Source organism: Nocardia sp. NPDC004573, from assembly GCF_053602135.1.
Genome location: NZ_JBSGDA010000024.1, coordinates 1 through 56,459 on the forward strand (window position 1 = coordinate 1; position 56,459 = coordinate 56,459).

At 69.4% G+C, this 56,459-nt stretch carries 55 protein-coding genes (1 of these 55 running past the window's edge); 27 read left to right on the plus strand and 28 right to left on the minus strand.

The annotated features are described in order from the left end of the window. Window positions 1-257: 257 nt before the first annotated feature. The gene (gene aroA, locus ACWEKR_RS28390) at window positions 258-1,550 is read left to right on the plus strand and encodes a 3-phosphoshikimate 1-carboxyvinyltransferase (RefSeq protein WP_452357045.1); all 1,293 of its coding nucleotides are present in this window, start codon (window positions 258-260) and stop codon (window positions 1,548-1,550) included. Then, on the plus strand, window positions 1,547-2,548 hold the full coding sequence (gene rsgA, locus ACWEKR_RS28395; RefSeq protein ID WP_452357126.1) for a ribosome small subunit-dependent GTPase A: 1,002 nt from the start codon (window positions 1,547-1,549) through the stop codon (window positions 2,546-2,548). The genes aroA and rsgA overlap by 4 nt, the downstream gene beginning before the upstream one ends. Window positions 2,549-2,553: 5 nt before the next feature. Here the strand turns inward: rsgA and ACWEKR_RS28400 are convergent, their stop codons facing one another. Together ACWEKR_RS28400 and secA are read right to left on the minus strand one after the other, a co-directional pair. Further along, window positions 2,554-2,931, minus strand: coding sequence for a YybH family protein (locus ACWEKR_RS28400; RefSeq protein WP_452357046.1), 378 nt, complete (start codon window positions 2,929-2,931; stop codon window positions 2,554-2,556). Window positions 2,932-3,089: 158 nt separating this feature from the next. Next, entirely contained in the window at window positions 3,090-5,948 is a 2,859-nt protein-coding gene (secA, locus tag ACWEKR_RS28405; protein ID WP_452357047.1) for a preprotein translocase subunit SecA, read from the minus strand. Between the two features lie 333 nt (window positions 5,949-6,281). On the opposite strand from secA, the gene ACWEKR_RS28410 reads away from it, so the two are divergent. The 7 genes from ACWEKR_RS28410 to ACWEKR_RS28440 all read left to right on the plus strand — a co-directional run bounded on the left by ACWEKR_RS28410 (window position 6,282) and on the right by ACWEKR_RS28440 (window position 13,412). After that, window positions 6,282-7,703, plus strand: a complete 1,422-nt coding sequence (locus ACWEKR_RS28410) for a WS/DGAT/MGAT family O-acyltransferase (protein ID WP_452357048.1) — start codon at window positions 6,282-6,284, stop codon at window positions 7,701-7,703. A gap of 10 nt (window positions 7,704-7,713) precedes the next feature. Then, entirely contained in the window at window positions 7,714-8,262 is a 549-nt protein-coding gene (locus ACWEKR_RS28415; protein WP_195091546.1) for a DUF6912 family protein, read from the plus strand. A 123-nt stretch (window positions 8,263-8,385) separates the two neighbouring features. Continuing rightward, window positions 8,386-9,543 carry a ferredoxin reductase gene (locus ACWEKR_RS28420; RefSeq protein WP_452357049.1) on the plus strand — a complete coding sequence of 386 codons (1,158 nt, stop codon included), beginning with the start codon at window positions 8,386-8,388 and terminating at the stop codon, window positions 9,541-9,543. Between the two features lie 45 nt (window positions 9,544-9,588). Beyond that, window positions 9,589-11,025: a fatty acid desaturase gene (locus ACWEKR_RS28425; protein WP_452357050.1), complete on the plus strand. Its 1,437-nt coding sequence runs from the start codon at window positions 9,589-9,591 to the stop codon at window positions 11,023-11,025. Between the two features lie 99 nt (window positions 11,026-11,124). Then, a complete protein-coding gene (locus ACWEKR_RS28430) occupies window positions 11,125-12,381 on the plus strand; it encodes a fatty acid desaturase family protein (protein ID WP_452357051.1) in 1,257 nt (418 codons plus the stop codon). A 103-nt stretch (window positions 12,382-12,484) separates the two neighbouring features. Continuing rightward, window positions 12,485-13,105: a 5,6-dimethylbenzimidazole synthase gene (gene bluB / locus ACWEKR_RS28435; protein ID WP_452357127.1), complete on the plus strand. Its 621-nt coding sequence runs from the start codon at window positions 12,485-12,487 to the stop codon at window positions 13,103-13,105. Window positions 13,106-13,241: 136 nt separating this feature from the next. Further along, on the plus strand, window positions 13,242-13,412 hold the full coding sequence (locus ACWEKR_RS28440; protein ID WP_159847352.1) for a hypothetical protein: 171 nt from the start codon (window positions 13,242-13,244) through the stop codon (window positions 13,410-13,412). A gap of 79 nt (window positions 13,413-13,491) precedes the next feature. On the opposite strand, the gene ACWEKR_RS28445 is transcribed toward ACWEKR_RS28440, so the two are convergent. Then, entirely contained in the window at window positions 13,492-14,784 is a 1,293-nt protein-coding gene (locus ACWEKR_RS28445) for an acetyl-CoA C-acyltransferase (RefSeq protein ID WP_452357052.1), read from the minus strand. Between the two features lie 313 nt (window positions 14,785-15,097). On the opposite strand from ACWEKR_RS28445, the gene ACWEKR_RS28450 reads away from it, so the two are divergent. The 4 genes from ACWEKR_RS28450 to ACWEKR_RS28465 all read left to right on the plus strand — a co-directional run bounded on the left by ACWEKR_RS28450 (window position 15,098) and on the right by ACWEKR_RS28465 (window position 17,438). Then, a complete protein-coding gene (locus tag ACWEKR_RS28450; protein ID WP_452357053.1) occupies window positions 15,098-15,799 on the plus strand; it encodes a helix-turn-helix domain-containing protein in 702 nt (233 codons plus the stop codon). Window positions 15,800-15,809: 10 nt separating this feature from the next. After that, window positions 15,810-16,247 carry a hypothetical protein gene (locus ACWEKR_RS28455; RefSeq protein ID WP_452357054.1) on the plus strand — a complete coding sequence of 146 codons (438 nt, stop codon included), beginning with the start codon at window positions 15,810-15,812 and terminating at the stop codon, window positions 16,245-16,247. 48 nt (window positions 16,248-16,295) lie between these two features. Beyond that, entirely contained in the window at window positions 16,296-16,820 is a 525-nt protein-coding gene (locus ACWEKR_RS28460; RefSeq protein WP_452357055.1) for a hypothetical protein, read from the plus strand. Window positions 16,821-17,015: 195 nt separating this feature from the next. Then, window positions 17,016-17,438 (plus strand): hypothetical protein, encoded by a 423-nt coding sequence (locus ACWEKR_RS28465; RefSeq protein WP_452357056.1) that lies wholly within the window; start codon window positions 17,016-17,018, stop codon window positions 17,436-17,438. Here the strand turns inward: ACWEKR_RS28465 and hpf are convergent. The 15 genes from hpf to cofD form a co-directional block, all read right to left on the minus strand. Continuing rightward, window positions 17,414-18,028, minus strand: coding sequence for a ribosome hibernation-promoting factor, HPF/YfiA family (hpf, locus tag ACWEKR_RS28470; protein ID WP_442939635.1), 615 nt, complete (start codon window positions 18,026-18,028; stop codon window positions 17,414-17,416). The genes ACWEKR_RS28465 and hpf overlap by 25 nt on opposite strands. Before the next feature lie 300 nt (window positions 18,029-18,328). Further along, the gene (locus ACWEKR_RS28475) at window positions 18,329-18,973 is read right to left on the minus strand and encodes a ComF family protein (RefSeq protein ID WP_452357057.1); all 645 of its coding nucleotides are present in this window, start codon (window positions 18,971-18,973) and stop codon (window positions 18,329-18,331) included. Window positions 18,974-19,188: 215 nt separating this feature from the next. Then, on the minus strand, window positions 19,189-21,012 hold the full coding sequence (gene lpqB, locus ACWEKR_RS28480) for an MtrAB system accessory lipoprotein LpqB (RefSeq protein ID WP_452357058.1): 1,824 nt from the start codon (window positions 21,010-21,012) through the stop codon (window positions 19,189-19,191). Next, the gene (mtrB, locus tag ACWEKR_RS28485; protein WP_452357059.1) at window positions 21,009-23,081 is read right to left on the minus strand and encodes an MtrAB system histidine kinase MtrB; all 2,073 of its coding nucleotides are present in this window, start codon (window positions 23,079-23,081) and stop codon (window positions 21,009-21,011) included. The genes lpqB and mtrB overlap by 4 nt, the downstream gene beginning before the upstream one ends. A gap of 8 nt (window positions 23,082-23,089) precedes the next feature. Further along, window positions 23,090-23,767 carry an MtrAB system response regulator MtrA gene (gene mtrA / locus ACWEKR_RS28490; protein WP_039800350.1) on the minus strand — a complete coding sequence of 226 codons (678 nt, stop codon included), beginning with the start codon at window positions 23,765-23,767 and terminating at the stop codon, window positions 23,090-23,092. Window positions 23,768-23,845: 78 nt separating this feature from the next. Continuing rightward, a complete protein-coding gene (locus ACWEKR_RS28495; protein ID WP_452357060.1) occupies window positions 23,846-24,493 on the minus strand; it encodes a dTMP kinase in 648 nt (215 codons plus the stop codon). A 128-nt stretch (window positions 24,494-24,621) separates the two neighbouring features. Next, window positions 24,622-26,106 (minus strand): adenosylhomocysteinase, encoded by a 1,485-nt coding sequence (ahcY, locus tag ACWEKR_RS28500; protein ID WP_452357061.1) that lies wholly within the window; start codon window positions 26,104-26,106, stop codon window positions 24,622-24,624. A 117-nt stretch (window positions 26,107-26,223) separates the two neighbouring features. Further along, complete coding sequence (locus ACWEKR_RS28505; RefSeq protein ID WP_452357062.1) at window positions 26,224-27,381, minus strand: alkane 1-monooxygenase; 1,158 nt, start codon at window positions 27,379-27,381, stop codon at window positions 26,224-26,226. A 169-nt stretch (window positions 27,382-27,550) separates the two neighbouring features. Beyond that, window positions 27,551-28,171, minus strand: a complete 621-nt coding sequence (locus ACWEKR_RS28510) for a TetR family transcriptional regulator (protein ID WP_452357063.1) — start codon at window positions 28,169-28,171, stop codon at window positions 27,551-27,553. Window positions 28,172-28,211: 40 nt separating this feature from the next. Beyond that, window positions 28,212-28,394 (minus strand): rubredoxin, encoded by a 183-nt coding sequence (locus tag ACWEKR_RS28515; RefSeq protein WP_043730863.1) that lies wholly within the window; start codon window positions 28,392-28,394, stop codon window positions 28,212-28,214. An 8-nt stretch (window positions 28,395-28,402) separates the two neighbouring features. Next, window positions 28,403-28,570 carry a rubredoxin gene (locus ACWEKR_RS28520; RefSeq protein ID WP_452357064.1) on the minus strand — a complete coding sequence of 56 codons (168 nt, stop codon included), beginning with the start codon at window positions 28,568-28,570 and terminating at the stop codon, window positions 28,403-28,405. Beyond that, a complete protein-coding gene (locus tag ACWEKR_RS28525) occupies window positions 28,567-29,814 on the minus strand; it encodes an alkane 1-monooxygenase (RefSeq protein ID WP_452357065.1) in 1,248 nt (415 codons plus the stop codon). Before ACWEKR_RS28525 ends, ACWEKR_RS28520 begins: the two co-directional genes overlap by 4 nt. 184 nt (window positions 29,815-29,998) lie before the next feature. Continuing rightward, window positions 29,999-30,517, minus strand: coding sequence for an NUDIX hydrolase (locus tag ACWEKR_RS28530; RefSeq protein WP_452357066.1), 519 nt, complete (start codon window positions 30,515-30,517; stop codon window positions 29,999-30,001). A 34-nt stretch (window positions 30,518-30,551) separates the two neighbouring features. After that, on the minus strand, window positions 30,552-31,898 hold the full coding sequence (locus tag ACWEKR_RS28535) for a coenzyme F420-0:L-glutamate ligase (RefSeq protein ID WP_452357067.1): 1,347 nt from the start codon (window positions 31,896-31,898) through the stop codon (window positions 30,552-30,554). Then, window positions 31,895-32,893, minus strand: coding sequence for a 2-phospho-L-lactate transferase (cofD, locus tag ACWEKR_RS28540; RefSeq protein WP_452357068.1), 999 nt, complete (start codon window positions 32,891-32,893; stop codon window positions 31,895-31,897). Before cofD ends, ACWEKR_RS28535 begins: the two co-directional genes overlap by 4 nt. Before the next feature lie 491 nt (window positions 32,894-33,384). On the opposite strand from cofD, the gene ACWEKR_RS28545 reads away from it, so the two are divergent. The 7 genes from ACWEKR_RS28545 to ACWEKR_RS28575 all read left to right on the plus strand — a co-directional run bounded on the left by ACWEKR_RS28545 (window position 33,385) and on the right by ACWEKR_RS28575 (window position 39,879). Next, window positions 33,385-33,618, plus strand: coding sequence for a WhiB family transcriptional regulator (locus ACWEKR_RS28545; protein WP_029901515.1), 234 nt, complete (start codon window positions 33,385-33,387; stop codon window positions 33,616-33,618). Window positions 33,619-33,743: 125 nt separating this feature from the next. Further along, window positions 33,744-34,223, plus strand: a complete 480-nt coding sequence (locus tag ACWEKR_RS28550; RefSeq protein ID WP_168434228.1) for a metallopeptidase family protein — start codon at window positions 33,744-33,746, stop codon at window positions 34,221-34,223. A gap of 304 nt (window positions 34,224-34,527) precedes the next feature. Then, complete coding sequence (locus tag ACWEKR_RS28555; RefSeq protein WP_159847450.1) at window positions 34,528-34,908, plus strand: DUF3499 domain-containing protein; 381 nt, start codon at window positions 34,528-34,530, stop codon at window positions 34,906-34,908. Between the two features lie 52 nt (window positions 34,909-34,960). Beyond that, window positions 34,961-36,337: a phosphomannomutase/phosphoglucomutase gene (locus ACWEKR_RS28560; RefSeq protein ID WP_452357069.1), complete on the plus strand. Its 1,377-nt coding sequence runs from the start codon at window positions 34,961-34,963 to the stop codon at window positions 36,335-36,337. A 118-nt stretch (window positions 36,338-36,455) separates the two neighbouring features. Next, window positions 36,456-37,658, plus strand: coding sequence for a tobH protein (locus ACWEKR_RS28565; RefSeq protein WP_452357070.1), 1,203 nt, complete (start codon window positions 36,456-36,458; stop codon window positions 37,656-37,658). Further along, window positions 37,658-38,878, plus strand: coding sequence for a mannose-6-phosphate isomerase, class I (manA, locus tag ACWEKR_RS28570; protein ID WP_452357071.1), 1,221 nt, complete (start codon window positions 37,658-37,660; stop codon window positions 38,876-38,878). Before ACWEKR_RS28565 ends, manA begins: the two co-directional genes overlap by 1 nt. 74 nt (window positions 38,879-38,952) lie before the next feature. Then, window positions 38,953-39,879 carry a cation diffusion facilitator family transporter gene (locus ACWEKR_RS28575; RefSeq protein ID WP_452357072.1) on the plus strand — a complete coding sequence of 309 codons (927 nt, stop codon included), beginning with the start codon at window positions 38,953-38,955 and terminating at the stop codon, window positions 39,877-39,879. Between the two features lie 30 nt (window positions 39,880-39,909). On the opposite strand, the gene ACWEKR_RS28580 is transcribed toward ACWEKR_RS28575, so the two are convergent. Further along, window positions 39,910-41,382 (minus strand): phytoene desaturase family protein, encoded by a 1,473-nt coding sequence (locus tag ACWEKR_RS28580; RefSeq protein ID WP_452357073.1) that lies wholly within the window; start codon window positions 41,380-41,382, stop codon window positions 39,910-39,912. A gap of 141 nt (window positions 41,383-41,523) precedes the next feature. Between ACWEKR_RS28580 and ACWEKR_RS28585 the strand changes: the two genes are divergently transcribed. Beyond that, window positions 41,524-41,739, plus strand: coding sequence for a DUF4287 domain-containing protein (locus ACWEKR_RS28585; protein ID WP_452357074.1), 216 nt, complete (start codon window positions 41,524-41,526; stop codon window positions 41,737-41,739). Between the two features lie 54 nt (window positions 41,740-41,793). Here ACWEKR_RS28585 and ACWEKR_RS28590 read toward each other — a convergent pair whose 3' ends face one another. Next, complete coding sequence (locus ACWEKR_RS28590) at window positions 41,794-43,152, minus strand: cation:dicarboxylate symporter family transporter (protein WP_452357075.1); 1,359 nt, start codon at window positions 43,150-43,152, stop codon at window positions 41,794-41,796. Between the two features lie 188 nt (window positions 43,153-43,340). On the opposite strand from ACWEKR_RS28590, the gene ACWEKR_RS28595 reads away from it, so the two are divergent. Beyond that, window positions 43,341-44,843, plus strand: a complete 1,503-nt coding sequence (locus ACWEKR_RS28595) for an ATP-binding protein (protein ID WP_452357128.1) — start codon at window positions 43,341-43,343, stop codon at window positions 44,841-44,843. Continuing rightward, window positions 44,840-45,541: a response regulator gene (locus tag ACWEKR_RS28600; RefSeq protein WP_452357076.1), complete on the plus strand. Its 702-nt coding sequence runs from the start codon at window positions 44,840-44,842 to the stop codon at window positions 45,539-45,541. The genes ACWEKR_RS28595 and ACWEKR_RS28600 overlap by 4 nt, the downstream gene beginning before the upstream one ends. Here ACWEKR_RS28600 and ACWEKR_RS28605 read toward each other — a convergent pair whose 3' ends face one another. From ACWEKR_RS28605 to ACWEKR_RS28615, 3 genes are all read right to left on the minus strand, one after another. Beyond that, window positions 45,542-46,843, minus strand: a complete 1,302-nt coding sequence (locus tag ACWEKR_RS28605) for a cytochrome P450 (protein WP_452357077.1) — start codon at window positions 46,841-46,843, stop codon at window positions 45,542-45,544. 121 nt (window positions 46,844-46,964) lie between these two features. Continuing rightward, window positions 46,965-47,687, minus strand: a complete 723-nt coding sequence (locus ACWEKR_RS28610; protein ID WP_195085803.1) for a TIGR03089 family protein — start codon at window positions 47,685-47,687, stop codon at window positions 46,965-46,967. A 3-nt stretch (window positions 47,688-47,690) separates the two neighbouring features. Next, entirely contained in the window at window positions 47,691-49,184 is a 1,494-nt protein-coding gene (locus tag ACWEKR_RS28615) for an LCP family protein (RefSeq protein WP_452357078.1), read from the minus strand. Window positions 49,185-49,356: 172 nt separating this feature from the next. Here ACWEKR_RS28615 and rfbD point away from each other — a divergent pair, with 172 nt between their 5' ends. The 3 genes from rfbD to ACWEKR_RS28630 all read left to right on the plus strand — a co-directional run bounded on the left by rfbD (window position 49,357) and on the right by ACWEKR_RS28630 (window position 52,328). Continuing rightward, window positions 49,357-50,226 (plus strand): dTDP-4-dehydrorhamnose reductase, encoded by an 870-nt coding sequence (gene rfbD, locus ACWEKR_RS28620; RefSeq protein WP_452357079.1) that lies wholly within the window; start codon window positions 49,357-49,359, stop codon window positions 50,224-50,226. Between the two features lie 81 nt (window positions 50,227-50,307). Then, window positions 50,308-51,204: a glycosyltransferase family 2 protein gene (locus ACWEKR_RS28625; protein ID WP_452357080.1), complete on the plus strand. Its 897-nt coding sequence runs from the start codon at window positions 50,308-50,310 to the stop codon at window positions 51,202-51,204. Window positions 51,205-51,248: 44 nt separating this feature from the next. After that, the gene (locus ACWEKR_RS28630; protein WP_159847268.1) at window positions 51,249-52,328 is read left to right on the plus strand and encodes a mannose-1-phosphate guanylyltransferase; all 1,080 of its coding nucleotides are present in this window, start codon (window positions 51,249-51,251) and stop codon (window positions 52,326-52,328) included. A gap of 52 nt (window positions 52,329-52,380) precedes the next feature. On the opposite strand, the gene ACWEKR_RS28635 is transcribed toward ACWEKR_RS28630, so the two are convergent. Then, a complete protein-coding gene (locus ACWEKR_RS28635) occupies window positions 52,381-53,976 on the minus strand; it encodes a carboxylesterase/lipase family protein (RefSeq protein WP_452357081.1) in 1,596 nt (531 codons plus the stop codon). 201 nt (window positions 53,977-54,177) lie between these two features. Here ACWEKR_RS28635 and ACWEKR_RS28640 point away from each other — a divergent pair, with 201 nt between their 5' ends. Next, window positions 54,178-54,405, plus strand: coding sequence for an FmdB family zinc ribbon protein (locus tag ACWEKR_RS28640; protein ID WP_452357082.1), 228 nt, complete (start codon window positions 54,178-54,180; stop codon window positions 54,403-54,405). A 9-nt stretch (window positions 54,406-54,414) separates the two neighbouring features. Here ACWEKR_RS28640 and ACWEKR_RS28645 read toward each other — a convergent pair whose 3' ends face one another. The 4 genes from ACWEKR_RS28645 to ACWEKR_RS28660 all read right to left on the minus strand — a co-directional run. Then, window positions 54,415-54,690, minus strand: coding sequence for a SelT/SelW/SelH family protein (locus ACWEKR_RS28645; RefSeq protein WP_159847259.1), 276 nt, complete (start codon window positions 54,688-54,690; stop codon window positions 54,415-54,417). An 18-nt stretch (window positions 54,691-54,708) separates the two neighbouring features. Then, window positions 54,709-55,098: a YchJ family protein gene (locus ACWEKR_RS28650; protein ID WP_452357083.1), complete on the minus strand. Its 390-nt coding sequence runs from the start codon at window positions 55,096-55,098 to the stop codon at window positions 54,709-54,711. Window positions 55,099-55,496: 398 nt separating this feature from the next. After that, window positions 55,497-55,985 carry a hypothetical protein gene (locus tag ACWEKR_RS28655; protein ID WP_452357084.1) on the minus strand — a complete coding sequence of 163 codons (489 nt, stop codon included), beginning with the start codon at window positions 55,983-55,985 and terminating at the stop codon, window positions 55,497-55,499. A gap of 7 nt (window positions 55,986-55,992) precedes the next feature. Next, window positions 55,993-56,459: the 3' end of an AAA family ATPase gene (locus ACWEKR_RS28660; RefSeq protein ID WP_452357085.1), read on the minus strand. It continues 1,978 nt past the right edge of the window; 467 of the gene's 2,445 nt are visible here — the last part of the coding sequence; its start codon lies off the right edge, out of view; it ends in the stop codon at window positions 55,993-55,995.

A 56,459-nucleotide genomic window follows, 5' to 3' on the forward strand; every position in this document is an offset into this window, starting at 1 on the left:
CCCGGCTCGCGTTTGCGTGGCCGTCGCGTAGGCGACGAAGGAGCAAGCGGCGGTCGCGCAAACGCGAGCCACCAGGGGGCCGCGAACACCCAGCGCCGCAGGCGCTGGAAAAACCGACACAGCCCGGCTCGCGTTTGCGTGGCCGTCGCGTAGGCGACGAAGGAGCAAGCGGCGGTCGCGCAAACGCGAGCCATAAGAGGGCCGCGAACACCCAGCGCCGCAGGCGCTGGAAACAAGCACCGTGTGATGATGGACGAGTGAACTTCTGGCCAGCGCCCCATGTCGAGGTCCCTGTACACGCGACCGTGACCCTGCCCGGATCGAAATCGATCACCAACCGGGCGCTCATCCTGGCCGCCCTGGCCGACGGCCCTTCCACGATCACGGGTGCGCTGCGCAGCCGGGACACGAATTTGATGATCGCCGCGCTGCGCGCGCTGGGCACGGGCATCGAGGGTGCGGGCGACACACTGACCGTCACCCCGGCGCCGCTGGGCGGCGGCACGGTCGACTGCGGGCTCGCCGGCACGGTGATGCGCTTCCTGCCGCCGGTGGCCGCGCTGGCGGCGGGCGAGGTCGCGTTCGACGGTGACGAACAGGCCAGGATCCGCCCGCTGCGCACCATCCTGGAGGCGCTGCGCGCGCTCGGCGCCGACATCGACGGCGACACACTGCCGTTCACGGTGCACGGCAAGGGCGCGCTGCGCGGCGGCACCGTGACGATCGACGCGTCCGGCTCGTCGCAGTTCGTCTCGGGCCTGCTGCTGTCGGCCGCGCGTTTCGACGAAGGACTGGTGGTGCACCACGACGGGAAGGCGCTGCCCTCGATGCCGCACATCGAGATGACGGTGGAGATGTTGCGCCGCGCCGACGTGCAGGTGCACGCGCCCGCCGACAGCTTCAAGGCACAGACCTGGACCGTGGAGTACGGGCCGATCCGCGCGGTGGACTGGGAGGTGGAGCCGGACCTGTCCAACGCGACCCCGTTCCTGGCCGCGGCCGCGGTCACCGGCGGCACGGTCAGCATTCCGCACTGGCCGCGCTTGACCACCCAGCCGGGTGACGTGATCCGCGAAATCCTCGTGCGCATGGGCGCGGAAGCGCGCATCTTCGACGGTGTGCTCACCGTGCACGGGCCCGACCGGCTCGCGGGCATCGATATCGACCTGCACGACGTCGGTGAGTTGACGCCCACCGTCGCCGCACTGGCCGCGCTGGCCGACTCCCCGTCCGTGCTGCGCGGCATCTCCCATCTGCGCGGTCACGAGACCGACCGGCTGGCGGCGCTTTCCACCGAGATCAACCGTCTCGGCGGCAAGGTGACCGAGACCGAGGACGGACTGGAGATCGTGCCCGCCGACCTGCACGGTGGCAAGTGGCATTCCTACGCCGACCACCGGATGGCCACGGCGGGAGCAATTCTCGGCCTGCGGGTGCCCGGCGTCGAGATCGAGGACATCGGTACCACGGCCAAGACCCTGCCGAACTTCGTCGCCCTCTGGGAGCGGATGCTCGAGCCCACGCCGTCGGACGAAGGAGCGGCGCACTGAGCCGGGGGCGGCGATCCGCGGCCAGCTACGACGAATCCGACGTGCGGGTTCGTCCGGGGCGTAGCTCCCGTCCCCGCACCAAGACCCGGCCGCAGCACAGCGACGCCGAACCGGCCATGGTGGTCTCCGTCGACCGGGGACGCTGGGGATGCGTGCTCGACGGCGATCCGGAGCGCCGCATCGTCGCGATGCGGGCCCGGGAGCTGGGCCGCACCCCGATCGTGGTCGGCGACCAGGTGGACGTGGTCGGCGACCTGTCCGGGCGGCCGGATACTCTCGCCCGCATCGTCCGGGTCGCCGACCGCCGGACGGTGTTGCGCCGCACCGCCGACGACACCGATCCGTACGAGCGAATCGTGGTCGGCAACGCGGAGCAGCTGTTCATCGTGGTCGCGCTCGCCGACCCGCCGCCGCGCACCGGCTTCGTGGAACGCGCGATGGTCGCCGCGTATGCCGGTGGGCTGCAACCCGTGCTGTGCTTGACCAAACACGATCTGGCCGCCGATTCCCAATTCGCCGAGTCGTTCGAGGATCTCGATCTCACCATCGTCTACGGCGGCATCGACGATCCGCTCGAGCCGGTCCTCGGTCTGCTCACCGACCATCTCACCGCGCTGATCGGTCACTCCGGTGTGGGCAAATCCACGCTGGTGAATCGTCTTGTGCCGGAGGCGGAGCGGGCCGTCGGCGAGGTGTCCGGGGTGGGCAAGGGCAAGCACACCTCCACCCAGTCGGTCGCGCTCCCGCTGCCCGGCGGCGGCTGGGTCATCGATACACCGGGCGTGCGATCGTTCGGCTTGGCGCACATCACTCCGGACGACGTCATCGCCGCTTTCACCGATCTCGCCGATGCCATCGAGGACTGCCCGCGGGGCTGCACGCATCTCGGTCCGCCCGCCGACCCCGAATGCGCGCTGGACGAGTTGCCCGGCAAGGAACGCCGGGTGGCCGCCATCCGCCTCCTGCTCGTCGCCCTGACCTCCAACGACCCCTGGTAGGACGGTCAGTGCCCGTCCGGCTGTCCGGGCGCGAACGGCCACTCTTCGAACCACACGCAGCGGCCACCGTCGTCGAAACGCAGAATCCACAGGTCTCGCCACCGTGCCGGCGTATCCCGCGCGTAGTCCACCTCCACCCGGACCACGGCCGTGTCCCCGTCCACCGCGACGACGCTCGACCGCATGGTGAAGGGCTCGCCGGGCCCGTCGCGGCCGCTTTCCCAGAATTCGGCGAGCGCGTGCAGACCGGTCAGCGGCTGCGCCCATGGCGAGACGAGGTAACCCGCGTCCGCGGCGAACAGGTCGGCGAGTCGTTCCGTGCCCGCCGACCGCCAGGCGCGCTCGTATCCGGCGACCCATGTTTCGACGGCTGCTCGGTCCACGTCAGGAAGATACGCCGATCCGCTCGGCTGCGGCGGCGAACCGCTGCGTGTCGAGCCTCGTCGGGAGCATGCCTGCGGAGGGCCGGCGCATCGCTTCGACCGAATTCGTCCGAACGACGAAGGCGCCCAGGGAAACCCTGAGCGCCTTCGGCTTTCGATCAGTGGCGGCGGCGGGACTTCGGGCCGCGCCGGCCCTTCGCCTCCGCGCGGGCCGCCTCGCGGCGCTCGCGGCGGGTGGGCTGCGGGCCACCGTCCACGCCGTATTCCTCGGTGTCGCTGTGCACCGCGGCTCGGCCACCCTCGTCCGGGCCGGAGTAGCTGAAACCGCGCGGGGCGGTGTCATCGATACCCCTGGCGCGCAACGCCGCGGGCGCGGCATGCCCGTTCGCGACCCGAGCCTCCTCGGTGGGCAGCGGCGCCGGGGCGGCTCCGACCGGCGAACGCAGCCCGGGGCCGACGGCGACGCCTTCCGGCTGCGGCTGCTGCACCTCGACCTGCAAGTTGAACAGGAAGCCGACCGACTCCTCCTTGAGACCGTCGAGCATCGCGGTGAACATGTCGAAACCCTCGCGCTGGTACTCGACCAGCGGGTCGCGCTGCGCCATCGCGCGCAGGCCGATGCCCTCCTTGAGGTAGTCCATCTCGTAGAGGTGCTCACGCCACTTGCGGTCGAGCACCGAGAGCAGCACCTGCCGTTCCAGGTTTCGCATGCTGCCCTCGCCCGCCAAGCCGTCGATCTCGGCCTCGCGGCGCTCGTAAGCCGCGTGCGCGTCGTCCAGCAACGCGTCGAGCAACTCCTCACGCGTCAGCTCGCCCGCCTCGCCGACCTCGGTCTCGCCGGTCAGATCCCGGTAGTCCAGACCCACCGGGTACAGCGTCTTCAGCGCCGTCCACAGCTTGTCCAGATCCCAGTCCTCGACATAGCCCTCCGCGGTGGCGCCGTCCACATAGGCGGTGATCACGTCGGTGATCATGCTCTGGACCTGGCCCTCCATGTCCTCACCGCGCAGGATCCGGTCGCGCTCGCCGTAGATGACGGTGCGCTGCTGGTTCATCACCTCGTCGTACTTGAGGACGTTCTTGCGGATCTCGAAGTTCTGCTGCTCGACCTGCGTCTGCGCGCTCTTGATGGCCTTGGAGACCATCTTCGCCTCGATCGGCACGTCGTCGGGCAGGTTCAGCCGCGTCATGATCGCTTCCAGCGCGGCGCCGTTGAACCGGCGCATCAGCTCGTCACCCAGCGAGAGGTAGAACCGGGACTCGCCCGGGTCGCCCTGACGACCGGAGCGGCCGCGCAACTGGTTGTCGATGCGGCGCGACTCGTGCCGCTCGGTGCCCAGCACGTAGAGGCCGCCCGCGTCGCGCACCGCCTCGGCGTCCTCGGCGGTCTGGGCCTTCACCTGGTCCAGGGTGGGCAGCCAAGCGCGCTCGTACTCCTCCGGCGTCTCCACCGGGTCGAAGCCCTCCTTGCGCAGCAGGATGTCGGCGATGATGTCCGGGTTTCCGCCGAGCACGATGTCGGTACCGCGACCCGCCATGTTCGTCGCGACGGTCACCGCGCCGGGGCGGCCCGCCTCGGCGATGATCTCGGCTTCCTTCTCGTGGAACTTCGCGTTCAGCACGTTGTGCGGGATGCCGCGCTTGGTGAACTGCTTGGACAGGTACTCCGAGCGCTCGACGCTGGTGGTGCCGATCAGCACCGGCTGGCCCTTCTCGTGCCGCTCGGTGACGTCGTCGACCACCGCGGAGAACTTGGCCTCCTCCGTCTTGTAGATCAGGTCGGACTGGTCGGCGCGGATCATCGGCTTGTTGGTCGGGATGGGGACCACGCCGAGGTTGTAGATCTGGTGCAGCTCGGCGGCCTCGGTCTCGGCGGTGCCGGTCATGCCGGAGAGCTTGTCGTAGAGGCGGAAGTAGTTCTGCAGGGTGATCGTGGCCAGGGTCTGGTTCTCCGGCTGGATCTCCACCCCTTCCTTGGCCTCGATCGCCTGGTGCATGCCCTCGTTGTAGCGCCGGCCGACCAGGATGCGGCCGGTGAACTCGTCGACGATGATCACCTCGCCGTCGCGGACGATGTAGTCCTTGTCGCGGGTGTAGAGCTCCTTGGCCTTGATGGCGTTGTTCAGGTAGCTCACCAGCGGCGAGTTGGCGGCCTCGTACAGGTTGTCGATGCCGAGCTGGTCCTCGACGAACTCGACGCCCGCCTCGTGCACGCCGATCGTTCGCTTCTTGATGTCGACCTCGTAGTGCAGGTCCTTCTTCAGCAGCGGGGCGATCCGCGCGAACTCGGCATACCACTTCGACGAGGCGTCGGCGGGCCCGGAGATGATCAGCGGGGTGCGCGCCTCGTCGATGAGGATGGAGTCGACCTCGTCGACGATGGCGAAGTTGTGCCCGCGCTGCACCAGGTCGTCCAGCGAGTGGGTCATGTTGTCGCGCAGATAGTCGAAGCCGAACTCGTTGTTCGTGCCGTAGGTGATGTCGGCGCCGTAGGCCACCCGCCGCTGCGCGGGGCTCATACCGCCCAGGATCACGCCCACCTCGAGGCCGAGGAAGCGGTGCACGCGGCCCATCCACTCCGCGTCGCGCTTGGCCAGGTAGTCGTTCACCGTGACGACGTGCACACCGTCGCCGCTGAGCGCGTTCAGGTAGGCGGGCAGCACACAGGTCAGCGTCTTGCCCTCACCGGTCTTCATCTCCGCGATGTTGCCCGTGTGCAGCGCGGCGCCGCCCATGATCTGCACCTTGTAGTGCTTCTGGCTGAGCACCCGCCAGGACGCCTCCCGTGCGACGGCGAACGCCTCGGCCATCAGCTGGCCCAGCGGATCGGTCTCGCCGTCCTCGACCATCTCGGCGTAGCGCTCGCGGAACTCGTCCGTTTTGGCCCGTAGCTCCGCGTCGCTGAGATCCTCGTACTCCGGTTCGAGGGCGAGGACCTGGTCGGCGAAATGCGAGAGCCGCTTGACCATGCGACCCTCACCAATCCGTAGCAACCTCGTCAGTGTCAGCGCAGGCACGGGTCTCGTCAGTCCTCTGGTCGGTGTGTCAAAACGTGTCGTCGGCCCCCGGGCCGGTGCGGCCCACGCGGTTGCGCGGAATCCGCTGCAAGCTTCATGGTAATGCTCTGCTCGATGTGCAGCCCCTGCGGCGCTGCGTGGCCGGGCCGCGAATTGCTCCGCCCTGTGATCGAATCTATGCGCCGAACTCGGATCGACCAGCGTGTCACCGAGCCCCGGCGGGAAAAAAACGTGTACCGAATTCATCGGAAATGCCACAACGGCCGAGGCGAAGGTTGCCGCGGCAGCACAATGAAGCGGGGACGGGCATCGGGCAAAGGAGTACCGGTCAGCGTGATCACGAGACTGACGCCGCAGGACACGGCCTTCTACCGGCTCGAGTCGAGTAGCAACCCGATCCATATCGGCTCTCTCGCGATCGTGCGGAACACCGACCCGGGCGACAGCCCGGGCCGGGCGATCCTCGACTACGACCGGCTGGTCGACCTGGTCGAGAGCAGGCTTGCGCTGGTGCCGAGATACCGGCGCAAAGTGCGGGAGATCCCGCTGTCGCTCGGACGACCGGTCTGGGTCGAGGACAGCCGGTTCGACATCACCTACCACATCCGGCGCTCGGCGCTCCCCGGCCCTGGCACCGACGAACAACTGCACGAACTGGTCGCGCGCCTCACCTCGCACCCCTTGGACCCGGCCCGGCCGCTGTGGGAGATGTACCTGATCGAACGGCTGTCGGAGGGCCGCTGCGCCATCTTCACCAAGACCCATTCCGCCCTGGTGGACGGGGACACCGCGCTCGAGATCGGCCACGTGATCCTCGACGCGGGCCCCGCGCCCCGCGACCTGGCCTGCGACGACTGGATCGCGCCGCGCGAACCCGGTGAGATGGAGCTGCTGATCGGCGCGCTGGCCCAGCTCGCCGCGCAACCGCGCAGGACCCTCGACGTGGCCAGGGAGGCGAGCGCGGGCGCGTTCGCGGTGCTCGGGACGGCGGGTAGAGCGGCCGAATCGGTGGTCGCCGCGGTGCGCACCGCCGCGACCGGCGCGCCCGCCAGCCCCCTGAACACCCGCACTTCGCGCAACCGCCGCTTCGACGTGGTGCGCACCGATCTGGCGGACTACCGCACCATCCGCGGACGGTTCGGCTGCTCGATCAACGACGCCATCCTCGCGGTGGTCACCGGCGCCCTGCGCAACTGGCTGCTCTCGCGCGGGGAAGCGCTCACCGAGTCCAGCACGCTGCGGGCGGTGGTGCCGATGTCGGTGTACGTCGAGGGGAACGACGGCGACCGAGCGCGCTCGGCGAGCGAGGTGTCCTCGTTCCTCATCGATCTGCCGGTGGGCGAACCGAGTCCGGTGATGCGGCTGTCGCACATCGCGCACGCCACCGAACTCAACGGGCGTCAGCGCCGCGGCGTCCGCGCGCGCACCCTGATGCATCTGGCCGGTTTCGCTCCGGCCAGCCTGCATGCGATGAGTGTGCGCGCGGCGAGTACGTTCGCAGAACACACGTTCAATCTGGTGATCACCAACGCGCCGGGTCCGCAAGCGCCGATGTACATCGGCGGCGCGCGGATGCTGGAGATGTACCCGGTGTCGCCACTGCTGCGCAACCAGGCGTCGAGTATCGGGATCACGTCCTACGACGGACGCGTCTTCTACGGTCTCAACGCCGACCGCGACGCGATGGCCGACATCGGCGTGCTCGCCACGGCGGTGCGCGATTCCATGGAGGAGATGCTCGGTGCCTGCGTCTGATGAGAAGAAGCTGCGGGTCTACATCCCGGCTACGGTGCCGATGCTGCGCGAACTGGTCGACAGCCGGGAGCTGACCCCCGTCAGCGGGACCGCGTTCGCGGTGACACCCGCGCTGCGCGAGGCCTACGCCTCCGGCGACGACGAGGAGCTCGGTGAGGTCGCCGTGAACGAAGCCGCCCGCGCGTCGCTGCGGCTGCTCGCGGCCGAACGCGACGCGATCGGATCGGCGGAGGACTCCGACGACGAGGCCGCACCGGTCGCGGGCGGCAGCCCGGTCTACCGCCGCGCGGTGATCGCCGCCGACGTGACCGGCGCCGAGCTGCGCCCCGATCTCGATGACGCGGTGGTCCGGCTGACGGGTCCGATCCGCTACCAGCAGATCGCCTCGGTGCACGTCGATCTGGCCGACGCCGAACCGCAGGTGGCCAAGGCCGTCGACGTGGTGGACGCGGCCGATCTCGGCGACACCGACGCGGAGTTCGTCCTCGGGGACGCCGAAGACCATCAATTGGCCTGGTACGCCGCCCAGGAGCTGCCGTTCCTGCTCGAACTGCTCTGAATCGCTGCGGCGGCCGCGGGCTCGCCCCCCGCCGTAACCTACGATGCCGTAACCTTGCTGCGAGGCATCCGATCGGCGAGACGGCGGCCTGCGTATCCGACGACAGGGAGACCAACGGCAGCGATGGGTTCGAAACTTGGGAGCTTCTCCGTGCGGAGCGTTCGCGCGTGGCTGGAGGCGCCGGCCGCGAGCGTGGCCGAGCGCGGCGGGAAGCTGAATGTGCTGCGCGGCGCCGTCGCGCGGGTGACCACACCGTTGCTGCCCGACGATTACCTGCACCTGGCCAACCCGCTGTGGTCGGCGCGCGAACTGCGCGGGCGGATCGTCGAGGTGCGCAAGGAGACGGCCGACTCGGCGACGCTGGTGATCCAGCCGGGGTGGGGCTTCGACTTCAAATACCAGCCCGGTCAGTACATCGGCATCGGTCTCCTGGTGGACGGGCGCTGGCATTGGCGCTCGTATTCGCTGACCTGTCCGCCCAACTGGTCGGTGCCCGGGCATGGCGGTAAGCGGCTGATCTCCATCGCCGTGAAGGCGATGCCGGAAGGCTTCCTGTCCAGTCATCTGGTCAGCGGGGTGCCGGTCGGCACCATCGTGCGGCTCGCGGCGCCGCAGGGCGGATTCGTCCTGCCGTACCCGCCGCCGGAGAAGGTGCTGTTCCTCACCGCGGGCAGCGGCATCACGCCGGTGATGTCCATGCTGCGGGCGATGGACCGCCGCGAGCTGTTCACCGATGTGGCGCACCTGCACTCCGCCCGCACCGCCGACGACGTGATGTTCGGTGCGGAACTGCAGGCGCTGACCGAGCGCAACCCGAGCTTCGATACCCGCCTGCATCTGACCGCCGAGCGGGGCAAGTTCGCCCTCGCCGATCTCGACACGCAGTTCCCGGATTGGCGCGAACGCGACACTTGGGCGTGCGGCCCGGCCGGAATGCTCGACGAGATCGAGAACCACTGGCGGGCGGCGGGCCTGTCGGACCGGCTGCACGTGGAGCGCTTCGAGATCGAGCGCTCCGCGATCGGCGAGGGCGGCACGGTCACCTTCGGCAGGACCGGTCGCACCGTCGCGGCGGACGGCGCGACCAGCCTGCTCGAGGCCGGCGAGTCCGCCGGCGTGCAGATGCCGTTCGGCTGCCGGATGGGCATCTGCCAGACCTGTGTGGTCACGTTGAGTTCCGGCCACACGCGCGACCTGCGCAACGGCGAGGAGCGCCGCGAAGGCGACAAGGTGCAGACCTGCATCTCGGCCGCGGCGGGTGACTGCACCCTGGACGTGTAGTCCGGCAGGTACCCTCGATGGGGATCGAGTAGGGAAAGGACCCCGGTGGCAATCACCGACATCAAGGCGTTCGCGCACCTCACGACGGCCGATATCGAGACACTGGGTCAGGAACTCGATTCCGTCCGGCGTTCGGTGGAGCTGTCCCGTGGCGAGCGGGACGCGAAGTACATCCGGCGCGCGATCGCGGCGCAGCGCGGTCTCGAGGTAGCGGCCCGCGCTGTGCTGTTCGGCAGCCGCAATCGCTGGGCCTGGCTGGCGGGCACCGCATTGCTGTCGGTGGCCAAGATCATCGAGAACATGGAGCTCGGGCACAACGTCAGCCACGGGCAATGGGACTGGATGAACGATCCCGAGATCCACTCCAGCTCGTGGGAATGGGACATGACAGGTCCCTCCGCGCAGTGGCGCCGGGCGCACAACTACTCCCACCACACCTACACCAACGTCCTGGGCAAGGACGAGGACCTCGGGTTCGGCATCCTCCGGATGACCCGCGACGAGCAGTGGCGGCCGATCCACCTGGTGCAGCCGCTGGCGAATCTGCTGCTCGCCGCGACCTTCGAGTGGGGCATCGCGCTGCACGACTGGAGCATCGAGAAGCAGCTGGCGGGCACGCCGCGCTGGGAGGTCGCCTCGGAGCCGAACGTGGCGTTCGCCCGCAAGATCTGCCGCCAGGTGGCCAAGGACTACCTCATCCATCCCGCGCTCACCGGCCCGGCGTTCAAGCACACGCTGAAGGCCAACGCGACGGCGAACCTGGTGCGCAACCTGTGGGCGTACGCGGTGATCTTCTGCGGCCACTTCCCCGACGGCGCGGAGAAGTTCACCATCGAGCAACTGGAGGACGAGACCAGCGGCGAGTGGTATCTGCGCCAGATGCTCGGCAGCGCGAACTTCAAGGCCGGGCCCGCCATGGCGTTCATGAGCGGAAACCTCTGCTACCAGATCGAGCACCACCTGTTCCCCGATCTGCCGAGCAACCGCTATCCGGAGATCGCGGTGCGGGTGCGCGAGCTGTGCGACAAGTACGACCTGCCCTACACCACCGGTTCGCTGGGCAAGCAGTATCTGCTCGCCTTCCGCACGATCCACAAGCTGGCGCTACCGGACCGGTTCCTCAAGGCGACCGCCGACAACGCGCCGGAGACCTCCTCGGAACGCAAGTTCGCCGGTATCACACTGCCGTCGCTCGGCACGGAGTCCACGCACTGGTTGCGCGTCGACCCGGAGACCGGCAAGCGGCGCGGACTGCGTTCGGCGTTGCACGAGGCGAAGATCGTGCTGCGAGAGAAGGCGCGGCAGGAGAAGGAGCTGCTCCGCGAGGCCAAGGCGGCCCTGCAGGAAAAGGCCGAGCACGAGCGCCGAGTGCTGCGCGATGCCAAGGTCGCGCTGCAGGAACGGGCCCGCCAGGAACAAGCCGCGCTGCGCGAAAAAGCCATGCGGGACAGACGTTTCCGCTTCCAGCGAAGGGCGCGCTAACCTACCATCCGGTCACCGGTATCGCAATAGGGTATTTGACACACCTCCGGGCCACATCTCGGAACCTACGCTGTCGTAACTTACGGTAAAGTAACCCGTATGGCGATCTCGGATGTCAAGGAATACGCGCACCTCACCGAGGCCGACGTGGAAGCACTCGGCGCGGAATTCGACGCGATCCGGCGAGAAATCGAAGCCTCGCGCGGCGCGCGCGACGCGAAATACATCCGCAACGTCATCCGGTTGCAGCGCGCGCTCGAGATCAGCGGCCGTGCCGTGCTGTTCGCCAGCCCGAAGCGCGCCGCGTGGCTGTCCGGCGTCGCACTGCTCGGCACTGCCAAGATCATCGAGAACATGGAGATCGGGCACAACGTCATGCACGGGCAGTGGGACTGGATGAACGATCCGGAGATCCACTCCAGCTCGTGGGAGTGGGACAACACCGGCGCGGCCAAGCACTGGAAGCACACCCACAACTACCTGCACCACAAGTACACCAACGTGCTGGGCATGGACGACGACATCGGCTACGGCCTGCTGCGGGTCACGCGCGACCAGCGCTGGAAGCCGTTCAACCTGGGCAACCCGATCTACAACCTGGTGCTGCAGTTGTTCTTCGAGTACGGCGTGGCCATCCAGCACCTGGAGCTGGGCAAGCTGGTGGCGGGCCGGTACAAGCCGGGCACCCCCGAACGGGCCGACTTCGAGCGCAGGCGCGACGAGGCGCTCACCAAGATGGGCAAGCAGATCCTCAAGGATTACGTGATCTTCCCCGCCCTCACCGGTCGCGCGTTCTTCTCCACGCTGACGGCCAACCTGGCCGCCAACGCGATCCGCAACGTCTGGTCCAACGCCGTGATCTTCTGCGGGCACTTCCCCGACGGCGCGGAGAAGTTCACCAAGGCCGACATCGACGGCGAGACCCACGGCGAGTGGTACCTGCGCCAGATGCTCGGCAGCGCCAATATCTCCGGCGGCCCGGTCATGCATTTCATGACCGGCAACCTGAGCCACCAGATCGAGCACCACCTGTTCCCCGACCTGCCGAGCAACCGGTACGCCGACATCGCCGTGCGGGTGCGCGAACTGGCCGACAAGTACGACCTGCCCTACACCACCGGCTCGCTGCCGGTGCAGTACTTCAAGGCCTGGCGCACGATCCTCAAGCTCTCGCTGCCGAACAAGTACCTGCGAGCCACCGCCGACGACGCCCCGGAGACCGCCTCGGAACGCAAGTTCGCGGGCGGCACCACGGTAGGCATCGATCCGGTGACCGGACGGCGCCGTGGGCTGCGCACCGCGCTCGCCCAGGGGCGTCGGCGGTTCGCCAGGCGCGGCATGTCCTCCGCACGCTGACGTCCGGCGCGACCAGCCGACACGCGGAATCCGGCGCACGATCCCACGCCCTGAGCGGTGGGCTCGCCGGATTTGATTGACTCGGGCGGTGCATCCTGAGGTTCTGAGCGTCTACGAGGCCATCCGGCGGCGCCGCGACGTGCGCGCGGAGTTCACCGGCGACCTCGTGGACGATGCGACATTGTGGCGGCTGCTGGACGCCGCGCACCGGGCGCCGAGCGTGGGGAATTCGCAGCCCTGGGATTTCGTGGTGGTCCGCGAACCGGCGACGCTGCGCGAGTTCGCCGCTCACGTGGCGCACAAGCGCGTCGAGTTCCGCGACGCGCTGCCGCCCGAGCGCGCCGCCACCTTCGATCCGATCAAGATCGAGGGCATCGTGGAGAGCGGCACGGGGGTAGTGGTCTGCTACGACCACGATCGCGGCGGACCGCAGGTGCTCGGGCGGGCGACCGTGCCCGAAACCGGCATCTACTCGGCGGTTCTGGCCATCCAGAATCTCTGGCTGGCCGCCACCGCGGAGGGCGTCGGCGTCGGGTGGGTGTCGTTCTACGATCCCGTCTTCCTGTCCGGCCTGATCGGGCTCCCGGAGGGCGTCCGTACGGTCGCCTGGCTCTGCGTGGGGCCGGTGCGCGAGTTCCAGCGCGTTCCCGATCTCGAGCGCTTCGGCTGGCGCGCCGGAAGACCGCTCACGGAGGCGGTGCACCGCGAGACCTATCGCGGTTGAGCCTGGTCGCGCGCATCGTTACGCAACCGTGCGCTCGTTGAGGGTTCAATCGAATACCCACTGGGTACGACATGGGCGAAACTGCGTCTTACGCAGTGCTGTTCATCGTGGTTCGTCGGTTCCAGGAGGTTTGTCAATGGCCAATGTCGATGCTGTTCGGCTGTCGAGCGAGCTGGGCATCGATCTGGCACAGGCTACGTTGCGCCTGCGTCGGGAAGGCGTCCCCGGCGAGACCAAGCACCAGACCTGTCTGCGCATCCTCGCGGACGAGGGACGCAAGCGGCGGGGCATTCCGGGCAAGCCCTGACGGCGCCCGGCGCCGGCAGCGAACTGTCGCCGACCGGCACGGGACACCCGGTCGGTCAGCGACACGGCAGGCAGTCGCCTCAGACCCGTTCGAGCACCGCCGACGCGCCGATTCCGCCCGCGGCGCAGATACCGAGCAATGCGGTCTCCTTCCCGGTGCGGGCCAGTTCGTTGGCCATGGTGGTCACCATCCGCGCCCCGGTCGCGCCGAACGGGTGACCGAGCGAGATCGAGCCGCCGTGCACGTTCAGTCTGTCGACATCCACCTCGCCGACGGCGGTGTCCCGATCCAACCGGGTCTTGGCCCACTCGTCGCTGGCCAGCGCGGTGAGCACCGCCAGGGTCTGGGCCGCGAAAGCCTCGTGGATATCGACGAGATCCGCCTCACCCAGCGACATTCCGGCTTTCTCCAGCGCGCGGGGCATGGAGATGGCGGGGCCGATCAGCACCTGGTCGGTCGGGTCGACGCTCACATAACTCCACGACCGGAACGCCGCCAGCGGCCGGTACCCCAGTGCATGCGCCTTCTCCTCGCTCATCAGCAGCACCGCGGCGGCCCCGTCGGTGAGCGGGCTGGCGTTGCCCGCGGTCACGCTGCCGTCGGCGGCGAAAACGGGCTTCAGAGTAGCCAGTTTCGCGATGCTGGTGTCGCCACGCACCAATCCGTCGCGCTGGATGTCCACGTCTTCGGGAGTGCGGACCCGCAGCACTTCGTCGTCGAACCGGCCCGACTCGATGGCGGCCGCGGCGCGGTGGTGCGAGCGGGCGGCGAACTCGTCCTGGTCCGCGCGGCTCACGCCGTGGATGCGCGCCATCTTCTCGGCCGACTCGCCCATCACCTCGCCGGTGGTGCGCTCGGCGATCTTCGGCCGGCTCGGCAGCAGATCGGTGAACGGCGCGAGACGCGCGACCGCGGACAGGTAGTCCTTCGGCTTCGGCTTGCCCAGCGCCAGCGGCGCCGCCGCGTGCACCACCTTCTGCGGCAGCTTGACCTCGGCGTTGGAGGTGGAATCGCTGCCGCCCGCGATCATGATGTCGTATTCGCCGCGCTCGATCGCTGCCGCCGCCGAGGTGACCGCCTGCAAACCGGAGGCGCAGGCCCTGGTCACGGTGTAGCCCTCGCAGCCAGGATCCAACCGCAGGTCCAGCGCGATTTCGCGGGCGATGTTCGGCGCCGCGCTCGGCAGGATGACGCCGCCCCAGACGATCGCCTCCACCTGCGCGCCGGGCAGCCCCGTTCGCTCCAGCAGTCCCCGCACCGCGGCGTCGGCCAGTGCGATCGAGTCCATCGTGGTGTATCCGGTGAACGCGCGCAGGAACGGCGTGCGCGCACCGGACACGATCACGGCACGGCGAGCAGCTTTGGTGGCCATGCGATTTCCTTTCGAAAGTCTCGGGCCACCAAACTTACTTCAAAGTAAGTTCACCGTCGACCCCCTTCGCCGACGGTGAACCCGACGTAGCGACACTCCCCTCCGCCGCCGCTGAACCGGCCCGCCGCGCACCGTTGAGCGGCAGACCGGAGACGTCCGTCCCGGCGAACGCCCCTGCCCGTTCCGGAACCTGCCGTCCAGCCCTTCCCCGGGGCCTTCCGACCCAAAGTACGGTACCAAACTTTCGACTGGTTTTCCAAAAAGTTTCTATTGATTTGCTCAATACCTCCCAGCGGCTTACCATGAACACACTATGCATAGCCCTTCGGAGCTGTCGCGGCAGAAGAGATTCGGGCGAATCATCAGAGAACGCCGGGACGAGCTCGGTCTCACCCAGCTACAGATCGGCGACCTCGGGGGACCTTCGGCGCCGACCATCCGGAAGATCGAAGACGGCGAGGCGGCCATCAGCATGCAAACGCTGAACAAGCTCGACGCCCCGCTGCGCTGGCTGCCGGGCAGTGCCGCACGCACCTATGCCGGCGGCGTCCCCGCAGCCGACGAACCCGCGAACGCCGTGCGCGGCGGGGGCGACTCGGTCGTAGCCGGGCCGGACGCGATCCGCTTCGAAATCTCCGATCTCACAGGGCTTCTCGCGGCCTCGGGCAGGCTCAACGACGCCGTCGAGAACGGCCGTACCACCGACCCCCAGGTGGTCGCGGCGGTCGCGGAACTCAACCGGGTGATCTCCAAGCTCTCCGCGCGGTACGCGACCGCCATGCTCGAACGCAACGGCGGTCCGGGCAGGCAATTGCCTCCGCTGGTGGAAATGGCCTTCGCGCATCTGCTCGCGGTCCCGGCGGAGGCCAGCGACCCCGGTGAGTTACAGGAACGCCGGTACCGCCGCTGGCTGGCCGGTCGATCGGAGGACATCGATGCGGCGACCGAAGCTCGATTCCGCGCACGCTGGCTGGCGGCCAACGTGGCGACGACAGCGGAGCGAAACGGCGAGTGACGAGGCGACCATGACCGACCCAGGACCCGACGGCGCGGCACTCGCGCTGAGCCACAAGATCAATCGACTGTTCGCCGTCGTCCATCCGCGCGACGCGCCGGAACGCAGCACGGAATCGGTCGCCGTCCAGGTGAGCGAATTCCTCGGCCGACCGGTGGACCCCGGCTACCTGGGGCGCCTGCGCGACGGCGAATTCGACGACCGGAACACGGGCGCCACAGTCGATGCCGCGGTCCTCGCCGCAGTGGCGCGCTGCTTCGGCGTGGCCGCCGACTACCTGCTCACCCGTGGTTCCACCGCGGACGCGATCGACCGGGAACTCGAATTGCTCGCCACCATGCGGGACGCGAACGTCGCCAGCATCGCGCTGCGTGGTTCGAACGTCGATCGGGCCATGCTCGCCAGGATCATCCAGAGCACCGAGGGGTCGGTGCCGCCGAATCGGTAGCATGCTTCCCTACATGGGCCACTGAGCTTTCTGTAGGAGACCGATCACATGGCCATCCAGGCCCGGTTCCGGAGCTTGACCCGGGACCTCCCGATACCCCACCCATGGAATCTGCGGACCTACGTGGATGACGTCGCGGCCTACCGGGGCCGCAGCATCAGCCTGTTACCGATCGACACCGCGCTGCTCGCGGGTACCGGATGCGGCACGGGCAGCGGCTTGTGGATCGCGAAGCAGGACAGCGACGTCATCGTCTACGGCGCCGACACCACCGAATGGCATGCCGAGCACATCATCATGCACGAGCTCGGCCACATGCTGCTCGGACACGGTCCGGAGCACACCGAAGCCGGTGAGCCACCAGCGAGCACACCGACCCTGGCCGCGGTCGCCGACCTGCTGCCCTCGATCTCGCCCGAATCGATCGCCCACGTGCTCGGCCGCACCGACTACGGCACCCTCCGGGAGCGCGACGCCGAGACCTTCGCCGACATGGTGATGCTGCACGCCATGCGTCCGCCGCGGCGTGATTCGCTGCTGCACCGCACCTTCTTCCGCGACCGGCGGCGGTGACCTCGCCGATCCCGGCGCCCATCGCGATACCGCTGATCGTCTTCGTCGCGGTGGTGGTCCTCGGGCGGCGGCTCGTCCTACACGACGCCACGGTCGACCGTCTGCTCAATCGGGCGATGTCGTGGGGCGTCGCCACGCTGCTGCTCCAGCGGGGCATCGCGACCGGGGATCGGCAGTCTGTTGCACCAACTTTCGATGGCCACCCTGCTGATGGAGGTGGCCGGTCTATACGGAGGGGCCCGGCTGTGGTCCGGCGCCTACCCCGCGTCCGCGGCGGCTCGGCAACGGGCCTACGACGTGGCCGGGCTGGTGGGCGGCGCGATCATCCTGGCCGTCGGGACCGAGGCGGGCGATGCCGGCCAGGCGGAACAGATCCGGCAGGCCATTGCCGCCAAGGTGAGCGGGGCCGCCGTGCGGCCGCGGCGGTCGCGTGATCCGGCCGGGCTGCCCGCCGGTGATATCGATTCGGATCTGCGGCTAGTGCTCGAACTGGCACGCCGGTGGCCTGCGAGCGGCGTCTCGACGAAAATCTCCGGGCATCCGGCCGGTGAGCCGAATGCCCGGAGAAGTGGGGACGGGTGGTGTCTATTTCGTCAGGCCAGGCGGATCAGGCCGTAGTCGAAGGCGTGACGACGGTAGACCACCGAAGGCCGGTCGGTCTCCTTGTCCTGGAACAGGAAGAAGTCGTGACCGACGAGTTCCATCTGGTACAGAGCGTCGTCCACGGACATCGGCGTCGCCGAGTGCACCTTCGTGCGCACGATGTGACCGGGACCCGCTTCGTAGTCCGGCTCCCGCCCTTCCTCCTCGTGCGCGTGCGCGGCACCGGACTCGCCGAGCCGCTCGAACAGGGAGTCGTCCACCAGATCGGCAGTGGCCTGGGCGACCGACAGCGGCGTCTTGTCGCCGTAGTGCACCCGGCGCCGATCCTTGGTGCGGCGCAGCCGGCTCTCCAGCTTCGCGGTCACCGACTCGAAGGCGGCGTAGAAGCTGTCCGCGCAGGCCTCGGCCCGCACGACGGGACCCTTTCCGCGCGCGGTGATTTCGACGCGCTGGCAGTTCTTGCGCTGACGACGGTTGCGCTCGTGGAACAGTTCCACGTCGAAGAGGAAGATCGATGGATCGAAGCGTTCTAATCGGGAGAGTTTTTCCGCGACGTAAATACGAAAGTGATCGGGCACCTCGACGTTGCGGCCCTTCACCACGATGTCGCCGCGCGGCGCCCGTGGTCGTTCCGTTGCGGGTTGCTCGAATGTTTCCTGGGTGCCGGTTTCCAGCACCGAAGGAGCGGGATCTTTCACTGAAGGTCGTGAAGAAGTCGTCACGCGTACCTCCCGGATCTGGCCGCACCGACCGATTCCAGTGCGGCGGGATTGAGCCGTGCCGATCGACAATTGCTCGGCACTAGTGGTCCGAGGCGCCACCTCCAAACTTGCGGTTCGGGTGTGTGTCCGCGACGCTAGTCCGCCGACGCGCTGATCGCCAGTGTTCACGCAAATTTCCCGGAGTCAAGCAGCACACGTAACCAGAACGCCACGTGTCGGCAATCCGGCGCGCTCCAGCGCACGCACCGACTCGCGGGCCGTCGCACCGGTGGTCAGGACGTCGTCGACCAGCACCACCTCGGCATTCGCCGGGACTCCCCAGTCGGCGGCCGAACCGGGGGCCGTGGTCACCCGCCCCTTCAGGTTGCGAGCCCGCTCGCCGGGTGTCAAGCCCACCGAATCGCGCACCCCTCGCCCCATCCGCAACAGCGGCATCAGTTGACTGTCCGGCAGCCATCGCGCAGCTACCGCAGCCGCCCGCGACACCGGATCACCGCCCCTGCGGCGCGCCGCCATGCCTCGGCTGGGTGCGGGCACCAGCACCAGCGGCAGGCGCGTAGAACGCAACTCGGCGAGCGCGCCCGCCAGCGCCGCGCCCAGTGGCGTCGCCAGATCCCGCCGCCCCCGCTCCTTGGCGGCGATCACCGCCCGGCGCGCGGGCCCGGCGTACGGTCCGAGCGCCCAGCACGGAACGCCCGGATCGGTGCGCGGCCACACGCGCACCGGCGGACCCGACAGCGTAGCGGCGCAGGCGGCGCACCAGTCGGCTCCGGAACGTCCACAGCCCGCGCAGGCGGCGGGCAGCACCAGATCGAGCAGGGTTCGCATCGACCGAGTGTGCGCCCGCCCCCCGACATGTTCGCTCGATCATCTCGACCGCGAGGCCGCTGGAAGCGAGAAGGTTACGCCGTTGCGGCAGCGGCGTTCAGCTCCCGACCGCCACCGTTTGCCGGGCCCTCGGCCCCGTGAATCTACTGATCCCGATCCGACCTCACGGGACACGAGTGAGCCTTCGGCGGTACGGCAGGGCAGCCTCTGCGGGGCTAACCGGGCAGCACAGGGATGGCGTTCGCGCCCAGCCCCGGCACCTCGCGCCAATAGGGCTGCCCCTGGTCGGGAGCCGAGGTCAGCTCCAGCACCGCGCGCGAGTCGGCGACGTATTGATGATCCGGGCTCGCGCTCACCGAGCGCACCGGCGCCGTCAGATTCTGCGACGTCAGCGGCGTCGGCTCCGAGCCGTCGACCGAGACCGTGCTGACCGGGTCGACGTTGCCCTCGCGCGCGATGACGATCGTGTCCGCGTCGAGCCAATCCACCGACACCGCGGCCGTGCTGAGCCCGACACCCACGGGAAGCGCCGAAGTCAGCGCCAGTTTCCCGTCGGGTTGGGGCACCACGACGGCGACGTACACCCTGCCGTCCGCGATCATCGCCGCGCGCACCCCGGAACGCGAGACGCGCAGTTCCGTGATCGGCTGCCGGGGCGACGTGGCCGATGACGCCGCCGTCAGCCCCGAGATGTCGACGTTCTGCACCGACACGTTCCCGGTCCCCCGGTCGGTGACGGCGCGGATCACCCGGTCACCGTCGACCACCGCCCATGCCGCGCTGCCGTCCGCGGTCCACGACGGCCGGGAGATGGTGAAGCCCTCGGCTACCGGAAAGGCGTTGCCCCCGTAGGTGCCCACCATCAGGGTGCGCGACGGCACGCCCGGCGGTCGTGCGGCTTCCGCCACCGCGGCCACCAGCTGGCCGTCCGGCGAGAGCGATGCCGACTGCAAGTTGGTCACCGCGCCGAAGTAGCCGGGCGCGGAAGTGATACCGCCGTTGTCGGCGATCTGTACCAGCCCGCCGCCACGCAGCGCATGCAGCCGGGCCTGGTTGCGGGCGGAGGCGACCGGATTGAACTGCTGCACGTCCGCCGCGCTCCAGCCGTTCGCGGCGAATCGCTCGTCCAGCGGCTTGCCGTCGGCCAGCAGCATGTACGGGCCGAGGATGTCGGCGCTGGACAGCGTGAGCACCACCTGTGCGGCCAAGAGTTCGCGCTCGCGCGGATTCAGCGCCGACGCGCCGGCGAAGTCGATCTTGACACCACCGAGCCCGATACCGACGCCGTCGGGGTCACCGTTGGCCTTGGTGATCGTCCCGCGCAGTGCGATCGGCGGCGTCAGTTCGTTGCGCAGCACCGACGCCAGCGCGGGCTGCGGCCCCTCGAGCAGCGAGCTGAGCAATCGCTGCGCCAGCTGCGCTTTCGGCACCGACATCCACCGCAGATCGGGGACGGCCAGGTTGCCGGTCGGATCGATGAAGTACAGCACGTAGCGGCGGTAGGACTTGAAGAACGCGGTGGAGTCCATCACCACGCCGTCGGGCAATTCGTCGATGCGCCACTGGCCGTTGATCTTGGTCAGCTCGATCTTGTTCTCGACGAAGGGTATGTCGTCGTTGGGGCGGTATCCGCCGTCGGCGGACAGTTCTCCGACCTTGCGCGCGCGGATCAGGTAGTTCGCCTTGTCTCCGGAGCGGGACTCCCGCAGCGTGTCCGGTTTCTCGACGATGACCGTGCCCGCCGCGTCGTCCCACTGGGTGGAGGCCGCGGGCGTCATGTACTGCCGGGCGGCCAGATGCCGGTTGGTGGGATCGGCGGTGGCCTGAAGGAAGTCGCGCAGCAGCAGATCGGGATCGCGGTCGGCGACGGGCGGCGGCGGTCCCTCGGAGGTCGGCTCCCGGTTGATGGTGCCCAGCGCCTCCGGCGCGGAGGACTCCGGCAGGCTGGCGCAGCCCGTGAGCGGCACCACGACCGCAAGAACCGCCGCCACGAACACGGTCAGGCGCCGTATCCGCGCAGATCCGACACGCATTGTCATGGCTGTCCGTCCCCCGATTCGCGCGATCCACCGGTCTGCGCCGACTCCGACGCGGGCGAGCCGTTCGCCCCGGACACGGGCGCCGCTTCGGTCGGAACACTGTCCGCGGGCGTCACCGTGCCGTTGGCCGCTCCGTGCGACCCACCCGTGCTCGGCTCGCCGCCTCCCGAGCCCGTGGCCTCGACGTCGGCGCCGCCCGGCTCCGAGCTGTGCGGCCCGGCCGCATCATCCGAGAGTTCCGAGCGCACGCCCACCGGCTCCGCGGTCTCGGAGCTGTCGGGATGCGCGCCGACCGGATCGGAGGCACCCGCCTCCGCGTCATGACGCACCGCATTCGTGACCCGCGCGGCACCCGGATCGCCCGAGTCGTGCCGTGGCGCGCTCGCACCGCTCGGCTCGGCGGCGGCCGGTTGCGCCGTATCCGCGCCGTCCCCGCCGCGATCGACCGACGGTTCCGGCTCCACGACGCGCATGGACTTGCGCGCCGGTTCCAAGGGCAGCGGGCTCGGGCCGAGTTTCTTGCCACGCACCAGCGGCAGCGTCAGACGGAAGCTGGCGCCGAGCCCGGCCTCACCCCAGGCTTCGAGTTTGCCTTCGTGCAGGTTCGCGTCCTCCACGCTGATCGACAGTCCGAGACCGGTGCCGCCGGAGCGGCGCATGCGGGAGGGATCGGAGCGCCAGAACCGGTTGAAGACCAGCTTCTCCTCGCCCGGACGCAGGCCGACGCCTTGATCGCGGACGACCACGGCGACGGAATTGGCTTCGACGTCGCCCCGCATCCGGATCAGCACCGGCTTGCCCTCGCTGTGGTCGATCGCGTTCGCGAGCAGATTGCGCAGTACCCGCTCCACCCGGCGCGGATCGACCTCGGCGACCAGCGGCTCCTCCGGCATGTCGCTGATGATCTCGATGCCCGCGTCCTTGGCCAGGTGCCGCACGGTCGAGATCGCGGCCCGCGCGCACATCCGCACGTCCAGCGATTCCACCTGGAGCTCGGCGACGCCCGCGTCGTGCCTGCTGATCTCCAGCAGGTCGTTGAGCAGCCCCTCGAACCGGTCCAGCTCGTTGACCAGCAACTCGGCGCTGCGGGCCAGGGCGGGATCGAGGTCGTCGCTGCTGCCGTGGATGAGGTCGGCGGCCATCCGCACGGTGGTGAGCGGAGTCCGCAGCTCGTGGCTGACATCCGAGGTGAACCGGCGCTGCAGATTACCGAATTCCTCCAGCTGGGTGATCTGGTTGGACAGGCTCTCGGCCATTTCGTTGAACGCCTGGGCCAGCCGCGCCATATCGTCCTCGCCGCGCACCAGCATGCGCTCCTTGAGCCTGCCGTCGGCGAACCGGCCCGCGATACGGGCCGCGGAGCGGATCGGCAGGACCACCTGCCTGGTCACCAGGGCGGTGATCGCGGCAAGCAACACCAGCAGCACGATGCCGCCGACCAGCATGGTGCCGCGCATCAGCGACAGGCTGCGCTCCTCGTTGGCGAGCGGGAAGATCAGATAGATCTCCAGGGTCGGGATCTCGGCGCTCGGGCTGCCGATGATCAGCGCGCGACCCCGGTAGCCCTCCGCGTCGTCGACGGTCGCGAACTGGTAGCTGACCTGGTTGCGCTGCACGAACCGGCGCAGTTCGTCGGGCACCTCCTGGATCGGGCCGGAGGGGATCTGCTGCGGCGGCATCCCGCCGATGACGCTCAGCGCCGAATCAAAACTCCCTGCCGCGCCGGTGGATCGGCCGGTACCGGCACGGTTGGACAACGCGTTACGCGCCTCCTCCAGCCGCTGCGGCTGAGCGCCGATGTCGTGCACACCGGCGAGCTGGCTCTCCACCGTGTTGCGCGCCCGGTCCATCTCCTCGACCGCGGCGTTGATCTTGGCGTCCAGCAGCCGGTCGGTGATCTGACTGGTCAGCACGACGCCCAGAATCGTGATGACGATCAGCGACAGCGTCAGCGTGGACACGATGACACGCAACTGCAGCGAACGCCGCCATAGGTGGCCTAAGGCAATGCCGACCGCTTGGAACCAGGCCACCACCGGAGCCAGCGATCGTTGGAGACGCGAGATCACGCCATGGATCACGGTGGTCCGGCCTTGTAACCGACACCGCGGACGGTCAGCACGATCTCCGGGTTCTCGGGATCCTTCTCGACCTTCGCCCGCAGCCGCTGCACGTGGACGTTCACCAAGCGGGTGTCGGCGGCATGCCGGTAGCCCCAGACCTGCTCGAGCAGGACCTCACGGGTGAACACCTGACGCGGTTTGCGGGCCAGGGCGACGAGCAGGTCGAACTCCAGCGGCGTCAGCGAGATCTGTGCGCCGCCGCGGCTGACCTTGTGCGCGGGCACGTCGATCACGATATCGGCGATCGACAGCAGCTCGGCGGGCTCCTCCTCGGTACGGCGCAGGCGGGCCCGCACCCGGGCGACGAGCTCCTTCGGCTTGAAGGGCTTGACGATGTAATCGTCGGCGCCCGATTCCAGACCCAGCACGACGTCGACCGTGTCGGTCTTCGCCGTGAGCATCACGATCGGAACCCCGGAATCGGCCCGCAGCACACGGCACACGTCGATGCCGTTCATGCCGGGCAGCATCAGGTCCAGCAGCACCAAATCGGGGCGGATCTCGCGAACCGCCGCCAGGGCCTGTGTGCCGTCGCCGACCACGTGCGGGTCGAACCCTTCCCCGCGCAAGACGATCGTCAGCATCTCAGCGAGTGCCATATCGTCGTCGACGACCAGAATCTTCGGCTTCATAACTACTATGTTGTCATCTCCCAGGCCAGGATCGGGCCGCCACGCCAACACTGGTGTGAACCCGCGGCACAACCAACCTTATCGACCAACGATTTCGGCGATGCGCGCGGCCAGCGAAGCCGGGCCGTCCTCGGCCCGATAGGTCCACCACGGCCCGCGCCAGTCGCGTTCGGCCAGCTCACGGTACACCGCGCCGGTCCGGTGCTGCAGACCGCCGTCGCGCTCGTAAGCGTCGAGCGCGCGCTCGGTGTCGAGTTCGCCACGCTTGCGGGCACGCTCGGCGGCGAGCTCGGTGGGCACATCCAGCAACACCTGGAGCGCCGGCTCCGGCAGCGCGAACCTGCCGAACTCCAATTCGCCCACCCAATCCACGATTTCGCCGTCCGCCGACTGCCCGAGACGGGCGGCCGAATAGGCGGCGTTGGAAGCGACATAACGGTCCAGGAGCACAACGTCGTTGTCGGCCAACATCTTCGACAGCTCGTCCGCGGCGTTCGCGCGATCCAGCGCGAACAGCAGGGCCATGCCGCTGACCGAGCCCGCGAGGTCGCCGTGCGCGCCGCGCAGCGCCTCCGCGGCCAGGTCGGCGTGCACCGAGACCCGGTAACGCGGGAAGGCCATCGTCGCGACGCGCAGCCCGCGACCCCGCAGATCGGCGACCACTCGCTCGATCAGCGTTCGCTTACCCGCGCCGTCGAGCCCCTCGACCGCTATCAGGACTCCCATGACCAGGCACAATACCCCGCCGACTACCCGATGCCCGCACCGGCTGACCAGTGCGGCGTCTCATGCTGCGGCCGGGTCGCCGGGCCGGGTGTCCCCGCCGATCGTCGACGGGACACCCGGCAGCGCGGTCAGTAGCGGTAGTGGTCCGGCTTGTACGGGCCCTCGACGTCGACGCCGATGTACTCGGCCTGGTCCTTGGTGAGCTTGGTCAGCTCGCCGCCGAGCGCTTCGACGTGGATGCGGGCGACCTTCTCGTCGAGGTGCTTCGGCAGCCGGTAGACCTCGTTGTCGTACTCCTCCGGCTTGGTCCACAGCTCGATCTGAGCGATCACCTGATTGGAGAAGCTGTTCGACATCACGAAGGACGGGTGGCCGGTCGCGTTGCCGAGGTTGAGCAGACGCCCTTCCGACAGCACCAGGATCGAGCGGCCGGTCTCCTTGAACGTCCACAGGTCGACCTGCGGCTTGATGTTCAATTTCGTTGCGCCGGAACGCTCCAGCGCCGCCATGTCGATCTCGTTGTCGAAGTGACCGATGTTGCCGAGGATGGCCTGGTCCTTCATCGCCTTCATGTGCTCGAGGGTGATGATGTCCTTGTTGCCGGTGGCGGTGATGACGATGTCGGCGTCGCCGATCGCCTTCTCCACGGTCACCACGTCGTAGCCGTCCATCAGCGCCTGCAGCGCGTTGATCGGGTCGATCTCGGTGACCTGCACCCGGGCGCCCTGTCCGGCAAGCGATTCCGCGCAGCCCTTGCCAACATCGCCGTAGCCGCAGATCAATATCTTCTTGCCGCCGATGAGTACATCGGTGCCGCGATTGATGCCGTCGATCAGCGAGTGGCGGGTGCCGTACTTGTTGTCGAACTTGCTCTTGGTGACCGAGTCGTTGACGTTGATCGCGGGGAACACCAGCTCGCCCGCCGCCGCGAACTGGTAGAGCCGCAGCACGCCGGTGGTGGTCTCCTCGGTGACGCCGCGCACCGACTCGGCGATCTTCGCCCACTTGCCGCGGTCGGTCTCGAACCGCTCGCGCAGCAGGTTGAGGAACACCTTGTACTCGGCCGAGTGGTCCTCGTCCTCCGGCGGCACGACGCCCGCCTTCTCGAACTGCGCGCCACGCAGCACGAGCATGGTGGCGTCGCCGCCGTCGTCCAGAATCATGTTGGCCGGCTCGCCCGGCCAGGTGAGCATCTGTTCGGCCGCCCACCAGTACTCCTCCAGCGTCTCGCCCTTCCAGGCGAACACCGGGGTGCCCTTGGGCTCGTCGACGGTGCCGTTCGGGCCGACGACCACGGCGGCCGCCGCGTGGTCCTGGGTGGAGAAGATGTTGCAGGAGGCCCAGCGGACCTCGGCGCCGAGGCTGGTCAGGGTCTCGATCAGCACCGCGGTCTGCACGGTCATGTGCAGCGAGCCGGAGATACGCGCGCCCTGCAGCGGCCGCACCTCGGCGTACTCACGGCGCAGCGCCATCAGACCGGGCATCTCGTGTTCGGCGAGGCGGATCTCCTTGCGGCCGAAATCGGCCAGCGACAGATCCGCCACCTTGTAGTCGATGCCGTTGCGGACATCGGCGGTCAACGACGTGCGTGCGGGAAGTTCTGAGGTGGTCATCAGCCTCTCCTGGTTCGGCAAGTACCGAGGCAAGGCTAGTCGCTCACGACCGGGTGCGGACGACGCGGCCGCCCTCTTCGCACCGGCCGGGCCTGGACCCGGCGACCGCGGCGCCTGTTACGCCGTCGCCCCGCGCGCCGCCAGGATGCGGCGCCGCTTGCGCGGCTGAATGTTCGCCAAGGTGATGTCGCCGCCGTAGTGGGCCAGGACGCGGTCGTCCATCGTCCACCGCCACAGCGGCGGGATGGCGGCCAGCACGATCATGGCGGCGTAGCCCGCGGGCAGTTGCGGGGCCTGCTCGGAGGTGCGCAGGGTCTGGTAGCGGCGGCCCGGATTGGCGTGGTGGTCGCTGTGCCGCTGCAGGTGGAACAGGAAGATATTGGTGACCAGGTGGTCGCTGTTCCAGCTGTCGCGCGGCGAGCAGCGGGCGTACATGCCGTTCGCGCGGCGCGCCCGCAGCAATCCGTAGTGCTCGACGTAGTTGACCGTCTCCAGCAGGCCGATGCCGATCACGGCCTGCAACAGCAGCCACGGCAGCACCTGGTAGCCGAACGCCGCGATCAGCGCGCCGAACAGCACCAGCGTCATCGACCAGGCCTGCAGGATGTGGTTGTGCACGCTCCACCAGCCTTTGCCCTTGCGGGCCAGCCGCTCCCGTTCGAGCGCTAGCGCGGAGCGGAAACTGCCGGACACGCTGCGGGGCAGGAACTCCCACAGCGACTCCCCCAGCCGGGCGCTGGCCGGGTCCTCCGGCGTCGCCACGCGCACGTGGTGGCCGCGATTGTGCTCGACGAAGAAGTGCCCGTATCCGGACTGGGCGAGCGCGATTTTGGCCAGCCAGCGCTCCAGGTGCTCCACCCGGTGCCCGAGTTCGTGGGCGGCGTTGATGCCGATGCCGCTGACGAATCCGAGAGTCGCCGCCAGACCGAGCTTGTCGACCACGCTCAGTTCGTCACCGGCCCACATGTAGCTCGCGATCATCAAGCCGATCAGCTGGACCGGGAGCATCAAGTAGGTGCACCACCGGTAGTACCGGTCGTTGGAGAGCAGCTCGTAGTCCTCGTCCTTCGGATTGCTGCCGTCCACGCCGATCGACCAGTCCAGCACCGGGATGACGATCAGCACGATGATCGGGCCGATCCACCAGAACACCTCGAGACCGGTGTGCAGCACCAGTTGTGACGGCAGCAAAGCCGACGATGGCGCGAGCAAGCCGAGAACCCACAGATGGCGTTTGGGATCGGCCGATCCCGCCCGTTTGCCAACCGTTTGCACTTTTGCTCCGCTCAGAGAAGACCCGAACACCGTCGCCTGAGAATACTTCTTGACTTGTGGTCCGTTACAACGATGCCGTCGGTTGAGACGTGATCGCTATTACAAGCCGTGCAGTCGGTTTTTAATGTGCTGCATATGCGCCAGGTCGAAAGCCGGTTGCCCGCGCGGCTCAGCTCCGGACCCGCGCGGCGAGGATCGCTTCGACGTAAGGACTCAGCAGCGCACTCATTTCCGCGGGCGCGTCGCGGCCCGGATCGGGCGGAGTGGGGATGTAGCTCAGGGCGATGCGCACCAACGCGTGCGCGATGACGTCCGATTCGGCCGCCGTCGACGCCACCCAGCTGTGCTGGAAGGCGCGCGACAGCCGTTCGGTCGCGTGCTCGAGCAAAGGTCCCGCGTCGAGCGTGATCAGGCGCAGCAGATCCAGCTTCACCTCGCCCGCGACCAGCGACTGCACCAGCGGGTCGGACGCCGCGTCGAAGAAGAAGTTGGCCATCCCGTCGCGGAACGCGGCGCGGACGTCGCCGACGTTGCCGTTGATCGCGGCGTCGACGTGATCGACCAGGAAGTCCGCCAGGCGCAGTGCGTAGGCCTGCGTGAGGCCGCTGCGCGAGCCGAATTCGTTGTACAGCGTCTGCCTGCTCACGCCCGCCCTGGCCGCGACGTCACCGAGCGTGATCTTGGACCAATCCCGCTCGGTGAGCAGTTCGCGCATCGCGTCCAGGACCGACGTCCGCAGCAGGTCCCGCGCGGCCTCCTGGTAGGGAATCCTGGTTCCGTTGCGCGGCATACCCGCGACCCTGTCACGGGCCCCTGCCGCAGTCAAAATCTCACGACCGTTCGATTTCGACCATGTAGAAATCCGCCTTCGCGGCGCCGCAGTCCGGACAGGTCCAGTCGTCGGGGATGTCGTCCCAGCGGGTCCCCGGCGCGATGCCGTCCTCCGGCCAGCCCTCGGCTTCGTCGTATTCGAAACCGCACTGGATGCACTGGTAGAGCTTGTACTCGGTCATTTCGTGTCCTATGTCCCTATCGGCTCGAAGTCGATCTTCTCCCGGACCCCGCAGTCCGGGCAGCACCAGTCGTCGGGCACCGTCTCCCACCGGGTGCCCGCCGGAAAACCCTCGTGCGGAGCACCTTTCGCCTCGTCGAAAACGTAGTCGCAGATGGGGCAGCGATACGCGCTCACGCTGTCTCCTCTGCGGCATGAGCGGAGCCGTAGCGCGCCAGCACCTTCTCCCGCTTGCCCGGATCGATATTGGCGCGGGTGATGTCGCCGTCGTAGTGCGCGAGCACCCGCTTGTCCATGACGCGGCGCCACAGCGGCGGGAAGTAGGCGAGCAGGATCATGCTCGCGTATCCGCTCGGCAGGTTCGGCGCGCCGTCCCAGCTGCGCAGCGTCTGGTAACGCCGGGTGGGGTAAGCGTGGTGATCGCTGTGCCGCTGCAGGTGGTACAGGAAGATGTTGGTGACGATGTGGTCGCTGTTCCAGCTGTGCACGGGGGCGGGACGTTCGTACCGACCGCTCGCCGTCCGCTGGCGCACCAGTCCGTAGTGCTCCAGGTAGTTGACCGCCTCCAGCAGGCTGAAGCCCACCACCGCCTGCAGGATCAGGTACGGCAGCAGCTCGATGCCGAACACCGCGATCAGGGCCGCGAACAGCACCACCGACATCAGCCACGCGCTGAGCACTTCGTTGCGCAGGCTCCACGGCTTCTCGCCCAGCCGTTCCAGCCGTACCTTCTCCAGACGCCAGGACGACTTCAGGCTGCCCCACACGGTGCGCGGCCAGAACGCCCAGAACGTCTCGCCGACCCGAGAGCTCGCCGGATCCTCGGGCGTGGCGACGCGTACGTGGTGGCCGCGGTTGTGCTCGATGTAGAAGTGCCCGTAGCAGGACTGTGCCAAGGCGATCCGGGACAGCCAGCGCTCCAGGTCCACCTTCTTGTGGCCGAGTTCGTGCGCGGTGTTGATGCCGATACCGCCGATCATGCCGACCGTGATCGCCAGCCCGATCTTGTCCACCACGTGCAGGCCGCCGTCGATGCCGAGCCAGCTCACCTCGTCGGCGGTGATCAGGTAGGCCGCCATCAGCAGCGTGGCGTACTGGAACGGTAGGTACAGGTAGGTGAGGTAGCGGTAGTACTTGTCGTTCTCCAAGTACTCCATCACCTCGTCGGGCGGGTTGTCGCCGTCCGGACCGAAGAAGACGTCCGCGATCGGGATCAGCACGTAGACCAGGATGGGCCCGAGCCAGAACGGCACCTGCGCGAGGCGATGCCAGCCCAGCTCGTTCAGCCCCCAGATCAGCGGCAGGCCGATGAGGAACAGGCCGGCCGGGGCGAACAAACCCCACAGCCACATGTAGCGCTTGCGATCCCGCCAGGCCGGTACCTCGACCGGCTGGGCGGACGTGTCGGCGTGCGTCGACATCGTTGTCTCCATTCCCGAAGGGCACGCCACATGTGACGTGCATTACCTCACCTATGGACGATATAGGTACATTTGTCGCATGTCTAGACAAATGAGGCAATTTGTAAACATAGGCGCGATGGACGACGTGAGCCCCGGCCGGATGGGTATCCGACCGGGGCTCGCGGGTGGGAATGCGGCTAGTTCACCGCAGCAGGACGTCGGCGTCGGTGGGTAGCGCGTCCACCGGCCACCAGCGCAGGTCGGTGGATTCGTGGCTGCGCACCGGGATCGCGCCGGCGGGGGCCGTGATGCGGAACAGGAGGTCCAGGTGTCTGGTGGGCACGCCGAGCGAGCAGGTGATGGGATGCGCCTGCGCCCCGTACAACCCCGGCTCCAGCGACAGGTCCGCGATGCCGGACTCCTCGGTGGCTTCGCGCAGCGCGGCGCCCGCGACCGTCTCGTCCCGTTCCTCGCAGTGCCCGCCGAGCTGAATCCAGCGTCCCACCCGCGGATGCAGGGTGAGCAACACCGCACGGCCGTCGTGGGAGAAGACGACCGCGGAGGCGGTGATATGACCCGGAGCGTGCTCGCGCAGACAACCCCGCGGAGCGGAACCGAGGAAGGCCAGCATCGCCTCCCGCAGTGATCGCTCCGAACCGGTCGCCGGACACCAGGTCTCCAGCAGTTCGGTGGCCGAAGCGTGCAACGACGACGCGCTCACCGGCGCTTCTCTCGTGCGCCGGAGCCGAGGCGCTTCACAGCTCGACCAGCCCGGAGCCCGCGCCCGTCGGCTGCCGCGGGGTCAGGTCCTCGAGCGGATGACCGACGGCGATGGCGCCCAGCGGGCTCCAGTCCTCGGCCAGGCCCAGCACCGCACGCGTGACCTCCGGCGCGAAGATCGTCGACCCGATCCAGCAACTGCCGATCCCCTCGGTCGCCAACGCGACCAGCAGGCCCTGCACCGCGGCGCCCACCGCGACGGTGAACATGGTGCGCTCGTCGGCCCGCCTGCGCTCGTCCGGATAGTCGTGCGCGCCGTCCGGCACGCAGAACGGAATGATCACCTCGGGCGCGTCGAACAGGATGCGCCCGCGCGCGACCCTGCGCTCGACCCGTTCCGGCGGCAGGCCGTCCGCGGTCAGATCCGCTCGCCACTTCTCCGCCATCGCCTCGAGCAGCCGGGTGCGCAGTTCCGGCGTGCGCAGCCACACGAACCGCACGGGGCGCGTGTGGTGTGGAGCGGGCGCGGTCAGCGCGACCGACACCGCCGCGCGTACGCGCTCGGGATCGACGGGCGCGTCGGAGAACTGGCGGATCGAGCGACGCAACAGGATCGCCTCTTTGCGGCCGCGTTCGATCGCCTCCGCCGTGCCGAGCCAGAACAGGTCGTCGGTGCCGCCGCGGAGCAGATCGGCGGCGCCCGAGCCGTCGTCGACGATCGGCAACCCGCGCACCACGGCGACCGGGACGCCACCGAGTTTGCCTTTGACCAGGTCGGCGGCCGCGGCCAGTTCGTCCGCCACGGCCACCTGGGTGACGAACAGCTCGTTGCCCTGACCGTCGACCGCGCCCGCGTAGTCGTGCAGCACCCGCAGGCCCGCCGCACCGATGGCGGCGTCGGTCTGCCCGTTGCGCCAGGCACGGCCCATCGTGTCGGTGACCACCACCGCGACCGTCACAGCCAGCCGCTCGGCGAGCGCCGCGCGCAACGCCTTGGCGCTGGCGTCCGGGTCGACGGGCAGCAGCACGAGTTCGCCCTGTTCCACGTTGGAGCCGTCCACACCGGAGGCCGCCTGCACGATCCCCAGCTTGTTCTCCGTGATCAGCGTGCGGCCCTTGCGGGCGAGCACCCGCACCGCCTCCTGATCGACGAGCCCGCGCCGGACGGCGTCGCGCTCCTCGGGGTCCAGCGGCGCCTGCACGATGCGCCCCTCGACCTTGGCGACGATCTTGCTGGTCACCACCAGCACGTCACCGTCGGCCAGCCAGGGCGCGCAGCGGGCGATGTGCGCGGCGAGATCGTCGCCGGGGCGGAATTCGGGCAGCCCGGTGACGGGCAGGATGCGCAGCTCCCCGGCCGCGTGATCGGTAGGCGTGCTCACAGGGCGACTCCAGCGAGATCCAGGGCCTGACGCACCATTTCGGCGGTGGTGGGCGGGTCGGTCATCAACAAGGGCACGCTGCGCACCTCGACCCCGGGCACCTCGGCGGTGTCGGTGCTGTGGATCAGCCAGCCGTCCAGGATCCCGGTGGCCGAGCGGGCGCCGTAGTACCGGCCGATCGCCTCGGCCGTGGTCTCCACCCCGATCACCGACAGGCACTCGTCGGCCATGCCGCGCAACGGCTTGCCGTCGATCACGCCGGAAACGCCGATCACCTTGGCCGCGGTGGTGCGCAACGCGCCGCGGATTCCGGGCACCGCGAGGATGGCGCCGATGCTCACGACGGGGTTGGACGGAGCGAGCAGGACCACGTCCGCGGATTCTATGATATCGATCACATTTGGGGCCGGTTTGGCTTCATCGGCGCCAATTGTGGCGAATCCATGGGTGTCGATGTTCGCGCGGTAGCGAACCCACCACTCTTGAAAATGGATCGCGCGCCGTTCGCCAGGGTTGTCCGGATCGGACACCACGACATGCGTTTCGCAGCGATCGTCGGTTGCCGGGATGAGTTTCACGCCGGGCTGCCACCGGTTGCACAGCGCCTCGGTGACGGCGGAGAGCCGGTAGCCGGCGCGCAACATTTCGGTACGGATCAGATGCGTGGCGATATCGCGGTCGCCCAAACCGAACCAGTCCGGCTGCGCGTGATATTTCGCGAGCTCCTCCTTGGCGTGCCAGGTCTCGCCGACCCGGCCCCACCCGCGCTCGGTATCAATGCCTCCGCCCAGGGTATACATGCAGGTATCGAGGTCGGGGCAGATCCGGAGCCCGTGCATCCAGACGTCGTCGCCGACGTTCACGATCGCGGAGACGTCCGCCTCGGGCAGCAGCTCCCGGACGCCCTGAAGGAAACGCGCGCCACCGACGCCGCCGACCAGCACGGCGATGCGGGGTCCGTTCGCGGGCGGGACGTCCGCTTGTTGTCCAGTCACATCCGCACAGCCTATGCGCTGGCGTGGCGGCTCCCGTTCGCGGCAAATTTGCTGTTTATTTGCTAATGCACATCACAAGATCGTCTCGGAATGCGGCTGCGGATAGTAACGGAATAGCGACGGCGGCTTGACCATCGACGCGTCCGGCGTGTCTAATCACAGTCATGTCATTCCGGGTTCGCGCGAGAGCTCAACGCGCGAACCGCTTTTCGAACAGATGTTCGCATCGGTATGACAAGCTCGGGGACGTCCGCGGGACAACGTCGCGGGGTATGGCCGTCGGTGCGAGTGTTGGTCCGACGGAAAGAATCATTCTGCGCTAACACACAGTGAGGAGGCGGAGCGTGGCCAACGAGATGGTCTCGCCGACCGATTCCACAGCAGGCGCAGCACGTGGCGTCTGCGCAGATAACGGCGGCTGGAACGACCAAGAGGGGGGTAACGGAGTCACGGCGCCCCGGCTCAGCCTGGTCGTGACCGGTTTCGACGAGATGTTCGAATCCATCGAAGAGCAGTGGCAGGAGCGCGCCCTGTGCGCGCAGACCGATCCAGAGGCGTTCTTCCCCGAGAAGGGCGGCTCGACCCGCGAGGCCAAACGGATTTGCATGGGCTGCGAGGTACGCGACGAGTGCCTGGAATACGCGCTCGCGCACGATGAGCGCTTCGGTATCTGGGGCGGCCTCTCCGAGCGGGAGCGCCGCCGCCTCAAGCGCGGCATCGGCTGACAGACGTATGCGAAGCCCGGAGCCGCCCGTCCACGGGGCGCTCCGGGCTCGCGCGACACGACCGCAGGGGCTCGCCGACCGCCTCGGTGCGGACGACACGAGCCCGCTGGCCTAGATTTTGTCTCATGGCACGTTCCCGTAAGCGCCGACCGCCGACCGCCCGGTCGGTGATCCGCCGCGGCCGCGGAGTGCGCGGACCGATGCTGCCACCCACGGTTCCCGCCTGGCGGACCCGCGGTCAGAAGTTCGACCGGCTGGTGCTGGAGGCGTTCGCCCCGTTGGACTCCCGCTGGCACGACCGGCTCACCAAGCTCGACATCGCGGTCGACGACGTTCCGAAAATCCGTCCGCTGCATCCCGATTCGGTCACCTGGCCGGACGAGGTGGTCGCCGACGGCCCGGTGCCCCTCTCGCGGCTCATCCCGGCAGGCGTCGACCGGCACGGCGCGGCGACCCGGGCACGGGTGGTGCTGTTCCGCAAACCGCTCGAGTTGCGCGCCAGCGACCCCGACGACCTGGTGGATCTGCTGCGGGAAGTGCTGGTCCAGCAGGTCGCGACCTACCTCGGCGTCGACCCGGACGTGATCGATCCGGAAGCCGAGTGAGTCCTACCCGTCCACGTGGCGGCGGCCCTCGAATGCCGTTGCGGGGCAGGCGCGGGCGCACACGCGTGTAGGCCGGTCGACCGCCGGGTACTCCGGCACTCTCATCCGCGATACCCCACTCGCGTCGCGCAGCGGGACATCGCTGTGCGCGCGTCCGGAGGACGTCGTGCAGATCACCGCAAGCCGCGTCGCGGCCTGTGGAGCGCCGTGCTGCCCTCGTTCCGTCGGGCGCGGACCGAGATTCTTCAAGCGTGTCTGTCCCCATCGATGCGCCAGGGGGGTTACTCTCATCGGCGTGATTCCCATGCGTCGTTGCTGCCGACCAGGCTGCAAGAATCCGGCCGTCGCGACGCTCACCTATGTGTACTCGGACTCGACGGCAGTGGTCGGACCACTCGCGACGGTCGCCGAACCGCACTCCTGGGATCTCTGCGAAACGCACGGCTCACGCATCACCGCTCCGAAGGGCTGGGAACTGGTTCGCCACGAAGGCGGATTCTCCTCCAGCACACCGGATGACGACGATCTGACCGCGCTCGCCGAGGCGGTGCGCGAGGCGGGGCTACGCCGCCGCCCGCCGGAGCGCGAGCAGCGCGGCTATCGCGACTACGCTCCCCCGCCGCCGCGGACCGCACGCACGGGTCGCCGCGGCCATCTGCGCGTCCTTCCGGACCCGCCGTCCTGATCGGACGAGGACGATGTCGGACCGGTCCGGCGCAACCACTAGGGTGTTGGGCATGACAGTCGCCCGCTCTGCCGAATTCGTGAACGCGGTGATCAAGGCCTACGACGTTCGCGGCGTGGTCGGTGATCAGATCGACGCGGATTTCGTCAGGGACGTCGGCGCGTCCTTCGCGCGGCTGATGCGCGCCGAGGGCGCGCACCGGCTCGTCATCGGGCACGACATGCGCGACTCCTCCCCCGGCCTGTCGGCCGCCTTCGCCGACGGCGCGCTCGGCCAGGGCCTCGACGTCGTGCACATCGGCTTGGCGTCGACCGACCAGCTGTACTTCGCTTCCGGCCGGCTGGACTGCCCTGGCGCCATGTTCACCGCCAGCCACAACCCCGCCCGGTACAACGGCATCAAGCTGTGCCGCGCCAAAGCGCTCCCGGTCGGACAGGACACCGGTCTGGCCACGATCAAGAGCGAACTGATCGACGGCGTACCCGAGTACGCGGGCGAGCGCGGCACCGCGACCGAACTGGACCTGCTGGCCGAGTACGCGGAATTCCTGCGCGGCCTCGTGGAACTCGGCGGCATCCGCCCACTCACCATCGCGGTGGACGCGGGCAACGGCATGGGCGGCCACACGGTACCCGCGGTGCTCGGCGCGCTGCCCCAGGTGCGGATCGTGCCCCTGTACTTCGAGCTGGACGGCAGCTTCCCGAACCACGAGGCCAACCCGCTCGACCCGGCGAACCTGGTGGACCTGCAGAAGCTGGTCCGCGAAACCGGCGCGGACATCGGCCTGGCCTTCGACGGCGACGCCGACCGCTGCTTCGTGGTCGACGAGAACGGCGACCCGGTGTCGCCGTCGGCGATCACCGCCCTGGTGGCCGAGCGCGAGCTGGCCAAGGAACCCGGCGCGGTGATCATCCACAACCTGATCACTTCCCGCGCGGTGCCGGAGCTGGTGCACGAACTGGGCGGAACGCCGGTGCGCACGCGGGTCGGCCACTCGTTCATCAAGCAGGAGATGGCCGCCACGGGAGCGGTGTTCGGCGGCGAGCACTCCGCGCACTACTACTTCCGCGACTTCTGGGGCGCCGACTCCGGGATGCTCGCGGCGCTGCACGTGCTGGCCGCGCTCGGCGAGAAGGATCGGCCGGTGTCGGAGCTGATGGCCTCCTACGCGACCTACGCGGCCTCGGGTGAGATCAACTCCACCGTGGCCGACGCCGAGGAGCGGACGATGGCCGTGGTGGATGCCTTCGCCGACCGGGCGCACTCGGTGGACCGGCTGGACGGGGTGACCGTGCAACTGGCCGACAACGCGTGGTTCAACCTGCGCGCGTCGAACACCGAGCCCTTGCTCCGGCTGAACGTCGAGGCCCGATCGGCGGAGGAAGTAGACGCACTCGTGACCGAGATCCTGAGCATCGTCCGCTCCTGACTGGAATAGTGGAATCACAGGCCTTGGATTCGCCCGACTCGGTCTCGCTGTCGCAGCCGGACCGGGAGGGCGCGGGGGCGGAAAAGACACAGCGCGATGAGGGGAGGTGGGACGCCCGATGATCGCTGGAACACCGGTGCTCGACCTCGACGATGCCGCTTCACTCGAGGCCGCCGACGCAGGCGGCGCCCTTCGCTCGGCCGCCTCCGGCGGCGCCCAGGTACGCGCTACCGCGGCGGCCGTGGGTGAGGACGCGCTGGCCCGGCTGGCCGATCTGCGGCCCCGGAGCGTGGTGCTGGTCTCCGGTTCCGGACGTGCCGCGCGTGCCGCAGGACTGCTTGTAGCCGCGCTCGGCGACCGTGCCGGCCTACCCGTGGTGCCCGCCACCGCGCTTCCGCCCTGGGTGGGGCCGCTGGACGTCGTCCTGGTCTCCGGCGACGACGCGGGCGATCCTCGCCTGATCGATGCCGTCGACCGGGCGCTGCGCCGCGGCGCCGAAGTGGTCGTCGCCGCGCCGCACGAGGGGCCGCTGCGCGCCGCCGCGGCCGGACGCGCCGCCGTGCTGGAACCACGGGTGCAGGTACTCGGGCACAACCGCCTGTTGCGCTTCCTGGCCGCCGGAATCGCGGTGCTGCGCGCGGTCGACCCGCAGCGTACCGGCCCCGCCGTCCCGGAGCTCGCCGAACTGGCCGACCTACTGGACGCCGAGGCGCTGCGCGACGGGCCGCACAACGAGGTGTTCCACAACCCGGCCAAGACGCTGGCCGCCCGCATGCAGCAGCACGGCATCGTGCTCGCGGGCGACTCCCCGGCGGCGGCCGAACTGGCCGAGCACGGCGCCGAGGTGCTGCTGCAGTCCGCGGGCAAGGTCGCCACCGCGGTGGATCTGGCCGAGGCCGTGGCGGCGCGGACCCGGATGGCCGAGGCGGCAGGCGAATCCGCGCCCGGCTTCGATCCGGTGTTCCACGACGAGGAGCTCGACGGCCCCGCCCCGGTGGAACGCATCCGGGTGTTCGTGCTCAGCGCCGATCGCGATCGCGCGGCCGCGCGCCGCCGCATCGCGGTGTTCGGCGGGGAGGGACCGAACCTGGTGGACGCCGATCTGGTGAACGCCGACGTCGACCTGCTGCACACCGAGATGACCGACCCCGCCGCCCCCGCGCAGGCCCGCACCGAGGAATCCGCGCCTGCGAACGGCACCGAACTCGAACAGCTCGCGGTGCTCGCGCTGCGACTGGAGATGGCCGCCGCCTACCTGCGCTTGATCGGCTCGCGCACCACAGCCGCCGACAGCCAGGGGCAGTACGGGGGAAGCTACTAGTGCACGAACTCGTTGGTGCGCTGCGCTCGTATGCCTGGGGCTCGCGCACCGCGCTCGCTCAGCTGTGCGGCAGGCCGGTGCCGTCCGCCCATCCGGAGGCCGAACTGTGGTTCGGCGCCCACCCCGCCGACCCGGCGCAGGTGCGCGTCGGCGACGGCACCACCTCGCTGCTGGATCTGATCGCCGGCGACCCGGACCGGGAGCTGGGCTTCGCCGCAGGCCGCTTCGGCGGGAAGCTGCCGTTCCTGCTCAAGGTCCTGGCCGCGGAGGAGCCGCTGTCGCTGCAGGCGCATCCGAGCACGGAGCAGGCGCGGGCCGGCTTCGATCGGGAGAATCTGGCGAAGGTGCCGCTGGATTCCCCGCTGCGCAACTACCGCGACGACAACCACAAGCCGGAGCTGGTCGTCGCGCTGGAGCGGTTCGAGGCGCTGGCCGGTTTCCGCGATCCGGACCGCACCGTCGCGTTGCTGCGCGCGCTGTCGGTGGACGGGTTGCGCTCCTACTGCGAACTTCTTGCCGCCCAGCCGGATTCCGCGGGTCTGCGCACACTGTTCACCACCTGGATCACCCTGCCGCAACATGTGCTGGCCACTTTGCTGCCCGACGTGCTCGACGGCTGTGTGCGGTACCTGTCCGGCAAGGGCGCCCGTGAGTTCACGGCCGAGGCGCGAACGACGCTCGAGCTGGCCGAGGCCTACCCCGGCGACGCGGGTGTGCTGGCGGCGCTGCTGCTGAACCGCGTGACGTTGGAGCCCGGGCAGGGCTTGTTCCTCGCGGCCGGGAACCTGCATGCCTACCTGCGCGGAGTGGGTGTGGAGATCATGGCCAACTCCGACAACGTTCTGCGCGGCGGCCTCACGCCCAAGCACGTCGACGTGCCGGAACTGTTGCGCGTGCTGGATTTCGAGCCGATCGGCCTGCCGGTGGTACTGCCCGAACCCGCAGGCGACGGCTCGGTGCGCTACCGCACGCCCGCCCCGGAGTTCGCGCTGCGCCGCTTCGACCTGGTCGCCGGTGCCGCGCGAGTGCCGCTGACCGCGGCGGGGCCGGGCATCGTGCTGTGCACGGCGGGGAAGGTACGGCTGTTCCAGGGCGGCTCCTCGCTGGAGCTCACCAGGGGCGGCGCGGCCTGGATCTCCGCCGCCGACACCGACATTCGCGCGCAGGCGGTGGACGGTGCGGTCCAGCTGTTCTGCGCCTGCGTCGGTGCGGCCGGCTGACCGATCCGAAACGTCCGGTGCCCGGTGCCCTAGTCTGTTCGCGGGTAGCTGGAAAACAGAGAGGACATGCTTCCATGTCGGCTGGCGGTGGCAAGAAGGCGATCATCGCGGCGTTGACCGCGAACGCGGGGATCGCCGTGGCGAAGTTCGTCGGTGCGGCGATCACGGGATCGGGGTCGATGCTCGCCGAGGCCGTGCACTCCGTGGCCGACACGGGTAACCAGGGATTGCTGCTGCTGGGACAGCAGCGCGCCGCGAAGGAAGCCGACGAGCTGCACCCGTTCGGCTACGCGCGCAATCGCTACTTCTACTCGTTCATCGTGGCGCTGGTGTTGTTCACTCTCGGCTCCGGTTACGCCATCTACGAGGGCATCCACAAGATCCAGCACCCGGAGGAGCTGACCTCGCCGATCGTGGCGGTCGTCATCCTGCTGATCGCGATCGCGCTGGAGACCTTCAGCTTCACCACGGCGGTGCGCGAGTCCGCGCCGCTCAAGGGCGGCGCGAGCTGGTGGCGGTTCATCCGCAATTCGCGCAGCCCGGAGCTGCCGGTGGTGCTGCTGGAGGACACCGGCGCGCTGATCGGTCTGGTCTTGGCGTTCGCGGGCGTCGGCCTGACCATGCTCACCCACGACCCGATCTGGGACGGCATCGGCACGCTGGCCATCGGCGGCCTGCTCGGCGTCATCGCGATCGTGCTGATCGTGGAGATGCAGAGCCTGTTGATCGGTGAGGGCGCCACGCCGGAGGAGAACCGGCAGATCCGCGCGAACCTGGTCGACGAGACGCGCATCGACCGGGTGATCCACCTCAAGACCCAGTACCTCGGCCCGGAGGAGCTGCTCGTGGCCGCGAAGGTCGGCGTGGTTCCCGGTCTCGACGTCGCGGCGATCGCCGACGCCATCGATGACGCCGAGTCCCGCGTCCGCGCGGCGGTGCCCGCGGCGCGCGTGATCTACCTCGAACCCGACCTCTACCGCACCGAACCCGCCAAAGGCTGAGACCTTCCAAGCGGGCACGGACCTGCGCTGTCAGCGATGATGCTGGAGAGCGGGAGCGCGTAGGAGGTCGAGGGGATCGCTGCGAACCCCGAAACGGTCGCGCAGGGCGTGACGCGCGGCGTGCAGCCCGCTCATGCCGTGCACCCCTGGCCCGGGCGGGGTCGCCGACGAACACAGGTAGACACCGGGGATCGGTGTGGCGTAGGGGTTCCAGCGCGGAGTGGGACGAAAGGCGAACTGCCGCAGGGTCATCGCCCCGGCGGAGATATCGCCGCCGATGTAGTTCGCGTTGTGCGAGGGCAGCTCCGCTGCGGTGATCACGTTCTTCGCGACGATCAGATCGCGGAAACCCGGCGCGAACCGCTCGACCTGAGCGATCACGTCCGCGCTGACATCGCGGGTGGAGCCGTTGGGCACGTGGGCGTAGGTGTAGAACGTGTGCCCGCCCGCGGGCGCGCGAGTCGGATCGACCACGCCCGGCTGGATGGACAGCACATAGGGCCGTTCGGCATGTCGCCCGATGGCCACGGCGTGCTCGGCGGCCATGGCCTCGGCGCGGGTGCCGATCACGTGCACCGTTCCGGCCAGCGCGCAGCCCTCGGCCTGCCACGGCACCGGCCCGGAGAGCGCGAAGTCGATCTTGCACGCCGCACCGCCGTACCGGAATCGCCGCAGCCGCTTCGCGTACCGCGCGGGCAACCGATGCTCGGCGATGCGCAGCAGTTCGGCGGGAGCCAGGTCGAGCAGGACCGCGCGAGCATCCGCGAACTCGTCGAGCGAGTCGACCCGGTGCCCGGTGTGCACCCGGCCGCCGAGACGTTCGAGTTCGGCGATGAGCGCGTCGGGAATGGCCTGACTGCCGCCGCGCGGAATCACCCAGCCCCCGACATGGGCCAGTGCGCCGAGCATCAGCGCCGCGCCCGCGGCCGTGATGGCCCGCGGCGGAATGATCGCGTGCGTCGCGATGCCGGTCAACAGGGCGGGCGCGACCTGTTCGCGAAACCTGATGTCCCACAGCGGCGAGCCCTGCTCCAAGGTGCGCAGGCCGAAACGCATCGCGGTCGCGAGCCCGGACGGGACGCGGCGCAGATCCGACATCGCGAGGTCGACCACGTCCGGCCAGTGCCGTACCAGCGGCGCGAACAGTTTGCGCCAGGCCGGGCCGTCGGCGCCCAGATCCTCGACCGTCCGTTCCAGGTCCCGCCAGGCGAGTCCGGCCACGCCGCCGTCGAGCGGATGCGCGTAGGAGACCTCCGGCGCGAGCAGGTCGACGCCGTGCGCGGTCAGGTCGAACGCGCGGAAGAACGGCGCGGCCGCCGCCATCGGATGCGCGCCCGCGCACACGTCGTGCCGGTAGCCGGGCAGCGTCAGTTCCGCGGTCCGGCACCCACCCCCAGCCGTCGCCTCTGCCTCGTACACCTCCACGGCGAGCCCCGCCCGGGCCAGGATCACCGCGGCGGCGAGCCCGTTCGGACCGGAACCGACCACCACCACATCAGCCATATCCCCACGCTACCGACCGATCTCCCCGACTGCGCCGACGGCCCTTTCGGTGATCCGGAACACTTCCGCAGAACTGCCGACGACTTTCGGAAGCCTGATCCGTCTGCACCATCGAACGCACGACGAGCAAGGAGATCCACCATGGCGACCAAGCCGCACGGCCCCGCGTCCTACTTCCCCTCGATCGAGGCCGAGTACGGTCGCGCCATCGAGGAGTGGAAGGCCGCCATGCGCGAGACCGGACTCACCTCGCACAAAGAACTCGTCGAATGGCTGAAGACCGAGCACGGCATGGGGCATGGCCACGCCACCGCCCTCACCCAGCACCACCTGCACCCCGAGAAGTGGGCGGCCTGAGCCCGGACGCCACGAAGGGCCCGCAGATCCTGCGAGCCCTTCGTCCTGCGCGCGCTATGCCTGGACCAGATCCTTGGTCTCGGCCTCCTGCGGCTGCGCGGGCGTGCCGTGGTCGTCGTCGACCATGGTCCGCTCGTCGAAAGGCACCTTGCGGTCGAGCACTTCGCGTACCCGATCCACGTCGACGGTCTTGGTCCAGGTGCCGATCAGCACCGTGGCGACCGCGTTGCCGGAGAAGTTGGTCAGCGCCCGCGCCTCGGACATGAAACGGTCGATGCCGACGATCAAGCCGACGCCGTCGAGCAGTTCGGGACGATGACTCTGCAATCCGCCCGCCAGCGTGGCCAGTCCCGCACCCGTGACACCGGCCGCACCTTTGGACGCGACGATCATGAACAGCAGCAGCCCGAGTTGCTCGCCGACCGACAGCGGCTTGCCCATCGCTTCGGCGATGAACAGCGACGCCATGGTCAGGTAGATGGCGGTGCCGTCCAGGTTGAACGAGTAGCCGGTCGGCACGACGACGCCCACGGTGGTGCGTTCCACGCCCATGTGATCCATCTTCGCGATCAGCCGGGGCAGCGCCGATTCCGACGACGAGGTCGCGACGATCAGCAGGTACTCCCGCGCGAGATAGCGGACGAGCTTGAAGATCGATACTCGCGAGACGCTCCACAGCAGCAGGCCGAGCACGCCGAAGACGAACACCACGCAGGTGAGATAGAACGCCAGCATCAGCGTGCCCAGCTTCACCACGGCATCCAGGCCGGTCTTGCCGACCACGTTCGCGATCGCCCCGAACGCGCCGATCGGCGCCAGCCACAGGATCATGACCAGGATCCGGAACACGAGCTTCTGCAGCAGCGCCACACCGCGCAGGATCGGCTCGCCCGCCGTGCCCATGGCTTGCACCGCGAAGCCGACCAGCAGCGCGACGAACAGCGCCTGCAGGACATTGCCCGTGGTGAGCGAGGACAGCAATGTGGAAGGGACGATGTTCTGGATGAACTCCCAGGTACCGCCCGCGCTGTGCGCGGTGTTGGCCAGGTCGTGACCGGCTTTGGCCGACTTGCCGATATTCAGTCCCGCGCCGGGTTGCAATAGATTGCCGACGACCAGGCCGATCCCGAGCGCGATGGTCGACATGACGAGGAAGTAGCCGATGGCCAGCCCGCCGACCCTGCCGACGGTGGCCGCCGCGCGCACCGAGCCGATCCCGAGCACGATGGTGCAGAAGATGACGGGAGCGATCATCATCTTGATGAGGTTGACGAAGATGGTCCCCAGCGGGGCGAACGACTGCGCGGCGCCGGGCGCCAGCCAGCCGACGAGCACGCCCGCCACCACCGCCACGATGACGGCCAGATACAGCCAATGAGTGCGGTCGCGCCGCGTGCGAGTCGAGTCGCTCATAGCGAGGATTTCCCTTCGAACGGTACCGACGCGAGGTGGCTCACGCCTTCCAGGCAGAATGATGGTCGGCCGGGTGATCCCGGTCACTGTTTGGTGCATTACGTTCAGCGGAGGCAGAGCTTGTGAGACGCGGTCGGCTCTCCCTCGCCGGGCAGGCGTTCGTCTTCCAGTTGGTCGTACTCGCGGTGATGATCGGGATCGGTGTGGTGCTCGCGGTCCTGGACGCCAGGCACGACAGCGACGTCACCACCACCAGGGAAGTCACCGACGTCGCGGTGAGCGTGGCCGACGCGCCCTCCACCGTCGACGCGGTGCGCAGCGCGGATCCGACGGCGCTGTTGCAGCCGGTGACCGAGGAGATCCGGCGCGAGACCGGCATGGACTTCATCGTGGTCATGGCGCCGGACCGGACCCGCTACACGCACACCAACCCCGCGATGATCGGGCTGCCGTTCAGCGGCACCATCGATCGCGCGCTGGCGGGCGAGACCTTCACCGAGACCTTCACCGGCACGTTGGGCCCGTCGATCCGGGCGGTCACGCCGGTGCACGACAACGGGCGGATCGTCGCCTTGGTCTCCGCGGGCGTGACCCGAGCCAAGATCGGCGACCAGGTCGCCACCCAGCTCCCGGTGATCCTGGGCGTCGCCGGCGCGGGCCTGGTGCTGGCCGCAGGCGGATCGTTCCTGCTCAGCCGCAGGCTGCGGCGGCAGACCCACGGCCTGGCGCCCGACGAGCTGCGCGTGATGTACGAGCACCACGACGCCGTGCTGCACTCGGTGCACGAGGGGTTGGTGGTGTTCGGGCCGTCCGGCGAGGACGCCGAGGTGGTCAACGACGAGGCGCGCCGCCTGCTCGATCTGCCGCCGGGCCAGGTGCGGCGCAGCGACCTTCCGCTGTCGCTGCAGCGGATGAGCTGGGGCACCGTGCGCGACGAAATGCACGTGACCACCGACCGGATCCTGCTGGTCAACCAGGACACCGTGGAATGGGAAGGCCGGGCGATCGGCACCGTGATGACCATCCGCGACCACACCGAACTGCAGGCGGTGATGGGTGAATTGGATTCCGTACGCAGCTTCGCGGAGTCGTTGCAGGCGCAGGCGCACGAGTCGGCCAATCGGTTGCACACCGTGGTCACCATGGTGGAGCTGGGCCGCCATCGGGAGGCCGTCGAGTTCGCCACCGCGGAACTCGAGCTGTCCCAGGCGCTGATCGATCGGCTGTTCGCCGCGGTGGGCGCGCCCGCCCTGGCCGCGTTGCTGCTCGGCAAGGTGAACCAGGCCGCCGAGCGCGGCATCGAGCTGACCATCACCGACGACACCGCGCTGGACTCGGTCGAGCCGCTGTCCCCCCACGAAACGGTCACGCTCGTCGGCAATCTCGTCGACAACGCGATCGATGCCGCGGCGGACAGCGCGTCCGGCTGGGTGGAGGTCACCCTGGCGCACCGGCGCGACGCCGCGGACGAGTCGATGCTCTACATCCGCGTCGCCGACAGCGGTCCCGGCATGTCCGCGGAGATGTTCGCGCGCGCGTCTCAGCGCGGGTATTCGACCAAGGCCGCCCATCACGGCCTCGGACTCGCACTCGTCCACCGGCTGGTGGCTCGCCACGGGGGCAGCATCCGCACCCAACGGGATCCCGAAAGCGCGGTGACCGTGACGATTCCACGAAAGGAAGCGCGATGATACGTGTGCTGATCGTCGAAGACGAGCCGCTGATCGCCGAGGCGCACCGCGCCTACGTGGAGCGCATCGCCGGATTCACCCCCGTCGGCGTCGCCCACACCGGACGCGAGGCGATGCGCGCGGCGGCCGATGCCGCGGCCGAGGGCACGCCGATCGATCTGGTGCTGATGGACATCGGCCTGCCCGACGCCACCGGTCTCGACGTCGCCGCCGCGCTGACCGGTCTGGCGCCGCGCCCGGACGTCATCGCCATCACCTCCGCACGGGACCTGGCCATGGTGCGCACCGCCGTGTCGCACGGCGTCGTGCTGTATTTGCTGAAGCCGTTCACCTTCGCCGCGTTCCGCGACAAGCTCGACCGTTACCGCGAGTTCCGCACCGCGCTTCCGGCCGGTGAGAGCGCCATCTCCCAGCACGACATCGACCGGGCGCTCAGCGCGCTGCGCACCCCCGACCAGCGCGCGGCGACACCCAAGGGGGTCGCGCCGCAGACCCTCGACGAGATCTCCCGCACCGTGCGCGCGGCCGAGAGCGAGGGGGTGACCGCCGCGGACACCGCGACCTCGGTCGGCGTCTCGCGCATCACCGCTTGGCGTTACCTGGAGAAACTGGCCGACGACGGGCTGGTCGTCCGGCGCTCGGACTACGGCAGGGCCGGGCGTCCGAAGACCCGCTATGTCTGGAAGACCTCCGGCTGATCAAACCGGCTCCGGCGCCTGCGCGGGTTGGCCGAGACGCACCGGCAGCCGCTCGTAGCCGTGCAGGGTGAACAGTGCGCGCCGCTTCGGCGAACCGTCCGGACGCAACCCGGGAAACCGCTCGAAGAGGGCTCGCAACGCGTAGACGCCTTCCATCCTGGCCAGGCTGGCCCCCAGGCAGACGTGCACGCCGCTGCTGAACGAGAGATGCTCCTTGGCGTTGTCGCGCCCGACGTCGAATCGCCCGGGATCGGCGAAGACCTCCGGGTCACGGTTGGCTCCGGCCAGCGACAGCACCACCGTGTTGCCCTCGCGCACCGTGATCCCATCGATCTCCACGTCGGTCAGCGCGGTCCGCGCGGTGGTCTGCACCGGTGAGTCGAAGCGCAGGATCTCCTCGACGGCGCCCGGCCACAGCTCCGGTTCCGCGCGCAGGCGCTCCAGCTGATCCGGGTGTGCCAGCAGCTGCGCGACACCGTTGCCGATCAGGTTGACCGTCGTCTCGAAGCCCGCTCCCATGAGCAGGCTCGCGGTGGCCTTGAGCGCGTAGGAGTCCAGCTCCCCCGCGGTGACCAGTGCGGAGAGGATGTCCTCGCCCGGCTCGCGGCGCAATCGTTCGATGTGCCGGTCGAGGTAGTCGTCCATCACCTCCATGGCGCGCAGCGCCTCGCGGTACGCGCGCCACGGGATGCCGACGTCCAGCAAGGGCGTCATCTGATCGCCCCAGCGCAGGAACCGCGCTTTGTCCTCGTCGGGGAACCCGAGCATCTCCGAGATGATCGCGATCGGCACCTGGGCGGCGAACGACCGGATCAGGTCCGCCGAACCGTGCGCGGGCAGCGCGTCCAGCAGCTCCCCGGTGACCGTCTCGACACGGTCGCTCAGCCTGCGGATCGCACGCGGGGTGAACGCCGAGGCGACCGGCTTGCGCATGGCCGTGTGCTGCGGCGGATCGATCACCAGCATCGAGGGCGGCTCGACCGGATTCGGCGGCAACGGGAAGCGCTCGGCCAGCTTCTGCAGCGGCTTGGGGATGTTGAAACTCTCCGTGGTGCGCACGCCGAAACGACTGTCGCGCAGGATGGCACGGCACAGCTCGTGGTCGAAGGTCGCCCACGCGATGGAGGTACGCAGCAGCCTTCCCCGCCCACGCAACTGCTCGATGATCGGATACGGATCGTCGAAGCCCGCGGGTCCGCCCATCAATTCGGCGAACGGGTCACCACGGCGCGCCTGCAGGCGCAGGACGAGGCGAGGCGCGCCCTGTACGGACACCCAGCGGAACCAGTAATGCGGCTGCATACTCCAACCCCTCGTCGTGCGGTGTCTCCACCGTACGGAACGCTGCCGAGTTGTGGAACGTGCTCAGGTCGGATTCGGCGCTTATACCGTGGTAGGAGCCGCTACCGACGGTGGGGCGCGCTCATCCGCGCTGCGCGGTCACCCGCTCCGACGCGATGCGCCGCTCGCGCTGCGCCGGATCGGGGTTGATCACCTGCACCAGCGACGCGCCCGCGGACAGCACCGCGAGATACCCGTCGATCAGTTCGGCCGGCGTGTCCCACGGCGTGCTGGACAGCACCCGGTCACCTTCGGCGAAGCCCTGCCGCATGGCGGACTTCCGCGCCTCGGCGAGCACCTCGGCGACCGGCATGCCGTCCAGCGCGACCCCGGCGCCGCGAGGCAGGAACTGGTCGCCGTGCACACGCACGGAGGTGGCGAAGTCGGTGACGCCTACCGGCACATCGCGCACCGGGGACCCCATGGCGTCCAGCGACAGCGCCGCGACCTCGCCGACGCCGTCGGCGTCGTCCAGCCGATCCGGGGTGACCAGGGCCAGATCGGCGTCCTCGTCCGGGCGCAGCACCACCTCGGTGCCCGCCCACCAGCAACCGAGCAGCACGGCGGCGGTCTGCCAATGCGCGGGAAGCAGGACGGCCACCCGGGCGCCCGGACTCAGGCCGAATTCGTCGCGAATCAGGTTGGCGGTTTTGGCCGCCCAGTTCGCCAGGGTCGCGCCGGACAGTTCGATGCGGGCGCCGGTGGCGTCGTCGTAGTAGGTGACGCGCGGCCCCGCCGGATCACGGGCGAGGATCGGATCGAGTACCGCTTCGGTGAGGGTGTGTGCCTGGTCGATGTCACGCATGGTTCAGTTCACGCATTTCGGTCCGTTCTGGCCTGCGTCGATCGGTGGAGCGGGCGGGACTGGTGTGGCCGCCGCCGACGATCCGGACAGGTCGAACATCCGGCTCGCCGACGAGCCCGGACCAGAATAGTCGCTCGCCAGTACGACGCTCACCGAATCCGGGGACAGCGCCGGATCCGCGAGCACCGGCAGCCCGCCCAGCGTCTTGGCCACCGCCTGCGCCTTCGGGCTCGCCGTATCCGCGGCGAGCACCCGGCTGCTCGCGACGCGGCCGCCGCTGTAGTTGGACACCGTGCCTTGCCGGAAACCTTTCGCGCTCAATGTCTGCGCCACCTCGGCCGCGAGCCCGCCGACGCCGCTCGCGTTGTAGACGCTCACGGTCACCTTCGCGGGATCGAAGCCCGGCTCGGCGTTGCGCGGGGCCGGGCCGTCGCCGACCAGCGAAGCGACGTAGGACTTGACCGCCTTCGGCTCGACCTTGACGACGGATTCGCCGTTGCCGGTCTCCCCGTTGAGGTCGGCGACCGGGATGGTCTCGAATTTCACCTGGCCACCGGACAGATCCTTGAGCCGCTGCAGGAACGCCAGCACGTCCCAGTCCTCGTCCAGCACGATCGTGCGCCCCACCGCGTCGCTGAGTTGCTGGAGCTTGACCGGATTGGCCAGTGTCTTCGCGCTGAGCACCTGCTGCACCAACTGTGCCATGAACACCTGCTGGCGCACGATGCGGTCGATGTCGCCGCGCGGCAGGTCATGGCGCTGGCGCACGAAACTCAGTGCCCGCGGCCCGTCCAGGCGCTGACGTCCCGCCGGGAACCGCGCGCCGGACATCCATTCGTCGACCGGGTTCTTCAGACACACCTCCACCCCGCCGACGGCGTCGGTGAGCAGCGCGAAGCCGAGCAGACTCACCTCCGCGTAGTGGTCGACGGTGATGCCGGTGAGGCCGGCCACCGTCTTGATGAGCGCCTGCCTGCCCGCCTGGGTGGACTGCCGCTCCGCGTCGTCCTGTGCGACGCCCTGCTCGGTGAGCTTCTGCAACTGCGTCGCCTTGGTCGCGCCGTAGGCGGAGTTGATCTTGCCCATGCCCGAGCCCGCGATGTTGACGTAGGAGTCGCGCGGAATGGAGATCGCGGTCGCCGAGCGCCCATCGTTCGGTACGCGCAGCAGCACGATGGTGTCGGTGTTGGTGCCGACCTCGTCGCCCGCGTGCAGCATCGCGCGCTCGGCGTCCGACAGCGGGTTGCCGTGGGCGTCGGTGCGGCTGTCCACGCCGACCAGCAAGATGTCCACCGCGCCGTCGCGGCTGCCGCCGAGGCCCAGATCGCCGAGGCGCTCGATGTCGGCGACCAGCGCGTCGACGCTGTGCCAGGCGAAACCGGTGAGCGCCAGCACGATCACGGCGGCGGCCACGGCGAACGAGCGCAGCGGACCGAAGGAAGGGTCGCGGGTTCCGGTCCGCCGCGCCGCCGCCGGTGTGCCCCTCCGCTGCGACAAGTCTCATCCTCTCGCCCAAACTCGGTCTACTGGCGACGCGCGCGCAACCGATCCGCCACCATGGTTACCGCTCGCCCGCCCGATTTCGGGATCCCCCGATAGCTCAAGGCTATCGAACGGTTAACGCGAACGGCCGCAACCGGGGGACCGGCGGCGTGCCAGACTTGCGCCCGTGACCGACCCCACCGCCCCCGCATCCACCGGATCCGCCCGCCTCGTCGTCACCGGGGCGCACGGACAGGTGGGCCGGGAACTGCGGCGTCTCGCTCCGGCCGCCGACGGCTACGGGCGCGCCGACCTCGACATCACCGATCCCGTCGCCGTGCGCGCGATGCTCGCGCCCGGCGACGTGGTGCTCAACTGCGCCGCCTATACCGCCGTGGACCGGGCCGAGACCGAAGCCGAAGCCGCGTACGCGGGCAACGCCACCGGACCAGCCGTGCTCGCCGAGGTCTGCGCCGACCTCGGCGCCCGGCTGATCCATCTGTCCACCGATTACGTCTTCGCAGGTACCCAGGATCGGCCGTACGACACCGCCGATGTGACGGGACCGACGTCCGTGTACGGGGCGTCCAAGCTCGCGGGCGAAGAAGCGGTGCTCAGCAGCTGCCCGGACGCGCACGTGGTGCGCACGGCATGGGTATACAGCGGGCGCGGTGGCGATTTCGTCGCGACGATGCTGCGGCTGGAGCGGGAACGCGACACCGTCGACGTCGTCGACGACGAGGTCGGCTCGCCCACCTACGCCGCCGATCTGGCCGCCGCGCTGCTGGAACTGGCGGGCCGGCCGGACGCCCCGCGGGTGCTGCACGCCACCAATGCGGGGCGGGCCAGTCGATTCGAGCTCGCCCGCGCCGTATTCGCGGGCGTCGGCGCCGATCCCGAGCGGGTCCGCCCGTGCGACTCCTCCCGGTTTCCCAGACCCGCACGGCGACCGTCGTATTCGGTGTTGTCGCCGCGGGCCTGGAACGAGGCCGGACTGACGCCGCTGCGGGATTGGCGCACGGCGCTGGGCGATGCGCTGGCGCGGCGGTCCGGCTAGGCGATGCCCGCACGGGGTGCTCCCACCATGCGCGGGCCATCGACGGACGGCGTCCGGCCGGGCCCATTAGAGTTGGCTGTCGTGAGTGATTCCGATTCCGCCGCGCCCGCGGGCCTGGCCGTCGTCACGGTGACCTACTCGCCGGGTGAGCACCTCGAGCACTTCATCAGCACCCTGGCCGCGGCCACCGCGGAGAAACCGCAGGTGATCCTAGCCGACAACGGGTCGGTGGACGGTGTGCCGGAGCTGGTCGCCGAGGCCAATTCGCACGTGCGGCTGCTGCGCACCGGCGGCAACATCGGCTACGGCGGCGCGATCAACCGGGCGGTCGCGGAGATCGATCCGGACATCGAGTTCATCGTGATCGCCAACCCGGACATCCGCTGGGGCACAGATTCCATCGACAAACTGCTCGCCGCCGCCAAGCGCTGGCCGCGTGCGGGCGCGCTCGGGCCGCTGGTGCTCGAGCCGGACGGCAGCGTCTACCCGTCGGCCCGCCGGGTGCCCGGTCTGCTCGACGGCGCAGGCCACGCGATCCTGGGCACGGTATGGAAGTCCAACCCGTGGACCCGCCGCTACCGGCAGGAGAACGAGGAGATCTCCGAGCGCGCCGTCGGCTGGCTGTCGGGTTCGTGCCTGCTGGTGCGGCGCGCGGCGTTCGACTCGATCGACGGCTTCGATTCGCGCTACTTCATGTACATGGAGGACGTCGACTTCGGCGACCGGATGGGCAAGGCGGGCTGGCACAACGTGTTCGTGCCGGACGCCGAGGTGACCCACGCCAAGGGTCACGCGGCGGGCCGCCATCCCGAGGTCATGCTGCCCGCCCACCACGCCAGCGCCTACCGATTCCAGGCCGACCGGCATCCGCACTGGTGGCAGGCTCCGCTGCGGCTGGCATTGCGGGCCGGACTTGCGGTCCGCTCCCGGATTGCGGTTCGATCTGCCCTGCGCCAGCAGGCGCGCGACGCCGGGTAGCCGGCGGCGCAGGCGAGAAACGACCTTGTGAACAGGGGAGCTTGATGGCAGGAAATACAGGCACCGACGCGGTGATCCTGGTCGGCGGGCAGGGCACGCGGCTGCGGCCGCTGACCCTTTCGGCGCCCAAGCCGATGCTGCCGACGGCCGGGCTGCCGTTCCTGACCCACCTGCTCGCCCGTATCGCGGAGGCCGGGATCACCCACGTGGTGCTGGGCACGTCGTTCAAGGCCGAGGTGTTCGAGGAGCACTTCGGCGACGGCTCCGACCTCGGCTTGGAGATCGAGTACGTCACCGAGACCGAGCCGCTGGGCACCGGCGGCGCGATCCGCAACGTGCTGCCCAAGCTGCGCGCGGACAACGTCATGGTGTTCAACGGCGACGTGCTCGGCGGCACCGACCTCGGCGCGGTGCTCGACACCCACGAGTCGACCCGCGCCGACGTAACGCTGCATCTGGTCCGGGTCAGCGACCCGCGCGCGTTCGGCTGTGTACCCACCGACGAGGACGGCCGGGTCACCGCGTTCCTGGAGAAGACTCAGGACCCGCCGACCGACCAGATCAACGCCGGGTGCTACGTCTTCCGTCGCGAGTACATCGAGAAGATCCCGGCCGGGCGCCCCGTGTCGGTGGAGCGCGAGGTGTTCCCGGCGCTGCTGACCGAGGGCGCCCGCCTCCAGGGGTACGTCGACGCGTCGTACTGGCGCGACATGGGCACCCCCGAGGACTTCGTCCGCGGTTCCGCCGATCTGGTCCGCGGCATCGCCCCCTCCCCCGCCCTGCCCGGTCAGCGTGGCGAGTCGCTGGTCCATCCCGGCGCGGGCGTCGCCCCGGGGGCCTTGCTCATCGGCGGCACGGTCGTCGGCCGCGGCGCCGAGATCGGCGCGGGCGCGCGCCTGGACGGCGCGGTCGTCTTCGACGGCGCGGTGATCGAGGCGGGCGCGACGGTCGAACGCACGATCATCGGGTTCGGAGCGCGCATCGGTCCGCGCGCGCTCGTGCGCGACGGCGTCATCGGGGACGGCGCGAACATCGGCGCCCGCTGCGAGCTGCTGCGCGGAGCCCGGGTGTGGCCCGGCGTGGAGATCCCGGACGGTGGCATCCGCTTCTCCACCGACGTCTGAGGCGCGTCCCGCACTGCGTGGGCCTGCGGCCGCCGGGCGCGGACGACGCCCGCTAGGAGAACCCGACGGCTTGCTGCCCCCAGGCGGTGTGCAGGTCACGGTCCGGATCGTCGACCACCCGGTCGACGCTGTCGAGAAGCAAGGTGCTGCGGGCAGGCAGGCGGTAGGGCGGCCAGTGTTTGGAGCCGTCGAGGGCGGCGGGAACGCCGTGGGCGGCGAAGGCAAGCCAGCGGCGCATCATTCGCCCGGAGACCTCCATCGCCGCTCTGCGCCCGCCGAGCCAGAACGTCGGGTCGAGGTTTAGCGTGCCGAAATTGCCGAAGATATAAGGCAATTCGGTGGCATGACCGGCGCCGACCCGGGCCGCGCGCAGCATCGGGGTGGCGTAGTCGAACCGGTACATCCAGGTGGGCGAGTGCTCGGCGTGACCGTCGGCCACCCAGTGCGCGGGCATCCGGAACGCCGCGTCGGTGGACATCGCCAGGGCTCCGCGCGCCTTGCCGAGGTCCGGGTAGGCCGAGGTGATCTCGGCGATCCGCTCCGCCGACATCTCCGGGTGACTCGCCGCCACGTCCCGCAGCATCGCGTTCACCGCGTCCGGGGTCACCGGCATGATCGGCGAGCGCAGCAGCCGGAACAACGACGCCTCGTCCTTGTTCGTCCCGATCATCAACGGCACCCGGTGCGACCCGCCGCGCTGGAACCGGTCGATCGGGTAGGTCGGCAGCAGATCGCCGTCCACCACGGGCGCGGCCGCGAGCCTGCCCGGCTCCTTGAGCGGTATCTCGTCGAGCAGGACACCCGCCGCCCTCACGATCCGCTCGATCGGGCATTCCAGCAGCTCCTGTGCCCGACTCGCGGGCAGCTCGATCAGTTCGAGGAAACGCTGCGCGACCGTCGCGGCCCGCTCCGGCCCGAACACCGTGGTCGCGGGCGGGCTCTGCGCGATCGCCTTATGGAACAGGCCCGCAGCTCGCGGTGCGGTGAGCAGCGCGGTGACGCACCCCGCGCCGGAGGACTCGCCGAAGAGGGTGACGTTACCGGGATCGCCGCCGAACGCGGCGATGTTGTCGCGCACCCACTCCAGTGCGGCGATCTGGTCGCGCAGGCCGAGGTTCGGCGCGAAGTCGTCGCCGAGCGAGGACAGGTCGAGGAAACCCAGCGCACCGAGGCGATAGTTGACCCCGACGACCACGACGTCACCGGTCGCGGCCAGCTTGCGCCCGTCGTAGATCTGCTGCGCGGCGGTGCCGAGGCAGTACGCGCCGCCGTGCAGCCAGACCAGCACCGGGCGTGGCTCGGTGTCCGCGACGCGAGCGGGATCGCCGGTCTCGGGCCGCGGTGACCAGACGTTGAGCCACAGACAATCCTCGCCCATGGTCAGGCCCGAGTCGATGGGAACCATGGTGCCCATCGTCTGCGGGGCGATCTGCCCGAACGAGGTGCAGTCGCGCACTCCCTCCCATGCCTGCGGGGGCTGCGGCGGCGCGAACCGGGCCGGTCCGGTGGGGGCCGCGGCGTAGGGGATGCTGCGCCAGACGGATACGGAGCCCTCGCGTACGCCGCGGACCTCGCCGTGCGCCGTTCGCGCGATGGGCTCGGCGAAACCGTCGGGACCGGGCAACGCCTCGGAGAACTGAGCGCGCATCGCGGACCTCCTCATCCTTCTTTTCGAGGGTACGTCGAAGATCAGCACGCCAGCGTCGCGATGCGGGGCCATTGCCGGTCAACTCACATTCATCCGCTGTTCAGGCCCTGGACTCGGTTGCTGTGTCGAATCGGTCACGACGGCCGCCGCCACTTCGGAGTGCCGGGGAGGATGCGCGGACGCAGGCCCTAAACTGAGCGGATGCCGAGTTACAGCTATCGGTGCCGCAGTTGCGGCGACACGTTCGAGGTGACCCGCCCGATGGCGGAGTCGTCGGCGCCGGCGACCTGCCCGATCGGCCACGACGACACGGTCAAACTGCTGACCACCTTCGCCACCGTCTCCCGCAGCGGCGCGAGTGGGCCCGCGCCGAGCCCCGCGGCGCCTCCGGCGGGTGGCGGCTGCTGCGGTGGCGGCTGCTGCGGCTGATTCCCGGCGTCAGTCGCGCCGGTCGGCGTGACCGAGGTCGCGGTCGGGCGCCACCCGGTCGCGCACCCGCTGCTTGAGCACGGCGATCTCGGGGAAGCCACCGTCGGTCTTGCGTTCCCAGATCTGTTCGCCGTCGACGGTGATCCGGAAGATCCCGCCCGAACCCGGGAGCAACGCGACCTCGTCCAGGTCGGTGGCGAACGTGCTGAGCAGTTCCTGCGCCATCCAGCTCGCCCGCAGCAGCCAGCGGCATTGGGTGCAGTACTCGATCGCGACGCGTGCCATGCCCGCTGACGCTACCGGTCACTCGGCGTGCGTGCCGTCCAGGTAGACCCAGGCGCCGTCGGAGCGAGCGAATCGACTGGTCTCGTGCAGTGCGCCGCGACCGTCCGCATCCCGGTAGTGCGCGACGAACTCCACCGTTCCGGTGTCGTCGAACAGCCCGCCGCGCTCGGTGCGGGTGATCTCCAGGAACAGCCAGCGCTGGGCGGGGTCCACAGTGAGTTCACGCGGGCGGGTGCGCGGATGCCAGGAACGCAGCAAATAGTCGACATCACCCACCGTGAACGCGGTGTAGCGCGAGCGCATCAGCGCTTCGGCCGTGGCAGCGGGCCGCGCGCCGCTCAGCAGCGGACCGCAGCAGTCGTCGAAAGCCTCGCCGCGCCCGCACGGGCACCCTCGTGATCCGGTCATGCCACGTCCTTTCCGACCCGAGTGGGGCACCGCATGGTCACGCTCGCCAACGCCTGTCCCGATCCGCTCAAATCGTGCCGCTGTCCGGCCGGACGGCATACTCCATACGCACGCTCACCGGCAGCTCTCCGATCCTGATCGCGCACACCGCCCGGCCGCAGCGGCGCCCGCCGTCGGCATCGCCGCGACCATCTCCGGTCATGATTGCGCACGCCGCGCCTCTTCGGCTTGCGCGGGGCCTCGCATACGCTTGCTCGCCAACTGCCTGCGGCTGCGATCGGCTCCGCCGTCATCTTCCAGCGTGCACGGTGCCCTCCGGGCAGGCTCGCGACCGCCTCCGACCCCGATCCGCTCGCACCGTCGGTCATGCCTGCGGGCGAACCGCACCATCGCCGGGGTCAATCTCGGCGCGCCTCCACGGCCGCCAAGTCCGCGGCCAACGCGACGGTCTGCTCCCGCCAGCGCCGCAGATCGGTGACGCTGGGCGCGAGTTCGTAGTCGTGGTGGTGGGCCGCGCGCGACAGCGCCGCCCAGAGCACCGCGACGCGCGCCGCCACGTCCGGTCCCGCAAAGGCGCGCAGCGCGATCAGCTGCGCCCGCATCGGGCAGCGGACCAGCGCGGGCGCCAGCCGCAGCCACAGTTCGTCCACGGCCTGCTCCAGCGCGATCCGCAGAATCCAGGCCGTCGCCCGCGACCACAGCCCGCCCGCGTCGGTCACCGATCCGGCGAGCAGCAGATCGACGGTCTCCAGCCGCTCGGCGACCGACGGCCGATCGGCGGGCGGCCGACGCGCGCCGTTGTTCCGCCCACGCTGTCCGTGCCGGGGCGCGCGCCCGCCCCCCGCAGGCCCGCTGCGCGCGCCGACCGGCCTGCGCCGCCCGCTCATCGGCGCTTCACCTGGCCAGCCACGCTACGAATTTCTCCGTTTCACCGATCAGCTCGCGCATATCCCGCCCGATCGGCACGTGCGCGCCCGCCGTGGCGTCGCGCAGTGCGTCCACCACCCACCGTCCTTCCCGCGCGATCAAATTCTTGTTCAGGTCATCGACCTTGCTACCGACCCCGAAGACCGCCAGCGCCACCTTCGCCCTGGTGGAGTGGGCGGCATCGATGTGGCGTTCCACCTCGCGGTGATTCATGCCCCCGGCGAGCAGGGTGCGCCGCGCCCTGGCCAGACTGGCCGCCTCGACCGCGGAACGGCAGCAGGTGGCCACCAGTTCGTCGGCGATCGCCGCGGGCAACTGGGGCGTGCGGACCAAGGCTCGGGCATCGTCGAGATAGCGGCGGATCGGGTCGCTGGACACCCGCACCTCGACCACCGAGCGGTCGCGGCGCTGCACTTCCAGAACGGTCGCGTCGA

Excerpts from the sequence above, each read along its gene's own strand:
- ACWEKR_RS28595 (WP_452357128.1), top strand. The coding sequence starts at position 43,341 with ATGATCGGGATCGGTGTGGTGCTCGCGGTCCTGGACGCCAGGCACGAC.
- ACWEKR_RS28495 (WP_452357060.1), bottom strand. The coding sequence starts at position 24,493 with ATGGGAGTCCTGATAGCGGTCGAGGGGCTCGACGGCGCGGGTAAGCGA.
- ACWEKR_RS28515 (WP_043730863.1), bottom strand. The coding sequence starts at position 28,394 with ATGACCGAGTACAAGCTCTACCAGTGCATCCAGTGCGGTTTCGAATAC.
- ACWEKR_RS28430 (WP_452357051.1), top strand. The coding sequence starts at position 11,125 with ATGGCGATCTCGGATGTCAAGGAATACGCGCACCTCACCGAGGCCGAC.
- ACWEKR_RS28460 (WP_452357055.1), top strand. The coding sequence starts at position 16,296 with ATGGCCATCCAGGCCCGGTTCCGGAGCTTGACCCGGGACCTCCCGATA.
- ACWEKR_RS28420 (WP_452357049.1), top strand. The coding sequence starts at position 8,386 with ATGGGTTCGAAACTTGGGAGCTTCTCCGTGCGGAGCGTTCGCGCGTGG.
- ACWEKR_RS28560 (WP_452357069.1), top strand. The coding sequence starts at position 34,961 with ATGACAGTCGCCCGCTCTGCCGAATTCGTGAACGCGGTGATCAAGGCC.
- lpqB (WP_452357058.1), bottom strand. The coding sequence starts at position 21,012 with ATGACAATGCGTGTCGGATCTGCGCGGATACGGCGCCTGACCGTGTTC.
- ACWEKR_RS28585 (WP_452357074.1), top strand. The coding sequence starts at position 41,524 with ATGGCGACCAAGCCGCACGGCCCCGCGTCCTACTTCCCCTCGATCGAG.
- ACWEKR_RS28545 (WP_029901515.1), top strand. The coding sequence starts at position 33,385 with ATGTTCGAATCCATCGAAGAGCAGTGGCAGGAGCGCGCCCTGTGCGCG.
- ACWEKR_RS28565 (WP_452357070.1), top strand. The coding sequence starts at position 36,456 with ATGATCGCTGGAACACCGGTGCTCGACCTCGACGATGCCGCTTCACTC.
- ACWEKR_RS28445 (WP_452357052.1), bottom strand. The coding sequence starts at position 14,784 with ATGGCCACCAAAGCTGCTCGCCGTGCCGTGATCGTGTCCGGTGCGCGC.
- ACWEKR_RS28655 (WP_452357084.1), bottom strand. The coding sequence starts at position 55,985 with ATGAGCGGGCGGCGCAGGCCGGTCGGCGCGCGCAGCGGGCCTGCGGGG.
- ACWEKR_RS28580 (WP_452357073.1), bottom strand. The coding sequence starts at position 41,382 with ATGGCTGATGTGGTGGTGGTCGGTTCCGGTCCGAACGGGCTCGCCGCC.
- ACWEKR_RS28645 (WP_159847259.1), bottom strand. The coding sequence starts at position 54,690 with ATGGCACGCGTCGCGATCGAGTACTGCACCCAATGCCGCTGGCTGCTG.
- ACWEKR_RS28465 (WP_452357056.1), top strand. The coding sequence starts at position 17,016 with ATGGCCACCCTGCTGATGGAGGTGGCCGGTCTATACGGAGGGGCCCGG.
- ACWEKR_RS28590 (WP_452357075.1), bottom strand. The coding sequence starts at position 43,152 with ATGAGCGACTCGACTCGCACGCGGCGCGACCGCACTCATTGGCTGTAT.
- ACWEKR_RS28600 (WP_452357076.1), top strand. The coding sequence starts at position 44,840 with ATGATACGTGTGCTGATCGTCGAAGACGAGCCGCTGATCGCCGAGGCG.
- ACWEKR_RS28525 (WP_452357065.1), bottom strand. The coding sequence starts at position 29,814 with ATGTCGACGCACGCCGACACGTCCGCCCAGCCGGTCGAGGTACCGGCC.
- ACWEKR_RS28630 (WP_159847268.1), top strand. The coding sequence starts at position 51,249 with ATGGCAGGAAATACAGGCACCGACGCGGTGATCCTGGTCGGCGGGCAG.
- ACWEKR_RS28575 (WP_452357072.1), top strand. The coding sequence starts at position 38,953 with ATGTCGGCTGGCGGTGGCAAGAAGGCGATCATCGCGGCGTTGACCGCG.
- ACWEKR_RS28650 (WP_452357083.1), bottom strand. The coding sequence starts at position 55,098 with ATGACCGGATCACGAGGGTGCCCGTGCGGGCGCGGCGAGGCTTTCGAC.
- mtrA (WP_039800350.1), bottom strand. The coding sequence starts at position 23,767 with ATGAAGCCGAAGATTCTGGTCGTCGACGACGATATGGCACTCGCTGAG.
- ACWEKR_RS28440 (WP_159847352.1), top strand. The coding sequence starts at position 13,242 with ATGGCCAATGTCGATGCTGTTCGGCTGTCGAGCGAGCTGGGCATCGAT.
- ACWEKR_RS28635 (WP_452357081.1), bottom strand. The coding sequence starts at position 53,976 with ATGCGCGCTCAGTTCTCCGAGGCGTTGCCCGGTCCCGACGGTTTCGCC.
- ACWEKR_RS28610 (WP_195085803.1), bottom strand. The coding sequence starts at position 47,687 with ATGCGTGACATCGACCAGGCACACACCCTCACCGAAGCGGTACTCGAT.
- ACWEKR_RS28455 (WP_452357054.1), top strand. The coding sequence starts at position 15,810 with ATGACCGACCCAGGACCCGACGGCGCGGCACTCGCGCTGAGCCACAAG.
- ACWEKR_RS28510 (WP_452357063.1), bottom strand. The coding sequence starts at position 28,171 with ATGCCGCGCAACGGAACCAGGATTCCCTACCAGGAGGCCGCGCGGGAC.
- ahcY (WP_452357061.1), bottom strand. The coding sequence starts at position 26,106 with ATGACCACCTCAGAACTTCCCGCACGCACGTCGTTGACCGCCGATGTC.
- ACWEKR_RS28550 (WP_168434228.1), top strand. The coding sequence starts at position 33,744 with ATGGCACGTTCCCGTAAGCGCCGACCGCCGACCGCCCGGTCGGTGATC.
- ACWEKR_RS28605 (WP_452357077.1), bottom strand. The coding sequence starts at position 46,843 with ATGCAGCCGCATTACTGGTTCCGCTGGGTGTCCGTACAGGGCGCGCCT.
- ACWEKR_RS28475 (WP_452357057.1), bottom strand. The coding sequence starts at position 18,973 with ATGCGAACCCTGCTCGATCTGGTGCTGCCCGCCGCCTGCGCGGGCTGT.
- ACWEKR_RS28555 (WP_159847450.1), top strand. The coding sequence starts at position 34,528 with ATGCGTCGTTGCTGCCGACCAGGCTGCAAGAATCCGGCCGTCGCGACG.
- ACWEKR_RS28450 (WP_452357053.1), top strand. The coding sequence starts at position 15,098 with ATGCATAGCCCTTCGGAGCTGTCGCGGCAGAAGAGATTCGGGCGAATC.
- ACWEKR_RS28640 (WP_452357082.1), top strand. The coding sequence starts at position 54,178 with ATGCCGAGTTACAGCTATCGGTGCCGCAGTTGCGGCGACACGTTCGAG.